Here is a 56,708-nt window from a genome sequence, read left to right on the forward strand (position 1 = left end):
CTGAAAAAGGAAAACGACATCGACGCGGGCGCGGACGAGATCATCGTCACCAACGGCGCCAAGCAGGGGTTGTACGAAGCGCTGTATGCGTTGAGCGATCCGTACGACACCGTCCTGATCTTCAAGCCCCACTGGCCGGCATACGTTGCTACGTCACAACTGTTGGGCCTGCGGACTATCCTGGCCGATCTCCCTGAGGAAATCACGCCGGCACTGCTGGATGGCCTCGGCAAGCCGGACATCGTCATCATCAATAACCCGCACAATCCCACCGGCAAGGTGTACACTCGCCGGGAACTGGAACACCTTCGAGCATGGGTGGAGCGCATCGGGGCCCGGGTGATCGTCGACGAAAGCTACGAACACCTGATCTTCGAAGGCGGACACACCAGCCTGGCGGCCTTGTGCGACTGGCGGGACATCGGCGTGGTAACGCTGTTTTCGGCCTCGCAGAGCTACGCCATGATGGGCTGGCGGGTCGGCTTCGCGCTGGCGCCCGCCGAAGTGGTCAACGCGATGCAGACGCTGCAAGGCCCGATCACGGCGGCCGCCGGGCATTTGTCGCAAGTGGCGCTGGAGGTCGCATTCGCGACCGGCGCGCCGCGCGCGATGATGGCGGACTACCGTGACCGGCGCGACCTGGCGGTGCGGCTGTTTGCCGAGGTCCCCTGGATCGTCATGCACGCGCCGGCCTCCGGTCCGTACCTGTGGGGAGACGTGCGCAGCCTGACGCTGGACACGGTCGGCTTTGCCGAAGCGCTGCTCGAGGAACAGAGAGTGGCGGTCATGCCGGGCGAGGCGCTGGGCGTGCCCGGCTACATCCGGCTCGGCTATATTTCGGACGACGTGGCGACCTTGCGCGAAGGCATCCGCAGGATCATCGAATTTGGGAATGCGTTTGCTGCCCACAAGGCGGCAGATAGAAGATAGACAAATGACATCTGGCTTGAGCCGCTTCCGGCTGAACAGCCTGCGCAGCCGGCTCATGTTGCTGGTGGCGCTGGCGATCACGCCGCTGGCGGTGATGACGATCCTGTCCGGGATCCGCGAACGCGAACATGCCATCAAGGCATCGGAAGAAAACCTGCGCCGCCTGACGGGCATGGCGGCCGCCAACGAGGCCCAGTCGATCGAGGGTGCGCGCCAGATCCTCGTCGACCTCGCCAGCGTTCCGGACCTGATGGGCGACACCGCGAAATGCACGTCGCTGCTGTCCGACGTCCTCGACCGCAACGAGGGCTTCGTCAACTTCGGCCTCATCCAGCTCAACGGCGACGTCACCTGCAGCGCCGTGCCCCTGCTTCACCCCGTCAACCTGGGCGACCGCAGCCACTTCCGCCGCGCCATCTCGGAACGCAGGTTCATTGCCGGCGACTACGTGTTCGGCCGCGTCATCAAGAAGCACACGATCAACCTCACCTACCCCGTCATCGACCGCGGCGGTAAAGTCCTGGCCGTCGTGTTCGCGGCGATGGACCTGGAAGGCCTCGACACCTTCATCAACGACATCAACCTGCCGCCCGGCTCCGTGCTGGCGACGGCCGATGCGCGCGGCACCATCATCTCGCGCCGTCCCGATCCGGAGCGCTTCTTCGGCACCAGGCTGTCGCCGGCGATGCAGGAAGCGCTGAACACGGCCGGCCAGCGCGCCGTGACGGTCCGCGGCGACGACGGCATCGAGCGCCTGCACACGTTCGCGCGCGTGGGCGCGCCCGCGCTGACCGACTACACGGTCACGATCGGCATCCCCACCGAGACGATCCTGTCGGCCGCGCGCCACGACCAGATCATGTCCCTGCTGGGCCTCGCGGCGACCACGCTGCTCGCCATGCTGGCCGCGTGGCTCGTGGGCGACGTACTGATCGTCCAGCGCGTGCGCAAGCTGATGGGCACCGCCGAGCGCATCGCCGCCGGCGACCTGGAAGCCCGCTCCGGCATCGCCTACGGCCACGAAGAGATCGGCAACCTGGCCCAGGCGCTGGACCGCATGGCGGCCGCGCTGCAGAAGAAAGAGACGGCCCGCTCGCTGGCCGAGCGCGAACTGCGCGCCGCCGACCAGCGCAAGGACGAATTCCTCGCGATGCTCGCGCACGAGCTGCGCAACCCGCTGGCGCCGATCAGCACGGGCGCGCACCTGCTCAAGCTGCTGCATTCCGATAATGCCCAGATCACCCAGACCTGTTCCATCATCGTGCGCCAGGTCGACCACATGACGAGCCTCGTCGACGACCTGCTCGACGTGTCGCGCGTGACGCGCGGCCTCGTGTCGCTGGCGACGCAGGTGCTGGACTTCAAGCGCGTCGTCGACGACGCGGCCGAACAGATCCGCCCGCTGATCGCGGCGCGGCGCCACCGCGTCGTGATCGAGCTGCCGCCCGCGCCCGCGTACGTCAAGGGCGACCACAAGCGGCTCGTGCAGGTATGCGCGAACCTGCTCAACAACGCGACCAAGTACACGCCGGAAGGCGGCACCATCCACCTGCGCGTGGACGCGGACGGCAACGACTACGTGCTGACCGTGGCCGACGACGGCATCGGCATGGAGCCCGCCCTCGTCGAACGCGTGTTCGACCTGTTCACCCAGGCCGAGCGCACGCCGGACCGCTCGCAGGGCGGCCTCGGTCTCGGCCTCGCCCTCGTGAAAAGCCTCGTCGAACTGCACGGCGGCGAAGTGAAGGCCTACAGCGCGGGCCTCGGCAAGGGCTCGACGTTCACGGTACGCCTGCCCCGCTACACGCAGGACGTCGTGCTGGCGCCGGCGCCCGTCGTCGGCGAAGAACACCACGACGGCGGCGTGCCGCTGCGCATCCTGCTCGTGGACGACAACGTCGACGCCGTCCACACCTTGCAGCTGTTCCTGCGCTCCGGCGGGCACCGCGTGGAAGTCGCGTACTCCGCCACGGACGCGCTGGAACTGGCGAAATCCTTCGTGCCCGAAGTCTGCCTGCTCGACATCGGCCTGCCCGACTTCGACGGCAACGAACTGTCGCGGCGCCTGCGCATGCTGCCGCAGGCGGCCGGCGCCACGCTGATCGCGATGACGGGCTACGGCCGCCAGCAGGACCGCGACACGTCGATGGCGGCCGGGTTCGACCACTACCTCGTCAAGCCGGTGAATACGATGCAGCTGGCGGATATCCTGGCTGCGGCCGCCGAGGCGAACATCCGGCGTTAACGCGTCTGCGTATCGCGTTGATGGACTGGGGAGCCCATCTTACGATGCTGCAAAACTATCGCCACGCGGTTTCTCTCAACATCTGCGGATACTGATCTCGCATAAATGTACTCGTGCCTTCCGGTCGAGAATCACGGATGGGCAACCGAGGAGAGAAACATGGCAGCTGATGTCTATTTGCAAATTGATGGCGTCAACGGGGAATCGAACGACGACAGGCACAAGGGATGGATCGAGATCGTGGCCGTTGACTGGGGTGTCACCCAGCCGACTGCCGGCACCGTGTCGACCGCTGGTGGCCACACAGTCGGACGCGCTGTCTTCGATGCGATCCGGATTACGAAGGCGGTTGATCTCGCTTCTCCGAAACTGATGGAACTGGCGGCCCAGGGCAAGACGATCCCGAAAGCCAAGCTCGAATTCTTCCGCGCGGACTTCATGCGCTGAAACACTTCAGTCCAAAGACCGAACACCGGATGGAAATGGCGAAGCCCACGCCTCAGCGTTATCCCTCGAACGAGGACAGCATCGGGATTGAGATCGTTGGTGCCGTGGTAGCCGGCAAAAGCCGGAACCCGGCCGAGCAGGGAGTCTACGAAACGGTGAATGAACGGCAAAACGCGTCGCTTCAGTGGCTGATCGCCGAGCTCACCTCGACTTTCGGCGTGCCGATGAGTGAAATCTTCCGGCACCCGGTCGTCTCCCGCAAGAACCCGACGGAAGCCGAAAGCGCATCATGGTAGTCGCTGCACTCCTCTTGGCCGTGACGGCAAGCGCGTCCGCAGCAATGGACGATGGTTCTGGTACCGAACCAATAATGCGCAAGACACATCTTCCGCCGATCAGCACAGTCACCAGTCGGAACAGCGGCGCGATCTCTCCAGCGGCAGGTGAACCTGCAGCGCAATGCTCTGGTTTCAAGCTCAGCGATCAGGAAATCCGCGAGTACATCGGCAAAGCGGCCGAAGTCTCAGAACACGATTACTTTCATATGCTCGACTGGTCGCCCTGCTATGCGAGCGGAGAAGTCACCTTCAAGAACGGCGTCAGGGGTATCTGGGCAATCCAGCAGTATCGTGCCGGCTCGCTTAAACTGGGCAACGGTCAAACCTTATACCTGTATTGTCCGCGCTGCCGGGCCGACGCTTTCCCGCCTGCCGATGAATAATCAGGCCACGGCGGGTTGGTTGAACGTGTAGGCACGCGCAACCGTACCGTGTTTCATCCGCACCATCCCTTATCATCGACCGTGAAAGGAGATGATATGGAGACCGTCGAAGTCATCCTGGCGATGCTGCTCGCCGTGATCGCGAGCGGCTACGTGGCGCGCGTGCTGCCCATCGCCCTGCCCCTGCCACTGATCCAGATCGCCGCGGGCGCCGTCATCTCGGGCGTTTTCCGCCATGGCATCGCGCTGGAGCCGGACATCTTTTTCCTGCTCTTCCTGCCCCCGCTGCTGTTCGTCGACGGCTGGCGCATACCCAAGATCGGCCTGTTCCGCGACAAGGCGACGATCCTGGAACTCGCGCTGGGCCTCGTGCTGTTCACCGTCGTCGGCGCCGGCTACCTGCTGCACTGGATGATCCCCGCGATGCCGCTGGCGGTGGCCTTCGCGCTGGCGGCCATCGTGGCGCCGACGGACCCGGTCGCCGTCTCGTCGATCACGGCGCGCGTGCCGATGCCGCCGCGCCTCATGCACATCGTCGAGGGCGAGAGCCTGCTCAACGATGCGAGTGGCCTCGTGTGCTTCCGCTTCGCCGTCGCCGCGGCCGTGACCGGACACTTCTCGCTCGCGCGGGCGAGCCTGACATTTCTGTGGGTGGCGCTGGCGGGCATCGCGGCCGGCATCGCGATCACGTTCGCCATCACGCGGGCGCACGGCATCCTGCAGCGCCGCTTCGGCGAAGAGGATGGCGTCCCGGTGCTGATCAACCTCCTGACGCCATTCGGCGCCTACCTCGTGGCCGAACGCCTTGAGGCATCGGGCATCCTCGCGGCCGTGGCGGCCGGCATCACGATGAGCTACCTGGAATTGTCGGGCGGGGCGACGCCGGGCACGCGCATCCGCCGCGACGTCATCTGGGATGCGCTGCAATTCACGTTGAACGGCACCATGTTCGTGCTGCTGGGCGAACAACTGCCGGACATCGTGCGCGGCGCGCTGCACCCGGCCGGCGGCACGCCGTACGATCTGTGGTGGCTCGTCGGCCGCGCGCTCGCGTTCAGCCTGGGGCTGGTGCTGCTGCGCTTCGCGTGGGTGTGGATTTCGCTGCAACTGACGATCCTGAACCGCAAGCGCCTGGGCCGCCAGGTCTTCACGCCGAAACTGCGCGTGATGCTGGCCACGTCGGTGGCGGGCGTGCGCGGCGCCCTGACGATGGCCGGCGTGCTGACCCTGCCGCTCGCGCTGCCGAACGGCGATCCGTTCCCCGCGCGTCACCTGGCGATCTTCCTGGCCAGCAGCGTGATCGTGGTGTCGCTGCTGCTCGCCAGCGCCGCGCTGCCCGCCCTGCTGCGCGGCCTGGAGATGCCGGCCGAGCCGGACGCGAAGTGCAGCGAGGACGACGCGCGCCACGCGGCCACGCTGGCGGCCATCGCCGCGCTGGAACGGGCGGAGAAGGAGGATGGCGAGGACGGCAGCCGGGCCGTGGCCCACGTGCTGCGGCTGTACCGGCACCGCCTGAACGCGACCGACGCCGTGGGCGGCAATGGCGACTCGCAGGCGCTCAAGCGCACGGAGCGCAGCTACCGGCTGCTCGCGCTGAACGCGGAGCGCGACACGGTGCTGCGCCTCGCGCGCCGCACGGACATCTCGGACGAGACGGCGCGCAGGCTGCTGCGCCAGATCGACTTGCTCGAAGCGCGTTATCAGAAAAACTGAGCATCAAAACTGAGCAGCAAGACTGAGCAGCAGGGCTAGCCGCGGCTGCTCTTCAGCCAGTCGCGCCCCCGCTCGTCGAGCGCCTTCGCGATGACGTCGGGCGGCAGGCTGTACACGGTGGCCCACGTGGCGCGGCCGTCCGGCGCGTTGGAAGGAAAACTCGTCGTCTCGATCGGCCAGTGGTACTTGCGCTTGAGCGCGCGGACGATGGCGGCCAGCGTCACGCGGCCGCGCAGCGGCTCGGCGCCCGCCTGGTCGGCGTTGGACAGGAGGACGGCGAGGACGAGGCCGCGCGCGGTGCGCGGTCCGGGGAAGATGGGCGTTTTGCTCGGCATGGCGCCATTCTAACGGGCCTGCGCTACGTTAGTTCCCGAACGGTGCGCGCCCGGCGCCGGCGTAGACTGGGGCCAGCCCACCTTGCGAGTCCCCGATGAAGAGCGCAGACCAGATACCTTCCGACCCGGTGCCGAACACCGATCCGCCTGCCGCCGCCAGGGCCGCGGGCCTGCGCTACGTCCACGACGACCGCCCGGGCATCTTGCGCGAGCCGGTCAAGGACGGCTTTCGCTACCTCGACGCGAAGGGCGAACCGGTCGAGGACGAGCCCACCCTCAAGCGCATCAAGTCGCTGGCGATCCCGCCCGCGTGGACGGACGTGTGGATCTGCCCCCAGGCCAACGGCCACCTGCAGGCGACGGGCCGCGACGCGCGCGGGCGCAAGCAGTACCGCTACCACCCGAAATGGCGCGAGGTGCGCGACGAGGTCAAGTACGAACGGATGATCAAGTTCGGCAAGGCGCTGCCGCAGATCCGCAAGGAAGTCGACCGCACGCTGGCCCTCCCCGGCCTGCCGCGCGAAAAAGTCCTCGCGACGATCGTCTACCTGCTGGAAGCGACGATGATGCGCATCGGTAACGACGAATACGCCCGCGAGAACAAGTCGTACGGCCTGACCACGCTGCGCAACCGCCACGTCAGGATCGACGGCAGCGAAGTCGAGTTCCGCTTCCGCGGCAAGAGCGGTGTGTATCACGACGTCAAGGTGCACGACCGGCGCCTCGCCCGCATCATCCAGCGCACGCGCGACCTGCCGGGCCAGGACCTGTTCCAGTACCTCGACGAAGACGGCGAAACGCACACGGTGGGATCGAGCGACGTGAACGACTACCTGCGTACGATCACCGGCGAGGATTACACGGCGAAGGATTTCCGCACGTGGTCCGGGACCGTCCTCGCCGCGATGGCGCTGCAGGAATTCGAAGCCGTCGATTCCGACACGCAGGCGAAGAAGAACGTCGTGCGCGCCATCGAATCCGTCGCGGAACGGCTGGGCAATACGCCGTCCGTCTGCCGCAAGTGCTACGTGCACCCGGCCGTGCTGGACGCCTACCTGGACGGCACCATGCTCGAAGGCCTGCGCGCCCGCGCCGAGGAAAGCCTCGTCGAAGACCTGAAGGACCTGCAGCCCGAAGAAGCGGCCGTGCTCGCGATGCTGGAACGGCGCCTCGCGCAGGAGACTGCCGCCAACGACCTGGCCGTGAAGCGGCGCGCCGCCTGAATCCATCCAACGAAAGGAACCCCATGAGCAGCATCGAACTCGTCGCCGATTTCGGCCACCAGGTGACGGGTGTGACCGTCGCCGAGGACGGCCGCATCTTCGTCAACTTCCCCCGCTGGACCGAGGACACCGAGGTGTCCGTCGCCGAATTGAAGGATGGCGGGGTGCGGCCGTATCCGGACGAAGCGTGGAACGGCTGGCGCAACGCGAAGAAGGACGAGGTGACGCCGCACGACCACTGGGTGTGCGTGCAGAGCGTCGTCGCCGACCGGCGCGGCAGCCTGTGGGTGCTCGATCCGGCCGCGCCGGCGCAGGCGCACCTGGTGGCCGGCGGCGCGAAGCTCGTGCGCATCGACCTCGCGACCGACAAGGTGACGCAGACGATCGCGTTCGACGAGGACGCCGCGCCGCAAGGCTCCTACCTGAACGACGTGCGCTTCTCGAACGACGGCAAGGTCGCGTACATCACCGATTCCGGCGTGCGGGGCGCGCTGCTCGTCGTCGACATCGCGTCCGGCAAGACGGTGCGCGTGCTGGACGGCCACCCGTCCACGCAGATGAAAAAAGGCTTGAACGTGACGGCTGACGGCAAGGTCCTGCGCCGCCCGGATGGCCGCGGCGTGGAATTCTCGGCGGACGGCATCGAGCTGTCCGGCGACGGCAAGTACCTGTACTGGCAGGCGATCAAGGGCGACGAGTTGTATCGCATCCCGACTGCCGCCCTCACCGGCGCCGGCTTGCTGGGCGAGGACATCGGCGGACAGGTCGAATCGTACGGGAAGAACGGGGTCAACGACGGCCTCCTCATCGCGCGCGGCACGGAGCTCATGTACCTGACGTCCGTGCAGGACGATGCGATCAAGGTGCGCGACCTGTCCGAAGGCCCGTCGGCGCAGGCGCGCATCGTCGTGCAGGACGAGCGGCTGCGCTGGCCGGATACGTTCAGCCAGGGGCCGGACGGGACGATCTACGTGACCACGTCGCACATCCAGGATTCCGCGTTCTTCAAGCCGGAGGCGCCGGCGGCGTTGCCGACGCAGTTGTGGAAGATTGTGCTCTAACCCGTCGTTCCCGCGAAAGCGGGAACCCATGCCGAGCAACAAAAACCAGTAAGTCGGATATTTCGCGAGCGGATTGATACCGGGCTTCTGACGTTCAGTATGGGTTCCCGCCTACGCGGGAACGACGAGTCATGGATTGTCGGCGAGTCCAAATACCCCTTCCCGCAACCACCCCCGCACAATCCGGAACCGCCACGTCCGTTCCACCGGCGGTACGCGCTCCGGCGCCGCCGCTTCCCAGTCCACCTCGACGACGCCCTGCAGCTGCAGCACGTCGCCGGTCGCGAAATCGGCCACCACGATCGCCGCGCGCGGCTCCACCAGAAAATTGCCGAGCGTGTTGAAGTACCGGTTGCCCGCGTAATCCGGCACGACCAGCACGTCGCCCTCCAGCCGCGCGAAGCCGGCCGGGCCGCCGCGGTGCGACATGTCCAGGCCCGCGGCACCGTCCTGCGCATCGGCACCGCTGGCGCTGGCCACGAACAGCGTGGGCGTCTGCGCCAGCATCGCGCGCGCCCGTGCCGGCAGGTCGGCATCGAATGCCGTCACCGGGCCGGCCGTGCGCTCGGCCGGCTGTAGCGCGCGCACGTGGATGTAGCGCGGGCAGTTCCCGAACGACTGCGCGACGTCGACCGCGAATCCGGCCGCGCCCAGTGCCGCGACGACGCCGTTCAACCGGTTGCGCCGGCGCGTGCCCAGGTCGATGCCGAGCATGCCGACCCGTGCACCGGCCGCCAGCCGCGCCCGCACGGGATCGTCGGGCGACGGCAGCGCGGCCACGTCGAGGCGCGCCGGGTCGGGCGAGCTGGCGAATCCGGGCGGCCCCTGCACGAGGGTCGCGAGCGGCCAGCCTTCGTCGTCCGCGACGGCCAGGGCCACGAACGGCAGCAGCGGGAAGAAGGTCCGGTGCTGGTCCGGCATGCGGTTGCGGATCGGCGCGTTGAACGGGTCGACGCCGGCCAGCGCCTGCGCGCTCAACTCGCCTTTGTGGAACGGCAGCGGGATACGGTCGCCATCCATGATCGCCTCACTCCCCCGGCATCGCGACGAAGCCCGGCAGCGCTTCCACGCGGGCGATCCAGGCGCGCACCCGCGCATACGGATCGAGCGCGATGCCGCCTTCCGGCGCGTGCGCGACATAGCTGTAGCACGCGACGTCCGCGATCGTGGGCGCGGCGCCGGCGAGCCAGTCGCGCGCGGCCAGCTCGCCTTCCATCAGGCCCAGCACGCGGGCGGCCAGCGCCTGCGACAGCGGGGCCGGCACGCCGGTGTCGTAGAACCGGGCGGACACGCGCGCGGCGGCCGGGCCGAACATGATCTCGCCCGCCGCCTGCGACAACCAGCGCTGTACGCGGGCCGCGCCGACGGGGTCTTCCGGCAGCCAGGCGCTGCCCGGCGCGTAACGCTTCGCGAGGTAGACGAGGATGGCGTTGCTGTCGGCCAGCACCACGTCGCCATCCTGCAGCACCGGGATCTGGCCCAGCGGATTCATGGCGCGGAACGCGGCGGAGTTGCGCACGTCGGCCGGGCTGTCGGCGAATTCGTAGGTCAGGTCGAGCAGGTGCAGGAACAGCCGGGCGCGGTGCGCGTGGCCGGACAGGCGAGTGCCGTGGAGGATGCGGGTCATGGTCGTCTCTCTGGTGATTGTCGGTCCCTGCATCGTAGTGCCGGATCATTCATACCGGAATCCGGCATAATGGCAATTCAGTATTCCACCTCTCGCAATAATCATGGACCGACTCGACGAGCTGCACGTGTTCATCGCCATCCTCGACGCGGGCAGCATGGCGTCCGCCGCGCGCAAGCTGGGCCGCTCGCCCGCGGCCGTCACGCGCATCCTGGGGACGCTGGAAAACCGCGCCGGCGCCCGGCTGTTCGAACGCAGCACGCGCCGCCTCGTGCCGACGGAAACGGGCCTGCGCCTCGCGGAACAGGCGCGCCGCCTGCTGGCGGACTACGACGCCGCGCTGCAGCCGCCAGGCGCCGGCACCCCGCGCGGCCTGCTGCGGCTCACGGCGCCCACCGTGTTCGGCCGGCGCCACGTGGCGCCGGTCGTCACGCGCTTCCTCGCGCTGCATCCGGACATCCAGGTCGACCTGACGCTGTCCGACCGCAATGTCGACCTGATCGAGGAAGGGATCGACGCCGCGCTGCGCATCGGCGCGCTGGCCAACCTGAGCCTCGTCGCGCGCCGGCTGGGCGAGGTGCGGCGCGTGACGGTAGCGAGCCCCGCCTACCTCGACCGGCGCGGCATTCCCCTCGTCCCGGCCGACCTCGCGGGCCACGAATTGATCATGTCGACGGCCGTGCGCAGCGTGGCCGAATGGCGCTTCCGCGCGGACGGCCGCGAGCACGTGGTGCGCTACAGCCCGCGCCTGCGCATGAACGACACGGAAGCCATGCTGGCGGCCGCGCGCGACGGCTTCGGCATCGCGCGGGCGCTGTCGTACCAGGTCGAACCGGACCTGCGGACCGGCCTGCTGCGCCGCCTGCTCGTGGAGTACGAGCCGGAACCGGCCCCGGTGCACCTCGTCATGCCCAGCAGCCGCCACATGGCGCCGCGCCTGCGCGCGTTCGTCGACTTCGCGGTGCGGGAATTCGCGGCGCTGGACGTGATCCGCTGATTGGCCTGAGCGAAGGCCGCTGCCTGTCACGCTGCACGACTTACTTGCCAGCTTCCCAGGTCGCCGCGACCTCGACACGGCGGTTGGGCTCAAGACAGTGGATCCGTTTTTTCTCGGCACCTCGACCTGGACAATTCAGGTCGGCCACCTTCGGCTGCAATGGGCCGACGCCTTTGATATCGATGTCCAGTTGCTTGATGACGTGCGGTGGCTTTTGCAGATACGACTGCAGGTAATTTGCCACGGTGAAGGCGCGCATTTGCGACAGCTGCAAGTTGTAATACGGCATACCGATCGAATCGGTATGGCCGATCACCTTGAGCGTCATCGTCGGTGCGTCCGTCGCGGCCAAATCCTTGGCGAATTTCTGCAATAACGCGTTCCCATCCGGCTTCAAGACATACTTATCGAATTCGAACAACTCGGTCTTGAGCGACTGCTGCGCGGTCCGCTCTTTTGGTTCCGGTGGCGGCGCAGGACGCACCGGCGGCGCTGCAGGCGGTGCCGCAGGCGGGGCTGCAGGCGGTGCCGCAGGCGGGGCTGCGCAAACGGACACCCCGGTGCCGAGCCCATTCACGATGCCGCTCTTGCGGAAACGTCGCACGGTCGTGTCCACCCGCATCCCGAGGATTTCCTTGGACGGTAAATAGACGTCAAGCACCCACTTGCTGGCGTCGACTTCTTTTTTGTCCTCCTCCTTTTGAGAAGCGCCACCGGCGTTTTTTGCGGAAGACGCAGCACCTGGCCCGGGCTTCTCGGCCGCCGTTTTTTTGCCTGGATAAGACACGAGCAGATAGCTTTCTGTACCAATCCGCGACAGGACATGCACATTGCAGAGTTTGTTCATGCCATCGCTCTGCTTGACACAAAGCTTTTCGCCGGCGTTCTCGATGATCTGGCACGCTGTGTTTGTCACCGTCATTTCAGCTGCGCGGAAATTGCCATATTTCGTCGTCATGGCCGTCAGCGCAAAAAAGAGGACAGGGTTGTTCAAGAAAAAGGAGACGATGACTGGCGCCGCAAACGCGGTCAGGCACGAAAATACGCGATGCTTCGGGTTAAGATCCGGAATACGCCACGCGCTGACGAGGTAGATGCCAATCACGTGAAGTATCATGCCGCTCCATGCGAGGCCGACGAAGAGACTGGTAAGGGAGATGTCCGCAGGATTGTCCGCGTATGGCGAATCGCGCAGCATGTTGAACAGGATTGCCATCGAAACCAACTCCATGGCCGCGACGCAAGTCATCATGAAGATGAACGAAACACGCGACCAGGTCAACGATCCGGTTTTTTCCGGTTTCGCTGAGTCCTGGTCGAGAGCCGGTTCAGGCTTCGTAAGCGATACGCCGCCTTCTGCCGTGATGCCCTTATCCGGCGTCGTGGGCGCATCGCCATTCGTTTTCCCCGCGCCGAAAGGCTTCTTCAGGAAGTGCCCAATGACAATCCATACAGTCGTCACGACAGGCAGGGCGGGCAGCAGCAGCCAACTCGGCATCGCGTTGTCGACGACAATGAAGAATATTCCGCAAACCGTCAGGAAAATAGCGAATGCCAGGAAGAAGCATTCGAAAATCCGCTTTCGCAACCCACCGCTATCCTTCTGCTCATGTCCGAGGTGCTCATCCAATCCCCAGGTCCCGATGACATAGGCCGGTGCAAACAGACTGAGACTGAAGACGACCAAGGTACACAATGCCGTGTAGGCAGCAGCAAATACCGTACTCGCCAACGACTTGAGGTCAAAGCTCGGGAAATACTCGATATGAAAGTGGTAGGCAAAAATGACTAACACACCATATAGCGTGGCTAACGCCGCACCGGACTGAAAAGGATTTTTCTTTATGTAGGCGAGCAGCCAGACTTCTTCAGGAACGCTCTTCTTGGCGGTATGTTTTCGCGAAAAATGTCGGATGCGAGGCGGAGCAGGTTCGTGCGGACTCATGAGAATGGATGGCATCCAGCCGCCGGACCGTTGGCGGCTTGGACATGAAATTTAGATAAGCAAATTTTATCATTATTTCAATATAACAACATTCTCAATTGCAATAAATCCCACCGTTGTGAATTATTAAGCTCAGAACATCAACCGCCCTTCGATCGAATCGTCGAGCGTTTTGCCGACGAGCGCCCCCACCGTCATCTTGGCGCCCGCGACGAGGTTGCCGTGCTTGTTGTCCCAGTAGTAACCGGATTGCGGCGTGAACCTGATGACGCTGATGCGCGGGTCGTCCTCCCCTTCCGTGAACCACGTCTTCAGCATCGGATTCCACAGGTCGTGGATGCGGGCGCGGTCTTCCAGGATCTCGGCGCGGCCTTCCAGTTCCAGGAGGCCCGCGTGCGCATCGCGCTGGAAGTACAGCTTGACGGCCGGGTTGGCCGCGAGCTCGTGGTTCTTGTGGCTGTCGTTCGCGCTCAGGAACCACAGGTTGCCGGCGTCGTCCGCCTTGCGCACGCTCATCGGGCGCACGCCGTTCGTCGAGCCGGTGCTGCCCGCCGTGCAGAAGAAGCAGGTGTTCGCGTCAATCGTCATGTCCTTCACACGCTTGATCGCTTCGCTGCCGCTCAGGTCGCGGCGATTCGTTTCGGGCTGGTTGCGGTTGATCGAGTCCATGGTCCCCTCCATCGGCCGGGATGGCCGTGTCGTCGCGCATGATCCAGTCCGCCGGCCGCGGCGTCTGTGCGCGGCCGCACAAGCCTCGTTATACTGGACGGCTCGACATCGACAGGGGATACGCATGACGCAGAAGATCATCGGTATGCTGGGCGGGATGAGCTGGAAAAGCTCGGCCGAATACTATCGCCTCGTCAACGAGGGCGTGCGCGACCGTCTCGGCGGCCTGCACGCCGCGCGCTGCCTCATGTGGTCGTTCGACTTCGACGACATCGCCGTCCTGCAGCGCGAAGACCGGTGGGACGACGCGGCCGAACAGATGATCGAGGCGGCACGGCGGCTGCAGCGCGGCGGCGCCGACTTCCTCGTCATCTGCACGAACACGATGCACAAGGCGGCGCCGCAGATCGAGGCCGCCGTGGACTTGCCCCTGCTGCACATCGCCGACCCGACGGCCGCGCGCATCAAGGCTGCCGGCTACAAGCGCATCGGCCTGCTGGGCACCGCCTTCACGATGGAACAGGATTTTTATAAAGGCCGGCTGGCCGACAAGCACGGCCTGGACGTGCTCGTGCCCGATGCGGACGATCGCGCCACGGTCCACCGCATCATCTACGAGGAGCTCGTGCAGGGACGCGTCGAAGCGGCGTCGCGCGAGGCCTACCGCGGCGTGATCCGGCGCCTCGTCGCGGCCGGCGCGGAAGCGATCATCCTCGGCTGCACGGAGATCATGCTGCTCGTCGGGCCCGAGGACAGCCCCGTGCCGCTGTACGACACGACGGGGCTGCATGCGGAGGCGGCCGTCGCGCTGGCGCTGGGGTGACCGTCACCCGGCCGGCGCGATGTTGTGATTGAAGCGGAACAGGTTGTCCGGATCGTAGCGCCGCTTCACCTGCACGAGCCGGTCCCAGTTCGTGCCGTACGCCTCGTGGATGCGCGCGCCCTCGTCCTGCGTCAGGAAATTGATGTAGACACTGCCGGCCGCATACGGCGCCACGGCCGCGAAGAACTCCCGTGCCCAAGCCACGCAGCGCGCATCGTCGGCGGCGTCGAGCCAGCGCCCGTGCACGTTCATCGCATACATCACATTGCGGTGCGGGTACGCGGTGGCGTCCACCGCCGGCTCGTTCGCGCGGCCGCCGATGAGGCCCAGGAAGATCTCGCACTGCGGCGTCGGCACGGCGGCGGCATAGCGCAGCACGAGGTCGACGGCCTCGTCGGACAGCGTGGTGAAGTTGTGCGACTTCCAGTAATTGCGCGCGCCCGGCGCCAGCAGCGGGTCGAACGTCTTCTGCCACGCCGCGTACGGGACGGCGCCCACGTGTTCGCCCAGCACGTCGCCGAACGACCGCACGGGCGCCAGCACCGGCTCCGCTTCCTCCGGCGGGCGTGTCGAGAACACGGCCAGCGCGACGATGTCCTGGCCGTGCACGGCCTGCGGCAGGAACGGCAGCGGCGGCGCCTTGCGTAATACGGCCCAGATCGAGACGTCGTTCGGCAGCGTGTCCACGTAGTCGCGGTAGCGGCGCAGCACCGCTTGCCCCTGCGCCGCCGGGAACACGACCAGCCCGGCCGTGACGAGCGGCCCGACGGCATGCAGCGCGAATTCGAAGCGCGTGACCACGCCGAAGTTGCCGCCGCCGCCGCGGATCGCCCAGAACAAATCCGGCTCCTGGCGCGGTCCGATGTGGCGCCGGCGCGCGTCCGCCGTGACGATCTCGGCGCCCACGAGGCTGTCCACCGTGAGCCCCAGCATGCGCGACAGCCAGCCGAAGCCGCCGCCCAATGTCAGGCCCGCCGCGCCCGTCGTCGAATTGATGCCGAGCGGGACGGCGAGGCCGCAGGCCTGGGTCTCGTGGTCGACGTCGGCCAGCAGCGCACCGCCGTCGACGTACGCGAGGCAGGCGTCCGGGTCGACGTGGACACTGCGCATGCCCGCCAGGTCGATCACGAGCCCGTCGTCGCAGATCGCGTTGCCGGCGATGTTGTGGCCGCCGCCGCGCACGGCCAGCGGCAGGCCGTGGTCGCGCGCGAACGCGACGGCCGTGCACACGTCGGCCGTGCCGGCGCAGCGCGCGATCAGCGCCGGGCGGCGGTCGATCATCGCGTTCCAGATCTGCCGCGCGCCATCGTAGTCGGGGTCGCCCGGCTGCAGCAGCGGCCCCCGCAAGGCGGCCCGCAAGCCGTCGACTGTTTCCTCTTTCAATGCAGCCATGATGTCGCCTCCGCGCATACGCCGTCCTTGCAGCATAGTCGACCGTGCGGAGGTTACAAGCGGGGCCGACTATCGTCCTGGTCGTTTTGTACTGGTTTTGTCGTACATAAACAGGAGGTTTGCCTAGCGATTCCGTGACACTCGACTGATGCCTGAATCTTTCCGGGCCGATAGACTTTTCTCCAAGCATTGACACTGAACAACCACTCAACTGATCTGAGTCAAGCAGGGAGTAAGAAAATGAACAATGAACTCGGCGCCTTTTTCGCACTTGCCATCATGCTCGTCACGGACCCGCGCAACGTCGCGCTGTTCGTCCTGCTCGTGGCCGCCGCCGTCGCCGACGTCCGGCACCAGCGGATCCCGAACCGGCTGACGCTGGGCGGCCTCGCGTTCGGCCTCGCCTACAGCACCGTCGAGCCGTTCTGGGGCGGACACGGATTCCTGTGGTCCCTGGCCGGGGCCGGCGTCGGCTTTGCCGTGCTCTTCCCGCTGTGGCTGCTGCACCTGACGGGCGCGGGCGACGTCAAGCTGATGGCGATGGCCGGCTCCCTGCTGGGCCTGCACGCGGTCCCGCTGGCCCTGGTCGGCACCTTCGCCGCCGGCGGCGTGTGCGCCATCCTGTACGCCCTCCGCCACGGCACCCTACGCGTCATGCTGGGCAACGTCATGCGGATCCTGCACCTGGGCGGCATCGCGGTCACGGCCGGCCTGCCCGTCCGCATCGCGACGACGGACCCGGGTTCCGTCGGCAGGCTGCCGTACGCCGTTCCCATCGCGCTGGGCACCATCACGACGACGGTCGCCGCGCACTTCGGTTTCCTCTGACAACTCCGGTGACATCATGAAAAACGTCAAGGCATTCGCCCTGCTGCTGGTTGCGGCCGTCCTCGGCCTCGTGGCCGCCATTTACGCCAACAACTGGGTCGGCCAGCACAACAAGGTCGCGGCCAACAAGGTCGTCGTCGCCACCGTCGACATCCCCGCCGGCAGCCGGCTCGAACCGGAAATGCTGACGACGATCGACTGGCCCGCCACCGCGCTGCCGACCGGCGCGGTCGCCGATCCCGCCGCGCTGAAGAGCCGCGTCGTCAAGCAGGACGTCGTCCGCGGCGAGGCCGTCATCGACGGCAAGCTGGCCCCGGTCGGCACGATGGGCGGCCTGTCCGCCGTCATCGCCGAGGGCAAGCGGGCGATGACGGTGCGCGTCAACGACGTCGTCGGCGTGGCCGGCTTCGCCCTCCCCGGCAACTACGTCGACATCCTCGTCCACGCCCAGCGCGACGAGGGCAAGGGCGAGACGAAACCGATCAGCAAGACGGTGCTCGAACATGTGCTCGTGCTGGCCGTGGCGCAGGAAGCCGGCCGCGACGACACCAAGCCGAAGGTCGTCAACGCCGTCACGCTCGAGCTCTCTCTGGCCGACTCGGAAAAACTCGACCTGGCCCGCAGCATCGGCACCCTGTCGCTCGCCCTGCGCAACCAGTCGGACGAAGCGACCGTCAGCACCGCCGGCATCACCCGCACCGAACTGCTGGGCGAACCGAAGGTCTTCAAGACCGCGGCGCCGGTCCGCGTGACGCCGCCCCGGCCGCGCCCCGCCGCGCCCCGCCACTGCATCGAAGTCATCGAGATGCCGGACGGTTCGACCAGGCAGAGCTGCTTCAACTAGCACCCACGCCAACCGGACAGGAGTCAATCGTGCGCCATACCGTCCTCACCACCCTCGCGGCCGCCGCACTGTGCTGCGCCAACGCCGCCGCAGCGACTTCGGCAGCGACCGCCCGGCACGACGCCGCCGCGCTGCGCCAGTGCACCGCGACGCAGGTCGAAAAGCCGTCGTACGTCACGCTCGGCAAGTCGACCGTCGTGATGCTGCCCTATGCCGTCATCCGCATGGCCGTCGGCGGCGCCCAGCCCGGCCAGCGTGCCGCCGTGGCGCAGCCGGCCGCCGCGCCTGCCCTGCCGGGCATGCCGCTGGCCCCCATGCCCGCCCCGGCGCCGGAACAGGATGGTGTGTCGGAAGTGCGCATCACGCTGCTGGCCCCCACGGAGCTGTTCGTCCTCGGCCGCAAGACGGGCGCCATGAACGTGATCCTGCAGGACGCCGACGGCCGCTGCCACCTGAAGGACATCGTCGTGACCGTCGATCCGGAAGCGCTGCAGTCGCTGCTGGCCGACCTGGTGCCGGACGAACGGGGCATCCGCGTCAAGGCCGCCGAAAACAGCCTCGTGCTGACGGGCGAAGTCAGCGACCCCGTGGTCCTCGACCAGGTGCTGTCGCTGGCCGCGTCCTACGGCGACGGCAAGAAGGTCGTGAACCTGCTGCATGTCGCGGGTGCCCAGCAGGTCATGCTCGAGGTGAAGATCGCGGAAGTCAGCAAGACGCTGCTCGACAAACTGGGTTCCAGCGTCGGCCTCGCCCGCAGCCGCAACGGCGGCACGGACACCTTCTCGCTGCTGTCGAACTTCCTCAGCGAAGGCGGCGGCTTCGCCCAGGCGATGCGGCTCGGCCGCACGACGCTGCAGGTCGACGGCCAGAAAGACGACGGCCTCGTGCGCGTGCTCGCGGAACCGAACATCATGGCCGTCAGCGGCCAGCAGGCCAGCTTCCTCTCGGGCGGCAAGATCTTCATCCCGGTCGCGCGCGATCCGGGCGCCGGCGGCTTCACGACGATCACGCTGGAAGAAAAGGAATTCGGCATCGGCATCAAGTTCACGCCGACGGTGCTGGGCGGCTCGCGCGTCAACCTCAAGATGGTGTCCGAGGTGTCCGACCTGGCGCAGGCGGGCAACCCGTTCGTGTCGGTCAACGGCGTCACCTCGGTGCTGCCCTCGTTCACCGTGCGGCGCGCCGACACGACGGTGCAGCTGAACGACGGCCAGAGCTTCGTGATCGCGGGGCTCATCAAGAACAACACGACGGAGACGGTCAAGCGCTTCCCCGGCCTGGGCGAGATCCCCGTGCTCGGCGCGCTGTTCCGCAGCAGCGAATTCCAGAAGGACCAGACGGAGCTGATGTTCGTCGTCACGCCCCGCCTCGTCAAGCCGCTGGCCGCCACGCCGCGCCTGCCCACCGACAACCACGTGCCGCCGACACGGGCCGACGTGTATCTCAACGGCAGCCTCGAAAGGAGCGAGAAATGAAGACCATCACCGCATGCGCGCTGGCGCTGCTGGCCGCCGGTTGCGCGGAGACCCCGACCCCGCACTACGACATGCAGCTGGGCGCGGCCGTCCGCGAGGCCAGGCTGGCGATGACGATCGATCCCGCCGCGGGCAGCCGCCCCGACGAGGTCAAGGGCATAGACGGCCGCGCCGCGAAGGAAGCGATCAAGCGCTACCAGGATTCGTTCAAGGAACCGCCGCCCGTCGTGAACGTAGTCAACATCGGCGGCGCAATTGGCGGAGGCAACGGCGGTTCCGGCGGCCGTTGAAGCAGCAGAGGCCGGACCGGTCCGGTAAGTCGGTCCACTATTTTCACTCACCATCAGCTTGAAAGGACTCTAAACATGGACATCGTCAAGACCATGACCACCCTGGCCGTCGGCTTCGTACGCGAGGAAGACGGTTCGCAGGTCGTCGAGTACGGACTCATCATCGCCCTCGTTTCGATTGCCCTGGCGGTCGGGCTCGCCAAGATCGCCGGCAGCGATCCGTTCTCGGCACTGGCGACGAAGATCTCCTCGTGCCTGGGCGGCACCTGTTCGTAAGAATGCGGAGCGCCGTCGGCTCCGATATGAAGCAGTAGCAGAGGCAGCACGGGTCCGACATCGGTCGACCCATGATTTTCCACTCACCAGTCATTGAAAGGACTTCAACATGGACATCCTGCACACCGTGAAAACCCTGGCCGCCGACTTTGCACGCGAAGAAGAAGGTTCGCAAGTCGTCGAATACGGACTCATCATCGCCCTGGTGTCGATCGCGCTGGCCGTCGGCCTCTCCAAGATCGCCGGCACCAGCGCTTTCTCGGCATTGGCAACCAAGGTGGGTACGTGCCTGAGCGGCACCTGCAGCTGAACCAGAGCGCCGCGGGTGGCGCCGCAGTCCGGCGCCACCCGGCTCTCCGCCAGCACTTGTCACGAGCACGAAAGGACGATCATGCGGTCCCTGATCAAACAGAGGAGAAACGAAGCGGGCGCGGTCATCGTCACCGTCGCGCTCCTGCTGTTCCTGCTGCTCGGCTTCCTGGGACTGGCGGTCGATCTCGGCCACCTCTTCATCGTCCGCTCGGAACTGCAAACATCCATGGACGCGTGCGCCCTCGCCGCCGCGCAGGAATTGAACGGCCAGCCCGATGCGCTGGCACGGGCCACGAACGCCGGCATCGCGGCCGGCAACGTCAACCGGGTCGACCTGCAGTCCGCCACCTGGAGCGGCAAGGGTCAGGTGACGGCGGCCGACATCACGTTCCGCGACCAGAACCACAACGTGGGCGCCACCAGTGCGACGGCGCGCTACGTGCGTTGCAACCACGTCCAGCGCGACACGGCGACGAACCTCGTCCACATGGCCGGCCTGCTGGTCGGCTCCTCGGCGTTCGCCGCGAAGATGGACGTCGCCGCGCTGGCGGAAGCGACGACCACGCCGGCGCAGTCGACCTGCCCCATGCCCCTCGCGCTGAAACCGAAAGCGGGCGGCGCCAAGCCCAATTTTGGATTCGTCAAGGGCGAATGGGTCACGCTGCTGAGCAAGACGACCGCGTCGGCCGGGCAAATCGGCTGGGCGAACCTGGACGGCAGCTCCAGCGCCTCCGAAACGGAAGCCGAACTGAAAGGCTATTGCGGCACCAAAGTGGGCAGCAAGCTGGGCACGCCCGGCGTGCAGGGCACGATCGCCGACACGTGGAATGCGCGCTTCGGTCTCTACAAGAACAACAGCGGACCGGCCGCCGCGAGCCCCGATTTCACCGGCTTCGTGTACACCCAGGCCGGCACGTGGTCGCCGGGAAGCAATGCCTACGGCGACTTCGTCAACAAGCGCCAGGCGTTCGCCAACTGCGCCGCATCGGTCGGCGCCTGCGAGGCCGCGACCAAGCTGAAACTCAACCAGTTCGCGTCGGTGGCCACGGGCGGCGCGAACGGCGACCTCAAGAAATACGGCACCAACCGGCGCCTCGTCGTCGTGCCGGTCGTCGACGGCGGCTACAACGTGATCGACTTCGCCTGCATGCTCCTGCTGCAGCCGATTCCGTCGCCGTTCGACGACGTGCAGCTGGAATTCCTGGGCAACGCGTCGGATGCCTCCAGCCCCTGCACGGCCAACGGCCTCCCGGGCGGCCTCGCGGGGCCGCTCGTTCCCGTCCTCGTACGATAAGGAGTTCGCCATGAAGAACCAGAAAGGCGTTGCGCTCGTCGAGTTTGCCCTGATCCTGCCGATGCTCGTCATGCTGCTGTTCCTGACGACGGAATTCGGCCGCGCCTACTACCAGTACGACACGATCACGAAAGCCGTACGGCAGTCGGCGCGCTACCTGTCGGTGCGGGCCCAGGGCACGGGCATCGTCAACGCCAGGAACATCATCGTCTACGGAAACCCGAACGGCACCGGCTCGCCGCGCTTCGCGGGACTGACGCTGTCCAACGTGCCCGATCCCGTCTGGAGCACGACGGGCAGCTACCCCGTGATGAACACCGTCACCGTCAGTGTCACCGGATTCACGTTCGTGCCGATGGCCGGCAGCGTCTTCGGCATGCGTCTCAACAACATAGTCTTCGGCACGATCCAGGCCACGATGCGGAGCCCGTCATGAACACCAGACAAAGGGGCTCGACCAGCGTCGAATTCGCCCTCGCCTTCCTCCTGCTCCTCGGCTTCCTGCTGGGCATCCTCGACTTTGCGCGCCTGCTGTACACGTGGAACGTCGCCAACGAGACCGCCCGGGCCGGCGCACGGTACGCCGTCGTGTGCGCGGATCCGACCAACAAGGCCCGGATCCTGGCGACGATGCAGGGCCTGATGCCGCAGGTCTCCGACATCGACGTCGTCTGGCAACCGGCCAACTGCGATGCGACCAACTGCGAATCCGTCACCGTCGCGATCACGGGCCTGCAATTCCGCTGGATCGCGCCGATTCCGAGCCTGCTGGCCACGCCCCTGGTCATGCTGCCCGGTTTCTCGACCTATCTCCCGCGCGAGATGATGACCTACAACCCCCTGATCTGCTAGCCCATCGAGAGGACACCATGAAGATCGTAATCGTTTCCGAGGACAAGGCCTTCCTCAAGCTGGCGGCCTCGATCCTGGCCGTGACGGGCCATGACGTCATGAGCACGGCCGGCAACGCGGCCGAACTGCGCACGCTCGCCAAGGCGCTGGCGCCGGACGTGCTGCTGCTGGACGGCCGCGACGACAAGGCGCTCGACTTCACCCAGATCGAGCGCACGACCATGCAATGCCCCGGCGTGGCGGTGCTGCTGCTCGCCACCGCGCGCGCGCCCGGCTTCCTGATCGACGCCATGCGGGCCGGCGTGCGCGAGGTGCTGCCGTCCGTACACCCCGGCGAGCTGCTGGCGGCCGTCGAACGCGCGGCCGTGAAGCTGTCGGCCGTGCGCACGGCAAGCCAGGGCAAGATCCACGCCTTCATCGGCACGAGCGGCGGCAGCGGCACGACGTTCCTCGCCACGAACTTCGGCTACCAGCTGGCGCAGTCGCACAAGGTGCTGCTGATCGACCTGAACCTGCAGTTCGGCGACGCGCTCAGCTTCCTGCAGGACACCCGCGCGGCAAGCACGATCACGGACCTGACGCGCGACATCAACCGCCTCGACGCGCCGCTGCTGCAGGCCACCACCATCAAGGTCACGCCCGCGTACAGCATCCTCGCGGCGCCGGAAGAACCCGGCCAGGCCGCGGACATCCGCCCCGAGCACATCGACGCCATCCTCAAGCTGGCCGTCACGCAGTACGATTTCGTGCTGCTCGACCTGCCGCGCGTGGTGGACGCCATGCTGATGACGGCGCTGGACCAGGCTGCGTCGATCTTCCTCGTGCTGCAGGCGAGCGTGCCGCACCTGCGCAATGCCGACAAGCTGCTGTCCGTGTTCCGCTCGCTCGACTACCCGAAGGACAAGATCGAGCTGCTGCTGAACCGCTACGACAAGCGCGACGACATCACGCTCGACAAGATCCGGCGCACCCTGGGCGCGCACGAGATCCACATGATCGCGAACGGCTGGCGCCAGGTGAGCACGGCCATCAACCACGGCGTGCCGCTCGTGCAGGTGGAGCGCAAGCACGGCGTGATCCGCGGCCTGTCGGAACTGGGCGGCGCGATGGCGGCGGCGGCCGAGCCGCCTGCAAGCCTGTTCGACCGCCTGTTCCGCCGCGCCTGACCCACCCACGGAGGATGCCATGTCCCTGCGCGATAAACTCAGCATGCCCGTCGCCGCGGATGCCGGCAAGGCCGGCGTCCAGCAGGCGATCCTGCGCGACGCCTACAAGCAGCTGAAGGAACAGATGCACCTGAAGCTGCTCGACCGGTTCGACCTCACGGTGCTGGAGAGCCTGCCGGCCGACCGTCTGCGCCAGGAGATCGCCACCGCGATCGACGGCATGCTGCTGGACGAGGACACGCCCATCAGCGGCCTCGAACGGCGCATGCTCGTGCGCGACATCCAGCACGAGATGCTGGGCTTCGGCCCGCTCGAACTGCTGATGGCCGATCCGGCCGTCTCCGACATCCTCGTCAACGCGTGGGACAAAGTCTACGTCGAACGCCACGGCAAGCTGGAACTGTCCGACGTCACGTTCACGGACGACCGCCACCTGATGCGCATCATCGACAAGATCGTGTCGCTCGTCGGCCGCCGCATCGACGAATCGAGCCCGATGGTCGACGCGCGCCTGCCCGACGGCTCGCGCGTGAACGCGGTGATCCCGCCCGTCGCGCTGGACGGCCCGATGATGTCGATCCGCCGTTTCGCGCACATCCCGCTCAAGATGACGAACCTGGTGGACGAGATGCGCAGCCTCACGCCGGACATGGCCGCCATGCTCGAGGGCCTGAGCCGGGCGAAGGTCAACATGATGATCTCGGGCGGCACGGGCGCCGGCAAGACGACCTTGCTGAACATCCTGTCCGGCTACATCCCCGAGACCGAGCGCCTCGTGACGATCGAGGACGCGGCCGAGCTGCAGCTGCAGCAGCCGCACGTCGTGCGCCTGGAAACGCGGCCGCCGAACATCGAAGGCAGGGGCGAGGTCACGGCGCGCGCCCTCGTCAAGAACGCCCTGCGGATGCGGCCGGACCGCATCATCATCGGCGAGGTGCGCGGCGCCGAGGCGGTCGACATGCTGCAGGCCATGAACACGGGCCACGAAGGCTCGCTGACGACGATCCACGCGAACACGCCGCGCGACGCGCTGTCGCGGCTGGAGAACATGATCGGCATGGCCAACCTGAACCTGCCGCACAAGGCGGCGCGCCAGCAGGTCGCGTCCGCCATCACGGTCGTCATCCAGGCGCTGCGCCTGACGGACGGCCGGCGCAAGGTGACGAGCATCCAGGAGATCACGGGCATGGAAGGCGACGTGATCACGATGCAGGAAATCTTCGCCTACCACCAGACCGGCGTCGACGGCGATGGCCGCATCATCGGCCATTTCCAGGCGACGGGCGTGCGTCCCCGCTTCGCGGAGCGGCTGCGCGCATTCGGCATCCACCTGCCCGACCACATGTTCGATCCGTCCCGCCGCCTTGCCTGAGGAGAGCGTCATGTCAGAGAACCCGTCCGGCCATGCCCTGTTCGTGGTCCTGCTGCTGGTGTTCGTGTCCGTGATCCTGTTCGTCGAGGGCGCGTGGCTGCTGTACCGCGCGCGCCGCGGTCCGGAGGCGATGCGGCTGCAGCGGCGCCTCGACCAGCTCGCGCACACGAACGCCGGCCCGGCCCGCCGCCCCCTGCTGAAGCGGGGCCGCCTGTCGGAGCTGTCGTTCGTGGCCCGCATCCTGAGCGGCGTCGTCGTGACGTCGACCCTGCACAACCTGCTCGGCCAGGCCGGCCTGCACTGGACCGTCGCACGCCTGCTGCTGCTCAGCGCCGCGGCCGGCGCCGCCGGGCTGGCGCTGGGCATTGCGGGCGCGCAGCCGCTGTATTTCTGCCTCGTCCTCGCGGGCCTGCTGGCCGCCCTGCCCTGGGCCTACGTGGCGGCGCAACGCGCACACCGCCTGCGCCGGCTCGAGCAGCAATTGCCGGAAGCGCTGGACCTCATCACGCGCGCCGTGCGTGCCGGCCACTCGCTGCCGCTGGGCATCCAGATGCTGGCCGATGAAATGCCCGAGCCGATCGCCGCCGAGTTCCGGCTCGTGCACGAGCAGGTCAGCTTCGGCGTCTCGCTGCAGCAGGCATTGGCCGGCCTGTGCGAGCGCGTGCCGCTGACGGACTACCGGTATGTCGCAGTGGCCATCCTGATCCAGCGGCAGTCGGGCGGCAACCTGGCGGAAGTGCTCGGCAACCTGAGCAAGCTGATTCGCGAACGCCTGAAACTGCTCGCGCGCGTACGGGTCCTGTCGGCGGAAGGCCGGATGTCGGCCTGGACGCTGGCCCTGCTGCCCTTCCTCCTGGGCGCCCTGCTGTACTTCGTCAATCCCGACTTCATGCGGCCGCTGTGGGTCGACCCCATCGGCGTCAGCATGCTGCGCGCCCTGCTGTGCATGATGTTGCTCGGCATCGTCGTCCTGAGCCGCATCACCCGTATCCGTGTCTGAAGGAGAGCGCCATGTTACTGCCCATCGTCGTCTTCCTCGCCGTCAGCGTCGGCAGTGTCGGCCTGTACCTGTGGCTCGCCCCCGACCGGACCGACCGGCGCCTGCACGCGCTGACGCCCGGTGCCCCGTCCGCGCCGGCCTGGCGCGAGCGGATCACCAATGCCGTGACGCCGTTCGCCAGCTTGTCCACGCCGTCCGGGGACTGGGACACGTCGCCGATCCGCATCAGGTTCATGAACGCCGGGATCCGCCATCCGAAGGCGCCGCATCTGTTCTTCGGCCTGAAGACGCTGCTGCCGGCGCTTGCCGGCGCGCCCACGTACCTGGCCCTGCGCGTGTCGCACGAGGCGACGGGCATGACCCTGCTGCTGTGGGTCGTCGCCGCGGCGACGGCCGGCTGCTACCTGCCGAACATCGCGCTGGCGCTGGCCGGGCGGGCGCGCAAGCGCGACATCTTCGACGGCTTCCCCGACGCCGCCGACCTGCTGCTCGTGTGCGTCGAGGCGGGGCTGGGCATGGACACGGCGCTGACGCGCGTGGCCGAGGAAATGCAGACCCGGAGTCCGGCCCTGGCCGACGAGCTGCAGCTGACGAACCTCGAGATGCGCGCCGGCGGCACGCGCGAGACGTCCCTGCGCAACCTGGCGCTGCGCACGGACGTCGAGGAATTGACGTCGTTCGCGACGATGCTGACGCAGGCCGACCGGTTCGGCGTCAGCATCGGCGATTCGCTGCGGGTATTTTCCGACGATTTGCGCCACAAACGCCAGACCCGCGCGGAAGAAAAGGCCGCGAAAATCCCGACCAAGGTGTTATTCCCGCTGGTCCTGTTCATTTTCCCGTCGATTATCATGGTCGTGCTCGGGCCGGCCATCATCCAGATTATCCGGACGATCGCCCCGCTGCTGCTCCAATAATCAGGGAAAACGCGGTTCAGGCCATTTCGGCGGTATTTGCTACTAACTTTTTAGAAAGCAATTTCAAATCTGCGATAATGTCGGAATGAAATGCAAACGCTCATCCGCCGGTCGTAAGCTCTACCACCATACTTTGCATACGATGCGTCAACAAGCGGTCAAGGCGGTTCGCGAAGGCGCGACGCCCGCGGACCTGGCGAAGGCCTATGGGGCAAGCGAGCGCACGATCTACGCCTGGTTGGCCGCGTTCGCCTCGGGTGGGCAGAGCGCTGTTGGCCAAGCCGATCTCCGGCCGGCCGCCCAAGCTTGGCCCGGATGAGATGCGTCGGATCGCACGCGCTGTTTGCGACAACTCGCCGCAGCAGTTCAAATTCGAATTCGACCTGTGGACCCTGTAGCTGATCGGCGAGTTGATCAAGCGCGAGTTTGGCAAGTCCCTGTCCTTGGCGTCGGTCAGCCGGGTCATGAAACTGCTTGGCTACTCGGCACAGAAGCCCTTGTACCAGGCATGGCAGCAAGATGCCGAGTTGGTCCGGCAATGGGGGGCCGAGACCTATCCCGCGATCAAAGCCCAGGCGTGCGCCGAAGGAGCAATGATCTACTTCGCCGACGAGACGGGTATCCGTTCCGATTACCACACCGGCACCACCTGGACGCCGGTCGGACAAACACCGGTCGTCAGCGTCACAGGCCGCCGCTTCTCGTTCAACATGATTTCCGCCGTCAGCCCGCGCGGCGATTTTCGCTTCATGATCCATGAGGAAACCGCCACGGCGAAAACGTTCAAGGAATTCCTGACACGTCTGATGATCGGTGCAACCCAGCCGGTCTTCGTGATCGTTGACGGCCACCCCATCCACAAGTCGAAGCTCGTGCGCGACTACGTCGCCACGCTGGAAGGCCGTCTCAAGCTTTTCTACCTGCCGCCCTATTCGCCGCACCTGAACCCCGACGAGCAGGTGTGGGCTCACGCCAAACGTCAGGTCAGCCGCAAACTCGTCCAAAACAGCGACGACATAAAAAAGCTCGCGCTCGGGGCACTGCGCCGCATTCAAAAGCTTCCCGAACTCGTCAAATCGTTCTTCCGTCAACCCGAGTACCAATACGCCGGAAACTGAATTTACTTTCTAAAAAGTTAGTAAGAGCGCCGCTACGCTTACCAGTGGTCGACCGGCGCTAAAAATTCGACCTCCCGAAACCATATAGTTGAGCTTTGGTCCGAGTCTTTGCTATTAATGCCAACACCTGTTCTACGAAAACGTTCAATGTAGCGGGGTCTGTCGCAAAGTGTATTACGCAGGAGTCAACGGCACTGTGCTCATTACCGAAAGCAATCTGCCGAAGTTCAGCGGTAACAAATATTTTACCGCGTCGCGTTCGGCTAAAATTTACACAACAAGCAGGACTTTCTTTGTTTTTTGGACCAAATGAAATTTCAAAATTTTCCGCATCAGATATATTAAAGTAATCTGATAGCATTGAGGCCAATATTGACGATTGCTCGGCTAATTCGCGATCACTAGTGAAGACTTGTGTTTTAAAATACGCCAAGGGCGACTTTAGAACGACATTCATTATTACTTCATCTGCACTACCGCTTGAACTAAAAATGAGTTTATACATTGTATTTAATGAAATCCAGTGTCAGATCTATGATAGGAATTAGGTAACAACGCACATTGCATTAAATCAAAAATATATCAATAGATATTAATATTTCAAAGAGGCCAAAACTATTGAAAAAGAAATTTCAGCAAACATCTATCTGATGGGAAACATTCTAAATAAATCTCGCGATATATTGAATCTCGACAAATATTCGAAACAATAAAAATCACACTTTCTAACTCACATCGAAAAATTCAAAAACTTTTGACCAATCTCTTGACATTAGAATCGTACGGTGTCAACTTACACGTAAGTTCCGCTTTTCGATGTATATATGAAAACCGCAAGAATTACACTGTTGCTTCTATCCTTGGGTGCCGCAGGCATTTTAACATATTGGTATGTGTTTGCCGAAAATGAATCAGGTTCGCGAAAATCCGAGCCTATCGTTTCTGTGATATCAAAACCACCATCGTCGAAAAACATAGTAAGCAAAAATGCTGAGGCCAGTAACAAATGCACTAGCGCTTCACCAATTTTTTCAAACGGCAAGAATTTTACTCCAATAGATCCAAAAATTATTGAAGAAAAAATTAAAAAAGCATATGAAAATCCGGAAGATTTAGCGTTACATATTAGAAGCTCGCCCGAATCTGCAATAGCACTATTCAATTTTGTTTCGTCGTGCTATCCAGGTGCTATAAGACCTGACGTAGGCCCAACACCGAACAAAGAATGTCCTAAATTTAACGTTAATTCCTATGTTAAATTGCATCCAATTGAAATTTTAGGAAGTTCGGCAGAGCAAGGAAATATTGACGCAAAATTGCTTTATATGATCAATGCGCCGCTCGCATCTGCTCAACTTCGACAAATGAACACAGCAGTTGGTGATGAAATGGCCCGCAATATAATTGCACGTGCTCAGCGCTATGGTGACGATGCTGCCCGCGCAGGAAGCAGAGATGCAATGATGTACATGAGTCACGCATATGAAGTCGGCCAATTTGGTACGCGTGATATGGAAAAAGCATATTTGTACGCATTGCCATTAGGTTTTAGCGAGAAGAAGCCAGACAACCAGCGTATATCGGATCTTGCCTCTAAGCTTACTTCATCTCAGCGTAATAAACTGAAGCAAGAATCGATAGGATGTGATGATGTCCATGATAGTGATACCCTAAAAAACCCTTTTGGATGATTTTCATTTCAGTAGTTTAACGATAAAGGAGATGAAAATGAGAAAAACGCAGTTACTAAAATTTTTGGCTGGATATTTGATTGGTGCTGCTGGCTTAATTTGTGTTCCGGCATATTCCCAAAATACAGTCGAGATTGTCGGCGAGCGAACTGTTTGCACTGGCGATTGCACCGGAGTAGTTTGGAACGGTGTTTTTATGCAGGTTTCGATGCCAGGTTCTGGCGTGAGCAATACGACATACGCAGCCGGCAATAACGATGGGACCACCGGCACAGAGCCAAAATTTAATAGAACTGCACCTGGCTGTCAGCGTGAAGGATACTTCTGGCTAGAAACGAAGAGTTATGCGGAAGCAGGCAATCCGCCAGGAGTGGTAATCATGAATACTTTTCAGGATCCACTTTATGAAGGTCCCGGTTGGGTAAAGATCCAAAATGATCGAATTTACCACGAATGGCAACAGGGGTGGACTTACATTCGGGTGTACAGAACGCAAATTCATTATATGTATAATGTAAATACCAAACAGGTTGCTCAAATGAAGTTTAAGAACTCGTTCGCTTATGGGTGTGAGGGATATGCAAAGTCGATCGTCTGATTCAGGTATTTTGCGCACACGTTCATAGTATGCGCCTCGCCTTAGGGAAGCGCTGAACAATTCACTTTCGCGCGCGAAAGTTATGCCGATCACTGGCTGAGTTTCGCGCACCGAGATTTTTGATCGAATCAGATGCTCTGATGTCCCGGATCAGCCGTTTCGGGCGATATGTGCGGCCGATTTCCGGCCTCAGCACGCAACTTGGGCGTGCGCCGGCCCAAGGAACCTGCGTGCCAGGATCAGGTTGGCAAAGCCAAACAGCGTTCGGCAGGCAGGGCTGCGCAAGCGACGTCGAAAGCGTGCCAGCCGCTGGGCTTCTTGTTTTTGGTGGCGAAACGGTCAATAAATTGCGAGCCGTTGTCGGTGAGGATCTTGCTAATCTTGATGGGTGAAGCCAGCTTGAGCCGACGCAGGAAATCGACGTTGCTCGCCTCGGTCGTGTCGCCGTAGATGTGCATGAAAACCCAGCGTGTTGCACGGTCGATGGCGACGAACAGGTAGCGTCGCGAGGTTTCGTCCGGCATCTGCGGCAAGTACTTGATATCGATGTGGATGAAGCCGGGTTCGTAGTCCTTGAAGGTCTTCTTCGGCGTGATCTTCTCTCCCTCGGCCGTCGCTATCAAGTCCGTCAGGCGCGACATGCCTTCACGCTTTAGCAGGCGCGCAATGCCCGCGCGCGAGACGGCCGGATTAATGTACTGCTTGGTAATGAACAACAGGTCGTCGAGCGGTAGGTAGAGCGATTGGCGCAGAGTCAAGACCATGGCTTCCCGGGCCTGGCTCAAGGTCGTATGCAGCGTGTGAGCGCGGTGCGAGCGATCCTGTACATCGTCGCGGCCGAGCCACTTCTGTGCAGTGGCTCGGGTGATGTTGAAAACCTTGGCGGCTTCTCTGGAAGACAGGCCAGAATCCTTGATCTCCTGGCGGATCTTCGGTGTAGTACGGGCCTGCGGGTGAATGCGTGAACTCATGCTGCCAACTGCTCCTGATGCGATCGAATGCCGGGACTGCTGAACCCAGCAATCAAGTCGTCCAGCATAGCCTTTGCACGGAACAAAGGCCAGCTACGACGAGGAATATGATCGCACGATACTAAACACCAATACGCCGGAAACTGAATTTACTTTCTAAAAAGTTAGTGCCAAATGGCTTTGCGCGTACACATATAAATCAAGCCGATTACTCACGCCGAGTTTTTGATAAATCGACGATAAGTGATTCCGCAACGTCGATTCGGAAATGAACAGGATTTTCGCCAGATCCCGATTCGTCCGGACCTTGTTCGCGACCACGGTCTGCAGGACGCGCCGCTCGCGGGGCGTCAGCGCATCGAGGCCGTCGTGGTGCGGATGCGGCCGCGCCGGCTCGCCGCCGCGCAGGGCGTTGAGCGCGAGACAGGTCGCTTCGCGGCCGAACCACAGCTCGCCCTGATGCGTCTTCTCGATGGCCTTGACGATCTCGTCGGCGCTGGAGCGGCGGCTCAGCAGGCCGTGCGCGCCGCAGCGCAGCGTCGACGCCAGCGTGTCCGTCTCCAACTCTTGCGCGAACAGCAGCGTGTGGCGCCCGCACGTCAACGCCTCGGGCAGGCCGGCCTGGTGGGCCGTGACCGCGAGTTCGTACTTCATCAGCACGAGGTCGGGCGCCGCCGTGGGCAACTGGAACAATGCATCGCATTGCGTGCCGGCGACAGCCACCACTTCCATCCCCGGCCGGTGGCTATTGATCAGTTTGGTCAAAGCCCACAGGATCAGCTGGTGGGTTTCCACCACCATGACGCGAATGGGCGCTTCCGATATCGACAGTCGTTGTGGCGTCATATTTCATTCCTGAAATATATATAAAAACCGCACTCCCAAAAGAGTGCCGCTGCCCTTGTTTCAATGACGGCCGCGAATTCCACCAGTCATTTATCGATGAGCTCCGTAAATATAATATCGCCAATTTTTGCGATTCAAGCCCCTCCCGCGACGTTTCCGTGAAATATTTTGTGAGAATTTACGGTTGTTGCGGCTTCCAGACATTTGGTTTTCCACAAATGGTTAATTGCCGATCACCCCATTTCACGAATGCATGTGCAAATGTCCGCCGCATCGGTTTGGACTTATAATCGGCCTTTTCTCGAATCCCGATTCCATGCGCGCCCAACGCGGCCCTTCGCTGTCCCTGCGTCACCTCCTCGTCGTGCTGACGGCGACCGGCCTGCTCCCGCTGGCCGCGCTGGGCGCCTGGAGCGTGCATCTCGCCGCCGAGTACCATCAGGGTGAACAGGAACGGGCGCTGCTGGACCTCGCGCGCGCGCTGTCGAGCGCCGTCGACGCGGAACTGGACGGCACCGTCGCTACCCTCGCCAGCATCGCTCGCACGCCTGCGCTCGGCGCCGGCAACGTGCGGGCCTTCTACCCCGTCGCGCGCGACCAGGCCCGGGCACAGCCGGAATGGCTGGGCGTGATCCTGGCCGACGGCGACGGCAACATGGTGTTCCGCACGACCGCGCCCTTCGACGCGCCGCCGCAACCCGTCGCCGACCCGTCCAGCCTGCGCCAGGCGCTGCTGCTGCGCCGCCCGGTCATCGGCCACGTCGCGCGCGGCAAGGGCGGGCGAGCCGCCGTCCCCGTGCGCTTTCCCGTCTCCGACGCCGCCGGCCATCCGTACGTGCTGACGGCCGTCGTCCAGCCCGACCGCATCATGCGCGCGCTCGCGCGCCAGCAGGTGCCGCCCGGCTCGGTGATTTCGGTGCTGGACGGCGACGGCGCGATCGTCGCCCGTTCGCACGGCCAGGGCGACCACGTCGGCGGGCCGCCCAGCCCGAGCCTGGCGCGGCTGATCCGGCTGAACGGCCCGGAAAGCGCCGGTGCCACGGTCACGCTCGAAGGCAATGCCGTCACGACCGCCTATACGCGGCTGTCGCGCTACGGCTGGACGGTCGCCGTCGGCGCGCCGCCCGCGGGCTGGGCCGGCGGGCCGGGCTTTGCGTGGTACGGCGCCGGCATCGCGCTGTCGCTCGCGCTCAGCATCGGTCTCGCGACGCTGCTGGCGCGCCGCATCGTGCGCCGCATCGCGACGCTCGCGGCGGGCGCCGCCGCCCTAGGCGCCGGCACCGACCCGGTGGTGCCCACGTCGCGCATCGAGGAAATCGACGCGATGGGCGCCGCGCTGCGGGCCGCGGGCGCGCGCCGCGCCGCGCACGAGCGCGACCGCGAGGACGCGCTGGAACTGGCGCGCCAGGCCGGTCGCGCCAAGGACGAATTCCTCGCCGTGCTGGGCCACGAACTGCGCAATCCGCTGGCCCCCATCGCCGGCGCGCTCGACCTGATGGACCTGCGCGACGACGCCGCCTCGCGCCGCGAGCGCGGCATCATGCGGCGCCAGGTCGCGCACCTGAAACACCTCGTCGACGACCTGCTCGACGTGTCGCGCATCGCGTCCGGCAAGCTGCGCATCGACGTCGCACCCGTGGACCTGGCGGCCGTCGTGCGCCACGCCGTCGCCGCCCGGCCCGACCAGCCGCTTCGCCTGCAGGCCCCCGCGGCGCTGTGGATCGCCGGCGACGAGCACCGTCTTGCTCAGGTGCTGGGCAACCTGTTGTCGAATGCGGCGCGCTTCGGCAGCACGGACACGCACGTCGCCCTCGAGCGCGTGGGCGGCGAAGCCCGCCTCGTCGTCGCCGACAATGGGGTGGGCATGGATGCCGCGCTGGCGCAGCGCGTGTTCGAACCGTTCTACCAGGCGCCGCAACCGCTGGTGCACCACAGCGGCCTGGGACTCGGTCTCGCCATCGTGCAGCGCATCGTCGAGCTGCACGGCGGCCGCGTGAGCGCGCACAGCGACGGGCCCGGCCTGGGCAGCCGCTTCGAGATCGTGCTGCCGCTCGGCGCGCCCCCGTCCGCCACGGCGCCCGCTCCCATCCGCGCGGCGAGCCGGCCGCTGTGCGTACTGGTCGTGGACGACAACGAGGACGCCGCCGCCCTCACGGCCGCGATCCTGCGCGAACTGGGCCACGAAGTGAAAACGGCGCACACGGCGAACGCGGCGCTGGACGTGCAGGCGGCCTGGCCGCCGGACGTCGCGATCCTGGACATCGGCCTGCCCGACATGGACGGCTACGCCCTCGCCGCCGCCATGCGCCGCGCGGCCGTGAAACCGCTGCGGCTGACGGCGCTCACCGGCTACGGCCGCCAGGCCGGCGTGGCCGCGCACGCGCCGCCGGATGGGGCCGCGTTCGACCTGCACCTGACCAAGCCGGCCAGCCTGGACGATCTGCGGCGGGCGCTGGACGCGAACGACGCCGACGCATCGAGCGACCCGGCACCGGCCTGAGCCGGTACCGCCGGCCCCGCGCTGCCCGCTGCCCGCTGCCGGTCGTCGCTGCGCGAACTCGTCGGTTAGTTGCAGAAATGTCGACAACAAACGCCGCGCAGTGGCGGCGCCGTGTCGGTCAGATATGCTGGTCGAACACCTGGCGCAGATAGGCGATGAAGGTCTCGTCCGTGCTGAAGCCCTTGCCGGGGCTGTCGGACAACTTGGCGACGGGCTGGCCGTTACAGCGCGTGAGCTTCATGACGATGTTCAGCGGGTCGTACTGCGTGTCGTTGGTGAGCTTGGTGCCGATGCCGAAGCCCGTCATCACCCGGTCGGCGAAGTGGCGGTACAGGGAGAGCGCCTTGGGCACCGTGAGCGCGTCCGAGAACACGAGCCGCTTCGTGCGCGCGTCGATGCGCAGCTTGGCGTAGTGCGCGATGGCCTTCTCGCCCCACTCCACCGGGTCGCCGGAATCGTGGCGCAGGCCGTCGAACAGCTTGGCGAAATACAGGTCGAAGTCGCGCAGGAACGCGTCCATGCCGACGACGTCCGTCAGCGCCGTGCCGAGGTCGCCGCGGTATTCCTGCACCCAGTCCTCCAGCGCCTTCTTCTGGAAATCGCGCAGGCGCACGTCGAACGACTGGAACGCCTGCATGTATTCGTGCGCCATCGTGCCGATCGGCACCAGGTCGAATTTCTTCGCCAGGTAGACGTTCGACGTCCCCTTGAAGAACTGCGGCAGCTCGCGCGCCAGCGTGGCGACGACTTCCTCGTGCCAGTCGCCCGAGAAGCGGCGGCGCACGCCGAAATCGAAGAACTCGAACGGGTTGACCTTCTTCGGCTCCTGGTCGAAGGCGCGGAACTCGGCGATCTTCTGGTCGAGCCGCTTGCGCGCCTCGCCGATGGCGGCCTGCTGGTCGAAGCGGCGGAAATACAGCTCGTTGACGATGTACAGCACGAAGATCTCGAAGCCCATCACGTGCACGATCGGACCGCAGGCGCGGATGCGCAGGTGCGGCCCGTCCGTTTCCACGTGGATGAACTTGCGCTGGAAACGGAACAAGGTGAGGAAGTCGGCGAAGTCGCTTTTGATGAAGCGCAGGGACCGCATGTAGTGCACCTCGTCCTCCGTGAACATCAGCGTGCACAGGTGGTCCAACTCGCGTTCGACTTCTTCTTTCAATTCCGCCAGCGGATACGCGGGCGTGTTGCGGCACTTGAACTCGTATTCGCCGCTGGCGTTCGGGTGCATGTGCATCAAAGCCTGCCACATGGTGAATTTATAGAGGTCGGTTTCGAGCAGGCTGCGGACGACGGGTTTCATGGGCTGGCGGTGGTTCCTGTGGTTGTGGTGTCGATGTCGGGTCCGGATGCTTCAGGTCGAGGCGCCGGCAGACTCTGGCATCCGCTTCCTGCGCACACGCTTCTTGGGCGCCAGCATCGTGCCGAGGCAGGCCGGCGTGCCGCAGCGGCAGGCGAACAGGCGCTTCAGCGCGGGCGTGTGGCGCTCGTCGTAGATCAGCGCGTAGTTGTAGTTCAGTTCCTCGCCCGCGTCGATGTCGCGCAGCGCGTGGATGTACACGCGGCCGTCTTCTTCGTAGGCTTCGCAATTGGGTTCGCACGCGTGGTTGATCCAGCGGGCGTCGTTGCCGCGTCGGCCGCCGTCGATCACGTTGCCGTCGGCGAGGCTGAAATAGAACGTGTGATTGACCGGGCCGCCCCGTTCGGCGGCACGGCGCGTCGCCTCGTCCCACGTGATGCGCTCGCCGCGGTATTCGATGATGCGCTCGCCGGCCGGGATGTCGCGCAGCGCGAACACGCCGTTGCCGTGCACGGGCGATTTCCGAACCTCGTACGAGGCCGGGCGGGCCGGCTTGCGGGCGCCCTTGCTTGCGGTCTGCTTCGATGTGGTCGGACTGACGGACGGGTTCATGGATCGGCGTTCGGTTGGATGGACACGATCTATTATTGATCGGATCGCGGCATTCCTGCCGCACGCCATTATCTTACCGTGTCGGCTACTCAGCCGCCGAATTCGTCGTCCCTGAATTCAAGCACGGCCCGATCGCCCGCCGCCTCCGCCTTGCGCAACTCGACTCGGCGGATCTTGCCGGAGATCGTCTTCGGCAAGTCCGTGAACGCGATGCGGCGGATGCGCTGGTACGGCGCCAGCCGGTCGCGCGCGAAGGCGAAGATCGCGGCGGCCAGTGCGCGCGTCGGCTCCACGCCCGGACGCAGCGCGATGAACGCCTTCGGCACCGCGAGGCGCACCGGGTCCGGACTCGGGACGATGGCCGCTTCCAGCACGTCCGGATGCTCGATCAATACGCTCTCCAGTTCGAATGGGCTGATGCGGTAGTCGGACGACTTGAACACGTCGTCGTTGCGGCCCACGTAGAAGTAATAGCCATCCTCGTCCACGCGCGCCGTGTCGCCCGTGTGATAGTGGCCGGCGCGCATGACGTCCGCGGTCTTCGCCTCGTCGTTCTCGTAGCACAGCATCAGGCCCAGCGGCGCCGGATCGAGGCGCAGCGAGATCTCTCCCTCCTCCGCCGGCTGGTCGTCGATGTCGAGCAGCGCGACGCGGTAGCCCGGCAGCGGCCGGCCCATTGACCCCGGCTTGACGGGCTGGCCGGGCGGATTACCGATCTGGCACGTGGTCTCGGACTGGCCGAAGCCGTCGCGGATGCGGATGCCCCACGCGCGCTCGACCTGCTCGATGACTTCCGGATTCAACGGCTCGCCCGCGCCGACCAGTTCGCGCAGCGGCGGCTGCCACTGCGCGAGGTCTTCCTTGATCATCATGCGCCACACCGTCGGCGGCGCGCACAGCGACGTCACGCCGCAGCGCACGATCGTGTCCAGGCAGGCGCGCGCGGAAAAGCGTTCGTAGTTGTAGACGAACACGGTGGCGCCCGCGTTCCACGGCGCGAAGAAGCAGCTCCACGCATGCTTGGCCCAGCCGGGCGAGCTGATGTTCCAGTGGACGTCGCCCGGCCGCAGCCCGATCCAGTACATCGTCGACAGATGGCCGACCGGATAGCTCTGGTGGCTATGCAGCACGAGCTTCGGCTTCGCCGTCGTGCCCGACGTGAAGTACAACAGCAGCGGATCGGTGGCGCGCGTGATACCGTCCGGGACGAAGCCTGCCGCCGCCGTCGCGCTGTCCGCGTAATCGCGCCATCCGGCGACGTTTCCGCCGACGGCGATGCGCGTGAAATCGCCGGACAGGTCCGCGAACTTGTGCGTCTCGGACGCCTGCGCGATCACGTGGCGCACTTGCCCCCGCTGCAGGCGGTCCTGCAGGTCGTTGCTGGACACGAGCATGGTCGTCGGCACGAGCACGGCGCCCAGCTTGATCCCGGCCAGCATGATCTCCCACAGCTCGACGCGGTTCGGCAGCATCAGGAGCACGCGGTCGCCGCGCCGCACGCCGCAATCGCGCAGCCAGTTCGCGACCTGGCTGGAACGCGCCGCCATGTCGGCAAAACCGATCTTGCGCTCGCTGCCGTCCTGTTCCACGACCCACAGCGCGGGCGTCGTGTTGCCCTTGGCCTGCGTGTCGAAATAGTCGAGTGCCCAGTTGAATTCGTCGAGCTCGGGCGGCCGGTAATCGCGATAGGCCGTCGCGTAGTCGGTGCGGTGCTGGTGCAGGAAGTCGCGCGCGCGGATGAAGCGCTCGTACGGGGATGCCATCGGTCGTCTCCTTGTGGTTGCGACACGGGCGCCTCGTGAGCGCCCGTGTCGGTGGTCGTGTAACGGCTCGCGACCATTCTGCCACGAGCGGGATGGGAACGGATGATGTGCAACCTCGTCGTCCCCGCGCAGGCGGGGACCCGATTTGCACGCGTCATCGAAACGCGCCGAACCTGGCTCCCGCCGCCGCGGGAGGTCGCTTCCGGCAGTGCCGGGGGCGCCGTATCAACGCTGCCGGCGCAGCTCCTGCGCCTGATGAATGGTCTGCTCGCCGGCCGGCGTCATCATGTCGATCACGCGGCAGTCGCCGCACATGCGCATGCGGTCGAGGTGGCCGGCGAACGCGGGATGTCCGGCCAGGCGCGCCAGCATGCTCTCGACCATGCGCAGCGTCCCGAACGGCTTGTTGCAGCGGATGCAGTGGAACGGCTGCGTCTCGTTCAGCACCACGGGCTGCTTGCGCGTGTCGCGGAACGACAGCCGCGGCACCAGCCGGATCGCATCTTCCGGACACGTATCGGCACACAGCCCGCACTGGACGCAGTTCTTTTCGATGAAGCGCAGCTGCGGCGCATTCTGCCCATCCTGCAGCGCCGACGCCGGACATGCGCCCACGCACGCCATGCACAGGCTGCATTTGCCCGCGTCGACGGCGAGCGTACCGAACGGACTACCGGCCGGCAGCGCGATCTCCTCGACCTGCTGCGGCGCCTCGCGCAACAAATGCTCGAGCGCGTAGTCGAGCGTATTGCGCTTGTCCGCCGCCACGTTGAAGCCTGCCCGCCGCGCCGGCACCTCGCCGCGCGGCGCGTTCTGCAGCGCGCGCGCCAGCTCGTCCGGCCCGGTCGCGCGCAGCAGCTGCACGTGCGCGCCCGCGTAGCCGAGGCCCGTCATGATGGTCTGCGCGATGGTCATCTGCTCATCCAGCGCGGCCGCGTACTGCGGGGCCTCGGCGTCCGTCATGAGGACCGTGATGCCCGCCGCGCCCCAGGCGAGCGCCGCGAGCCAGATGTCGATGCCGGTCGACGCCGTGTGATGCACGCCCAGCGGCAGCACGCGTCCGGGGACGTCGACGGCGTCCAGCAGCGCCGCGCCTTCCAGGCCGTGGACGAGCAGCACCGGCTCGCGTCCGCCCGCCTGCGTGTAGGCGTTCAGCGCGGCCTTGATGCGCATGCCCGTGTGCGCCGCGCCGGGATACGCATAGCCCAGCGCGCCCGTGGGGCAGACGGTCGTGCACGCGCCGCAGCCCGCGCACAGGTAAGGGTTCACGGCGATCAGGTCGCCCGCGCCCGAGATCGCGCCGGCGGAGCAGATCTCGACGCATGCATTGCAGCCGCTGCGGCGGTTGCGGCCGTGCGCGCACAGGCGTTCCTTGTACGCGAAGTATTTCGGCTTCTCGAAGTCGCCGACCATCCCGGCGAGTTCGGCGACGGCGGCCTGGCGCGCGGCGGGATCGAGCCCGGGCGCGTAATAACCGTGCGGGCGCTGGTGCGTGGCGATCTGCGGCGCCGCGCCGAGGTCGAGCACGAGGTCGAAGCGCGCGTGTTCGGGCTTGCTGCCTCCCGTCTGCCACGTCGCGTCGAACGCGCCGAGCCAGCCCGTCACGACCAGCGCGCGCGCCGCAAACACGGGATACAGGCGCAACGCCTTGTCGCTCCCATCGTCATCCAGCAGCAGCACGGTGACGGGCAGCGCGGCAGCCAGGCGCTCGGCCCACGGCAGCGCGTCGGCGCGGGTGCCGACGACGAGCGTGTGGCCGGCGGACTTGTAGCCGACCGTGTCCAGCGGGTCGGGTGCGGGAATGTCGGCCAACGCGGCCAGCGCCGCGTTGCGGGCGACGCGGTCGCGGTCGTCCTGGACGGGGTCGAGGGCGACGCCCTGCCCTTCGATCAAACGGATATTCATACTGTCCCGGTTTCAGGTGGTGTTATTGGCGTCCCCCGGCGCATCTTCCGCGGCCGGTGGTTCTTCGACGGCTTCGACAACCCGCTGCAATGCGTTCTTCGCGTGCTCCAGCGACGCGAGCATCGCTTCCGACACGGGACTCGGCTTCGTGTAGTCGTCGATGTAGACGTCGAGGCAGTCCATCGTATTGAAATGCGGGTCGGCGAACAGTTTTTTCAGCGCCGTCCGGCGCACGGCCGCATCGACGCCGCGCGCGACGAAGGCGGAGAAATCGGAGTCGCCGGTCAGGCGGGCGACGTCGTCCATCGTCGGCAGCGGCGCGTCGGCCGGTGCCACCGCAGGCGCATCGACGACCGGGACCGGCAGGTCTGCGACAGGCGCGAGCGGTTCCGGCGGCGGTGTCATTCCCGCTCGCACCTCCGTCTTGCGGCGCGCCCAGCGGCGCAGGAAGCCTTCGTCCGTCATCCGTGCTGGCGGCCGCGCCGCGGCTTCGGTTGATAGTGCGCGCGCAGATAGCCCGCGAGCCACGCATAGATCTCGGCCGACATCGTCACGCCGTCCGCGTTTTCGCCCGAGTCGAACATGCGCGTGCCCTCGACATAGCTGACCGATGCGCGCACGGGCATCGCGCGGCCGTTCTCCATCCGCCACAGCACGAAGACCTTCGATTCGGGCGCCACGCAGTTCTCGTAATAGCCTTCGTTCTCGTCCGGATACAGCTCCAGTTCGAGGCCGGAGACGAGGTAGTAGTCGCGCTCGGGCGTCTGGCTCAGCACCTGCAGCGGCGGCAAGTCGCCGCGGTCCGGCACGACGCCGACCGCTTCCCAGGCCTCGTCGGCCCAGCGGTGCTGGAGGGTCCGCCGCTGCATCAGCACGGCGATCGGCATGGATCCCATCTTCATCGGTTGTTCACCTTCGGCGTGCCTTTCTGGACGGTCGGCGGCGTGCCCGCCGGCTCGGCCCGCGTCGGGTGGGCCTTCACGTCCGCGCTGGGCGGCGCCGTGCCCAGTTTTTCGCTCTTGATCGGCGCGGCGGCGCCGGCCGGCGTCAGCTTGCCTTCCGGCTGTCCGGCCGGCGCGGCCGCTTGTGCCGGTGCGGCCGCGGCGATCGCGACCGGCGCATGCACCTTCCAACCCTGCGCGGACGCGCGGCTGCGCCAGCGGGCCGTGATCGCATCCATCGACGCGGTCAGCAACGCCTTGTCCTTGGCCGCCTGCGCATCCGCGGCCGCCTTCTTCGCCGCGGCGGCCTCCTGCTGCGCCGGTGTCGGCGGCGGCAGCGCGGCGTGGGCCGCCGCGGCGGCCAGCGCCAGCGCGATGGCGGCGATCCTGGTCAGGTGGTTCATCGTGGTCTCCTCAGCGTCCCGGCGCGGCCGAATGGCTCGGGTCGCGGTTGACGGCGCCCGGCTGCGGCCCCACTTCGGCCGGCGTCGGCGCGGCCGGCTTGCCATGGTCGCCGGGCGGGGTCTGCGTGGTGTCGAGCGTCCCGGGACCGCTGGGCGGCGTCACGCCCTGGCTCGGGCCTTGCCCCGTCTCGCGCACGGAGCCGCCCGTCGCGGCGCCGGCGGTATTGCCGCCGCTGCCACCGGCGATGCCCGGCGTGCCGCCCGCGTACACGGCGTTCGTTTTCGGGCCGCCGTGCGCGGCCATCACCTGGCCGCTCGTGCCGCCGTCGGCCGTCACCATGCCGGGGAATTTGGTCTTGCGCTGGGCTTCGTCGCCATGCTGCTTGCAGCCGGCCAGCAGCACAAGCAGCAACGGCGCGGCCATGATCGTGATCGTCGCTTTCATCGGCGGCTCCTCAATGCGCGGGCCGCGGCGGCGGGCTGCCGGCCGGCGGCCGCTGGTCGGGCGGCACGCGGTCGTCGAACGTGCCCGGTTCCACGCCCGCCTTCACTTCGTCGTACCACACGGCGTGGTGCGCCTTGGCCCACGATTCGTCCACGGTCCCGTGGCGCATCGCTTCGTACGCGCCCGGCGTGCCCCACGTGCCGATGTAGATATGGCCCATCGCGGCCGCGATGTAGAACGTGGCGCCGGCGATGTGCAGGTAGTTCGCGACCTGCATGATGTAGCGGGTCTGGCCGAACGTGACGAAATCGAGAATCAGGCCGCTGACCGACATCACGAGGCCCAGCAGGGTCACGCCCAGCCAGAACCACGATTTCTCGCCGGCGTTGAAGAACCCGGCCGGCACGTGCTTGTGCGACACGAGGCCGCCGCCCTGCCTGACCCACTGCCAGTCGATGCGGCGGAAGACGTTGCGGCGCAGGAAAGTGAAGAACATCAGCACGGAGCACACGATGAACAGCGGGCCCACGAAGTTGTGCAGGTACTTGAAGATGTAGGCCAGCGCGGCGAACACGTCGTGGCCGACGAGCGGGATCAGGAGCTTCTTGCCGAACATGATGACGAGACCCGTCACCGCGAGGATGATGAAGCTGATCGCGGTCGCCCAGTGCACGCCGCGCTCCCAGCCCGTGAAGCGGCGGATGCGCCGGCCCGTGTCCGGTTCTTCCGTGCGCGCGGGGCCGATGGCGCGGTAGAACAGGAAAATCGCCACGAGCACGACGACGAGGATCGTGCCCATCGCCGTTGCGATCGGCCCGTTACGCCAGATGCGCCACTGGTTGCCGCCGCGCTGCACGATCACGGTGCCTTCCGTGCCACCGTACTGGCCCAGGTAGTGGCGGTCGATGTGCACGCGGCCTGAGGCCGACGAGCCCAGTCCCGGCTCGGGCGTGCGCGAATCCTTCTCGGCCTGCAGGATGGTCTGTTCCTCGGCATACGCAGGCTCGGCGCGGTTGTTCGGGACGCCGGCGTGCGCGATGCCGACGAGCCACAGCGACAAGAGCAATGACAATATCGATCGTAGCGTGAATGACATGGTCGGCTCCTGTTACGGGTTGGCCCGGTTGTATTCGTTCTGGTTCATGTTGCGGTTGCTGATCGTGCCCCACCACGAGAGCTTGTCGTTGTGGAAGTGGCGCAAGAACGGCCGGTCGTCCTTCTTCCCGGCGTACATGCCGTGCACCCAGTTCGGATGCTGGTCGACTTCGAGGCAGCCCGCGAGCAGCGCCAGCGGCAGGCAGAGGATGAGGATGCGCTTCATGTCGGCAGCCTCCCCTCGTCGTTCTGCGAGTCCTTGAGGTTCTGGTTCTCGCGCGGGCCGTCGCCCGTCGCCTTGATGTCGCCGCCGCGCTTCGGCTTGCCGTACGCGATCTTCCAGCCCCACAGTTCCGGACCGTAGCCGCGCGTCTCCACGCGCTGGCGGTAGATGTCGGCGATGACGGTCGCGTCGCCGCCGATCAGCGCCTTCGTGCCGCACATCTCCGCGCAGGCGGGCAGCTTGCCTTCGGCGATGCGGTTGCGGCCATACTTCTTGAACTCGGCCTCGGACGTGTCGGGCTCCGGACCGCCGGAGCAGAACGTGCACTTGTCCATCTTGCCGCGGTGGTTGAACAGGCCCGTCGACGGGAACTGCGGCGCGCCGAACGGACACGCGTAATAGCAGTAGCCGCAGCCGATGCACTGGTCCTTGTCGTGCAGGACGATGCCGTCTTCCGTGTGGTAGATGCAGTTGACGGGGCAGACGGCCAGGCACGGCGCGTCGCTGCAATGCATGCACGCGACGGAGATCGAGCGCTCGCCCGGCACGCCGTCGTTGATGGTGACGACGCGGCGCCGGTTCACGCCCCACGGGGTCTCGTTTTCGTTCTTGCAGGCGGTCACGCAGCCGTTGCAATCGATGCAGCGCTCCGTGTCGCAGATGAACTTCATTCTAGCCATTGCTGCCTCCTCGTCGTTCCCGCGAAAGCGGGAAGCCATGCTGAGCGACCGAAGTCGCCTTGGTCTGATCCGCCTTGCATCCATCGAGAGCCCGATTCCTGAGCCTCAGCATGGATTCCCGCATGCGCGGGAATGACGGTATTTACGCCCGCACCAGCCGGCACAGCGATACTTTCGTTTCCTGCATCATCGTCACGGCGTCGTACCCGTACGTCCAGCCGGTGTTCACGGCCTCGCCGCGCACCGCCGGCGCGCCGCCTTCCGGATAATGCTTTTCCAGGTCCTCGCCCATCCACCAGCCGCCGAAGTGGAACGGCATCCACACCAGGCCCACGGGCACGCGCGGCGTCACCATCGCCATCAGCTTCAGGCGCGCGCCGGTCGGCGTCTCGACCCACATGAATTCGCCCAGCTTCACGCCGATCTGCGCCGCGTCTTCCGGATTCACTTCGCAGAACATGTTCTGCTGGAGCTCGGCCAGCCACGGGTTCGACCGGGTCTCCTCGCCGCCGCCCTCGTACTCGACGAGGCGGCCCGACGTCATGATCAGCGGGTAGTCCTTCGAGAAGTCGACCGCCTGCACGGATTTATAGAGCGTCGGCAGGCGCCAGAACGCGGCCTTGTCGTCGTAGGTCGGGTACTTCGCCACCAGGTCGCGCCGCGGCGTGACGAGCGGTTCGCGGTGCGTCGGCACGGGGTCCGGGAAGTTCCACACGTTGCAGCGGGCGCGCGCATTGCCGTACGGCGCGCAGCCGTGGGCGATGGCGACGCGGATGATCCCGCCCGACAGGTCCGTCTTCCAGTTCTTGCCCTCGGCCTGCACCTGTTCTTCGGGCGTCAGCTCGGCCCACCAGCCCAGCTTTTTCAGGAACACGTGGTCGAATTCCGGATAGCCGGTGTCGATCTCGCTGTCCTTCGTGAACGAGCCGTCCGCCGCCAGCAAAGGTTCGCCGTTGTGCTCCACGCCCCAGTTGGCGCGGAACGGCAGGCCGCCCTCCGCCACCGGCTTGTGCAGGTCGTACAGGATCGGCGTGCCCGGGTGCTTCATCTCCGGCGTGCCCCAGCACGGCCACGGCAGGCCGTAATAGTCGCCCTTGCATGGACCGGATTCCGCGCGCATCGTCGTCGGATTGAAGTCGCGCTTGTGCTCCATGTGCAGTTTCAATCGCTCGGGCGAGCAACCCGTGTAGCCGATCGTCCAGCAGGAGCGGTTGATCTCGCGGAGGATGTCCTCGATGACCGGTTCGTTGTTGACGACCTTGATGTTCTGGACGAGCTGTTCGCCGAAGCCGAGCTTCTTCGCGAACAGGTACATGATCTCGTGGTCCGTCTTGCATTCGAACAGCGGCTGGATCACGCGCTCGCGCCACTGGATCGACCGGTTCGACGCTGTGACGGAGCCCTGTGTCTCGAACTGCGACGCGGCCGGCAGCAAATAGACGCCGTCGCTCCTGCCGTGCATCGCCGCCGTCATGCTGGGATAAGGATCGATGACGACCATGAAGTCCAGCTTCTGCATCGCCGCCTTCATGTCCGGCAGGCGCGTCTGGCTGTTCGGCGCGTGGCCCCAGTAGAACACGGCGCGGAGGTTCGTCGGCTGGTCGACGTACTGGTTGTCTTCCAGGACCGCGTCGAACCAGCGCGACACCGTGATGCCCGGTTTTTCCATCAGCTCCTTCGAACCGAAGCGCGACTTGACCCAGTCGTAATCGACGCCCCACACGGTGGCGAAGTGCTTCCACGCGCCTTCCGCGATGCCGTAATAGCCGGGCAGCGACTCGCCGTTCGGACCGACGTCCGTCGCGCCCTGCACGTTGTCGTGGCCGCGGTAGATGTTGGCGCCGCCGCCCCGCACGCCGATGTTCCCGAGCGCGAGCTGCAGGATCGACAGCGCGCGCACGTTCGCCGTGCCCACGTGGTGCTGCGTGATGCCCATGCACCAGACGACGGACGACGGCTTGTTCGTCGCCAGCATCTCGGCCGCCATGCGCACCGACGCCTCCGGCACGCCCGTCACGTCGCTGACTTTATCGGGCGTCCACTTCGCGACTTCCTTGCGCACGTCGTCCATGCCGTACGTGCGCGCGGCGATGTACTCCTTGTCTTCCCAGCCGTTGTTGAAGATGTGCCACAGCATGCCCCACACGAACGCGATGTCCGTGCCGGGACGGATGCGCACGTAGTGGTGGGCGAAGCGCGCCGTGCGGGTGAAGCGCGGGTCGACGACGATCATCTTCGCGCCCAGTTCCTTCGCATGCAGGAAGTGCAGCATCGAGATCGGATGCGCCTCGGCCGGGTTCGAGCCGATGAACAGCACGGCCTTGCTGTAGTGGAGATCGTTGAACGAGTTCGTCATCGCGCCATACCCGTAGGTCTGGGCGACGCCGGCCACCGTCGTCGAGTGGCAGATGCGGGCCTGGTGGTCGCAGTTATTGGAACCCCACATCGAGACCCATTTGCGCAGCAGGTAGGACTGCTCGTTGCTGTGCTTCGAGCTGCCGATCACCATCAGCGCATCCGGCCCGGACTGCTCGCGCAGTTTCAGGAGCCGGTCGCCGATCTCGTTGACGGCCTGGTCCCACGTGATGCGCTCGTACTTGCCGTTCACGAGCTTCATCGGATAGCGCAGGCGGTGTTCGCCGAAACCGTGCTCGCGCACCGACGCGCCTTTCGCGCAGTGGGCCCCCATATTGATCGGCGAGTCGAACGCGGCCTCCTGGCGGATCCACACGCCGTTGCTGACGACCGCCTCCACCGAGCAGCCCACCGAGCAGTGGCTGCACACGGTGTGCTTGACCTCCGTGGTCGGCCTGGCGGGCACGGGATCCGCCGCGGTCGCGGGCTGGATCACGTTCAGCGGCAGGTGGCGCGCGAGGGCGCCCGCGCCGGCCGTCACGCCCGCGCCGACGAGGAAGCGGCGCCGTTTCAATCCGCTGTCGCGTGATGTCTTCACCAGGGTCATGGCGATGGTCTCCTTCTACCAGTAAGCCGCAGTGCGGTAGTAACGCCGGATGTGTTCCGTCTCGTGATAGCCCTGCGCCTTCTGCGGTTCCGCCGGCGCCGCGGGTTCGGGCTGCGCTTCCGGCGCACGCGCACGCGCGGCCGCGGCGACGGCCAGCGCACCCAGCGGCGCGGCCTTCAACAGGCTGCGGCGGGTCGGATCGGGTTGCTTGTCATCGTTCATGATGGTCCTCATGCGGCAATCGGGTCGGCGCTATCGAGCACGGCGAACGCCTGCGCTTCGATCGACAGGAAGGCGTCGACGACGCCTGCGACGATCCGGTAGAAATTCGCGTCGGCACTCCCCGCGATGTCGGCCAGGCAGGCCGCGTACCAGGGCCGGACATGCGTTTCGAAAAAGGCTTTTTGCACGGCGAGGCCGCGCGCCGGCATGCCGGGGCCGCCCTGGATCAATACGCGCATCGTCTCGCACAACGTGCCGAGGTGATCCTCGAACTCGCCCACGCCTGGCGCCCGCGCGAGACGCAGGCGCGCGAGGTCGTGGCGCAGGTCGGCCAGCGGCGCATCGTTCAGGTGGCCCGTGATGTAGAAGGAACCGTAAGGATTCAGCGGCGGCGTGCCGGTGCTGATGAACATGGCCGAGAATTCATCCGCCGCCGCGGCCGCATCGACGACGCTGGCGGCCTGGGTCAGCTTCAGCCAGGCGTCCTCGAGCGCGAATTCGCCGGCGGCGCCGATCGGATCCGCGGCGGCCAGTGCCGCGAGCAGCGCGGCGTCGGGCGGGGCCAGCAGCAGGCGTGCGAACAGCGCGTAGAAATCGGCGCGGGCCTGGTCCTCGTCGGCCAGCGGCGGCGCGACGGGGCTCTCCACGCCGTCATGCAAATTGGATGAAGCTGAACGCTGTTCGACGGACATGGTTCTCCCGTTGGCAAATATTCATGGGAAGTGTAATCCTTGACAACGCGAAGGCGCGCACGCTTGACGTCCACGCGACACTTCGTTGGCAACGCAACCAACGTCGGGACAAATTCCCTCGTTGCAGTAGGGCTTCACGTCTATAATCGAGACATCACCCGAAGGTACTTGCCATGATTGCCGCTGATACCACATCCGCACCCCTCGTCAACGTCACCGCACTCAAGTCCAGTTGCGCGGCCTGCAGCATGCACCAGCTGTGCCTGCCGATGGGCCTGGAAGACGCGGACATTGACCGCCTGGACCAGATCATCGGCAAGCGCCGCCGCCTGGAGCGCGACGAGCCCCTGTACAAGATGGGCTCCCCGTTCCGCAACCTGTACGCCGTGCGCTTCGGCCACTTCAAGACGTACCAGATCAATGCTTCAGGCGAAGCGCAGATCACGGGCTTCCAGATGGCCGGCGAGCTGCTCGGCATGGATGCCATCAGCGCCGACCGCCACCACTGCGACGCCGTCGCACTGGAAGACAGCGAAGTGTGCGAGATCCCGTTCGGGAACCTGCAGGACCTGTTCGGCCAGGTGCCGACGCTGTTGCGCCACTTCCACCGCATCATGAGCCAGGAGATCACGCGCGAACAGAACGTCATGCTCCTGCTGGGGAACATGCGCGCCGAGCAGCGCTTCGCCGTCTTCCTCATCAACCTCTCGGCCCGCTACGCGGCGCGCGGCTATTCGTCCACGCGCTTCCAGCTGCGCATGTCGCGCGAGGACATCGGCAACTACCTGGGCCTGACGATCGAGAGCATCAGCCGCCTGCTGTCCCGCTTCAAAAAGCTGGGACTCGTGCAGGTCGACAAGCGCGAGGTGGTGCTGCTCGAACCGGCGCGCCTGAAGGCGATGGCGGCCGGGACGGAGCAGTGCAGTCCGATGGCCTGACCTTTCGGTAGTTCCCGCTCTCCCCGTCCGCATCGACAATGCGGGCAAAGGAGATCCCCCATGCATATCAAGTTCATCCCCGCCGCCCTCCTGCTGGCCGCGGGCACCGTCCACGCGCAAGACGGCGCCGTGCAGATCTACGGCCGCCTCAACGTCGCCCTCGAACACGCGGAATCGTCCTCTGGCCCCGGCCTCGCGCGCCTCGTGAACAACCGCTCCGTGCTGGGCTTCCGCGGCGGCGAAGACCTGGGCGGCGGCCTGAAAGCCATCTTCCAGATCGAAGGCACGCTGTCGCCCGACACGGGCGCCGGCGCCCTCGCCGCACGCGACACCCGCGTGGGCCTCGCCGGCACGTGGGGCACGCTGTTCGCGGGCCACTGGACGACGGCGTACAACGGCGCCACATCCGGCCTCGACCCGTTCTATCCGACGACGGCGGGCTACATGAGCATCATGGGCAACGGCGCCGCGGGCGATGCGGACAACGTCAGCGACAAGTCGTCGTTCGACCGGCGCCAGTCCGATTCGATACATTACTGGAGCCCATCCTGGCATGGCCTGTCGCTGCGGGTGACGCACGGCCTGAACGAGGAAAAGCCGGCAAGCGGCGCGAAGCCGTCGCTGACGTCGGCCGCCGCGATCTACGAACGGGGCCCGTGGTATGCGGTGCTGGCGGGCGAACGCCACCACGCGTACCAGGGGCCGGGCCTTGACGACACGGGCGCGAAAGCCGCCCTCGCCTACCAGTTCCCGCAGACGCGCATCGCGGTCGTGGCCGAACGGCTGAAGTACGGGACGGGCGCCGGCGCGCTGGCGCGCAACGCCGTGTACCTGTCGGTGTCGCACCAGATGGGACCGCACGGCATCCGCATCGGCATCGCGCGCGCCGGCGACGCGAGCGGGCCGACCGGCACGCGCATCGGCTTCGTGCGCGCCGGCGCGGGCACGGGCGCCACGCATGCGACGCTCGGCTACGACTACACGCTCAGCAAGCGCAGCAGCCTGTACGCGTACACGACGCGCCTGGACAACCGCGCGAACGGCGTCTACGACTTCGCGATCAACGGCCTGGGCGCCACGCCGGGCGCGACGCTCAAGGCGTACGTGTTCGGCATGCGCCACAACTTCTGATCACACGTAGCGTTCCAGCGTGATGACGCGCGGATCGGCATACACGGCCTCGATGCGCGTAGCGTCATTGGCCGCCGTGATGTCGACCCACGACATGAAGAACGACCACGGCGCGCCGCCTTCGAGGCTGCTGTCGATGTCGGGCAGCGAACCGTTCTCGGTCATCGCGATGAGCTTCGTGCCGTTGCTCAGCGCATAGGCCTTGTCGAACTCCGCCTTGTTGTTGATGTAGACGAAGTTGCCGGGGTAGGAATCGATGCCGACGAGATCGACCTTGTCGTTCCCCGGATACCAGGCAGCGTCGTCGCCGCACCAGCACCACAGCAGGTTGTGCAGGCCGTGGTAATTCACGAGGCGGTCGTACAGCATGTCCCACAACTGCTTGTACACGGTGCTGCCTTGCGCGCTCCACCAGAACCACGTGCCGCCGGCTTCGTGCAAGGGCCGCCAGATGATGGGGACGCCGGCATCGCGCAGCTTCGCGAGCTGGACGGCGATCGCGTCGATGTCGCGCAGGGTGTCCGCATATTCCTGCGTCCCCTTCCGCACGGCCCGGGATGCATCGAATGTCGTGAACTCGGTGTAGAACGTGTTCGTGCCGACGGTGCCGCCCGACGGCGAATGCCAGTGCCACTGGTAGGCGATGATGGGCTTGTCCCCGTGGTCCCGGCGCCATGCGATCGAGTTGGCGATGGACGGGTCGGCCGCATCGGGACCGAACGTGAAATAGCCCGGCTGGCCGGTGCCGGGGTTGACGGCGTCAGCGTCCCACAGCCAGGAATACATCGGGCTGTAATGTTGCATGTCGAAGCCCCGCAGCAACGGGTAATGGCCGGTCAACGTCTTCACGTAGTCGAAATGATCCTGGTCGGTCTGGCCCGAGATGATGAACTTGCCGAATGTCGACAGCAGCCAGCTGTACAGAGCCTGGGCGGCGGGCGTCGCGGCCGGATCGACCGGGGTGGCGTCGATCGTGAAGCGCCGCACGACGCAGGTCGAGGTCGCGCCCGCCTGCCCGCAGGAATCGATCGTCACGGTCGCGGGTTTCGGCGCCGCCTGCCGGGATGCGGCGACGGCGTCCTCGTTGCCGGCGCGGCTGGCGGTGCCTCCGCATGCGCCCAGTAATGTCGTGGCCGCCGCGGCGCCGGCGCCCTTGAACAACAGGCTGCGGCGGGTCAAAGAAATTTTTGTATCGTTCGACATATTGTCTCCTCCATCAATGGGTCGGCGTTAATTTCACGCTACGTTTCCCAGCGAAAAATTAACGACATCGATTATTCCACCGGCCCCTGCGCATCCCTCCGAGTCCCCTTCGCCGCCCCGCTGTTTAGTGACGTTTCCCGCAACAGCGTCGATTCCTCCCATGCTCACCCAGCGTGTTTCGCGAAACAACGCTAAACAACGCCGATTTCGCGCCGTGTTTCGCCGGTCGACAAACCCCGGCATCAATAATTCGTACATCCGGCGTTAATAAATTGTCTTTTGCAAGATGTTTTTTTATTGGCGCCGGATTTACGTAGATGCACACCGGTAATCGCCGCACTCGACGGCTGGACAACCAGAAGGGGACACATGAAACGCACCAACAAGACTGCCATCGCACTCGCCGTCGCTCACCTGGCGTGGGGAACGGGCATGGCGCACGCGCAAGCGGACAACGAAGGCAAGGCCGTCGTCGTCGTGACCGGCCAGCGCGCCGCGCTGGCCTCGGCGCAAAAACTCAAGCAGGATGCCGACGAGATCGTCGATTCCGTCGTCGCCGACGACATCGGCAAGCTGCCGGACCGCTCCGTCACCGAGGTGCTCCAGCGCGTCGTCGGCATCAGCATCAACCGCCAGGCGGGCGACAACGAACGCTTCTCGGTCGAGGGCGCCGGCGTCAACATCCGCGGCCTGAACTACGTCCGTTCCGAACTCAATGGACGCGAGGCGTTCGCATCGAACGGCGGCCGTTCGATCAGCTGGGGCGACATCCCGCCCGAGCTGATGGCCGGCGTCGACGTCTACAAGAATCCGTCGGCGGAGCAGACCGAAGGCGGCATCTCGGGTCTCGTCAACCTGCGCACGGCCCTGCCGTTCGACTTCAAGGGCCAGCGCGGCGCGCTGTCCGTCGAGGCGACGCATTCCACGCTCAGGAAGGGCAAGCCCGACCCTTCCCTGTCCGGCCTGTACTCGAACCGCTGGAAGACCGGCTTCGGCGAATTCGGCGCCCTGGTCGATATCGCGTCGTCGGACAGTTCCACGCAGACGGACACGTTCCAGTTCGAACCCTTCTTCCCGCGCACCGACATCCAGCCGGGCCGCACGGTATGGATCCCGAAAGGCGCGCAATGGCGCAACTACCAGTACGACCGCAAGCGCCAAGGTGCCTACGGCGCCCTGCAGTGGAAGCGCGACAACCTCCAGAGCCACCTGACCTATTTCCAGTCGCGCTACAAGGACAGCGCGAATGAGCAGTCGATCTTCTCGTCGGCCAGCCCGTACGACCTGAAGGTGAGCCCCGATACCGTGTACGACGCGAAGGGCGCGTTCGTCACGGGCACCATCAGCGACACCACGAACGGCGGCATCCCGTTCAGCAATGCGGGCGGCTTCAACAAGGGCGATTCGAAGACCACCGACGTGTCCTGGAACGTGCAATGGAAGGTGGCCGACAACTGGACGCTGACGAGCGACCTGCAGCACGTGCGCTCCACCGGCAGCCACTTCACCTCGGCGGTCGGCCTCGGCATGCTGATGCCGAACGAGAGCCTCGACCTGCGCGGCAGCCTGCCGAAGATTAACTTTACCGATTCACAGCGCGCCTTCCTGGCCGATCCCGCGAATTACTACTGGGAGTCGACCATGGAGCACCTCGACAAGACCGACGGCACCATGAAGGCCTGGAAGGGCGATGCGCGCTATGCGTTCGACCATCCGGTGCTGCGCGACGTGCGCTTCGGCGTGCGCCTGACGGACCGCGAAGCGCGGACGGTCAATTCCGATCCCAGCTGGAACTGGGCCGGCGTGACGCCGCCGTGGCTGCTGGGCTGGGACATTCCGAAACTGGCCTACCTGAACGACCCGCGCTTCAACGCGCCGCACGTGACGCAACAGTTCAACAACTTCTTCGGCGGCGACGTCAGCGTCCCCGCGGTCGTGTTCCCGGCGCCGAGCGTGGCCAGCGGCTATCCGGCTTCGTACCAGACGCTGCATGACTACCACGACGCGATCCTGTGCCCCGAGCGGATCGCGGCCAATGGCGGCGATGGCGGCAACCCGTGCCAGATCTGGAAGGCGGCGAAATTCGGCGGCGACAACCCGGCCGGCACCAACGACCAGAAAGAGAAGACCCGTGCGTTCTACACGCAGCTGCGCTTCGGCTTCGACGACCTGAAATACCCGATCGACGGCAACATCGGCCTGCGCTACGTGCAGACCCGCTCGCACTCGACCGGTTACATGTCGTACACGCCGGGCGCGCCGTTCGGGCAAGGCTCGCAGGCCACCGGCATCCCGGTTCCGTACATCCCCGCTTACCTGAACAAGAGCGATGTCGAGAACAGGTACAACAACTTCCTGCCGACCGTGAACCTGCGCCTGAAGGCCAGCGACACGCTGCAGTTCCGCCTCGCCTACGGCAGGTCGATGTCGCGTCCTGACTTCTCGCAACTGCAGGCCTACACGACGCTGTCGCAGGAAATCGTGTCGTCGGTGAACGAGGAGACGAAGGTCGTGAACGTGACGGCCGTGAACCGGACCGGCAACGCGCAGGGCAATCCGGCGCTCCGCCCGATCACGTCGAATCAGCTCGACGTCACCGCGGAATGGTATTTCGCCAAATCCGGATCGCTGACGCTGGCGCTGTTCGACAAGCACCTCAAGGACGTGATCATCAACCAGACGACGTCGGTGGGCCTGCAGGATATCAACGGGAACACGCAGCAATTCCTGGTGACGTCGCCGGTCAACGGCGCGAAAGGCATCGCCCGCGGCGGCGAGATCGCGTACCAGCAGTATTTCGACAACGTGCCGGACTGGCTGCGCGGGATCGGCGTGGCGGCGAACTACACCTACGTCCACAGCAAGCGCAGCCTGTACAACCCGGTCTTCAGCGAATACTGCTCGGGCGGACAGAACGCCGCGAACATCAACCTGAACCTGAACGGCTGCGACATCGACGGACGTGCCTTCGGCAACCTGCCGCTGCCCCAGTTGTCGCAGAACGCCTACAACCTGGCGATCCTGTACGACCAGGGACCGTGGTCGGCGCGCCTGGCCTACAACTGGCGCTCGCGCTACCTCCTCAGCACCAACACGAACGGGACGCAGGGCAGCAACGGTACCGACACCAATCCCGCCAGCCCGACCTTCGGCCAGCACAACCTGGCCTGGGGCCTGCCGCTGTGGGCCGATGCTTACGGCCAGCTGGACGGCGGCGTCTCGTACAAGTTCAGCGAGAACCTGAAGTTCGACTTCCAGGCGCAGAACCTGACGGACGCCCGCTACAGCCAGACCATGCACCAGGGTATCGGCGACAAGGTGCGCGCCGTCTTCGTCTCCGGACCGCGCTACAGCCTGCGCGTGGGCTACACGTTCTGATCTCCACGCTCTGATCTCCTTGCCCGGGCAACCGGGCCTTGCGGCCGCGCCTCCCCGGCGCGCGCCTTTTTTATTCGGAATCATCATCCTATGTTGAAAGCACTCTTCACCGTCCTGCTGCTCGGCGGCGCCATCCCGCACCAGGCGTACGCGCAAGGCGTGACGGTCCCGGTGGCGCCCGGCACCCCGGGCAAGTTCACCGAACTGGCGCAGCGCCCGCAAATGGGCTGGAACACCTGGAACACGTTCGCCTGCAACATCAACGAAAAGCTCATCCGCGACGCGGCCGACGCCATGGTCGCCAGCGGCATGCGCGATGCCGGGTATGTGTACCTGAACATCGACGACTGCTGGCAGGGCGAGCGCGACGCGCAGGGCTTCATCCATGCCGATCCGCAGCGCTTCCCGTCCGGGATCAAGGCGCTGGCCGACTACGTCCACGCTAAAGGGCTCAAGCTCGGCATCTATTCGGACGTGGGCGACAAGACGTGCGGCGGCCACGCGGGCAGCCGCGGGCACGAGTACCAGGACGCGCTGACGTACGCCGCCTGGGGCATCGATTACCTGAAATACGACTGGTGCAATACCGAGGGCCTGAGCGCGAAGGGCGGCTACACGACGATGCGCGACGCGCTGCGCGCCGCCGGCCGCCCCGTCCTGCTGTCGATCTGCGAGTGGGGCGACAACAAGCCCTGGGAATGGGCCGGCGACGTGGGCCATTCGTGGCGCACGACGGGCGACATCTATCCGTGCTGGGACTGCGAATTCAATCACGGCGACTGGTCATCGTTCGGCGTGCTGCCCATCCTCGACAAGCAGGCTGGCCTGCGCAGGCATGCCGGCCCCGGACGCTGGAACGACATGGACATGCTGGAAGTCGGCAAAGGCATGACCGAGGACGAGGACAGGGCCCACTTCTCGATCTGGGCCATGATGGCTTCGCCGCTGATCGCGGGGAACGACATCCGATCGATGTCGGCCGCCACGCGCGCGATCCTGACCAAGCGCGCCGTCATCGCCGTGAACCAGGATGAACGGGGCATCCAGGCCTGGCGTTTCATGAACGACGGCCAGCTCGAGATGTATGCCAAGCCGCTGGCGAACGGCGAATGGGCGCTCATGTTCCTCAATCGCGCCGACCACGCGCGGCGCTACCGGTTCGACTGGAACAGCCATACGCTGTCCGACCGCGTCAGCAACAACAGCGTCGACTTCGGGCAGAAGCGCCACCGGTTCACCGACTTGTGGACCGGCGCCACGGGCGACACCGGCAAGCCGCTGGCGCTGACGGTGCCTGCCCATGGCGTGGTGCTGCTGCGCCTGTCGCCCGACTGACGGCGTGGATGCCCGGCCCGCCTTGTGATAAGGTTGGGCGCATGACTGTTTCGCGAGTATTCGCCGCCCTGGCGGCATGTCTGGCGCTGTGCGCGTCGACGACGGCCCTGGCGGGCGAGCTGGAAGTGTTCCATTACTGGGACCTGGCCGGCGACGCCAGGGCCATCGCCGTCCTGAAAGCGACGCTGACGCAGGAGGGCGAGACCTGGCGCGATTTCGCGGTCGCCGGCGGCGGCAACGGCATGGCGCTGACGCTGCTGAAATCGAGGGTCGCGGCCGGCAACCCGCCGACCGCCGCGCAAATGAAGGCGCCCGCCATCGCCGCGTGGGCGCAGGCCGGGCACCTCACCAACCTCGACGACATCGCGCGCGCCGGGCGATGGGACAAGGTCCTGCCCGAGGCGATCAGCGCGCGCATGAAATACAACGGGCACTACGTCGCCGTGCCCGTGGACCTCCACCGCAACAACTGGTTGTGGATTAACGCGCGCGTCCTGAAAGCGGCGCGCGCGAAGGCGCCCACGACGTGGGACGAGTTTTTCCAGGCCGCGGAACGGATGAAGCGCGCGGGCTTCATCGCCGTGGCCCACGGCGAGCAGCCCTGGGAAGACCTGCGCCTGTTCGAAAACGTCGTCATCGGCCTGGGCGGCGCGGAGTTTTACCGGCGAGCGCTCGTGCAACTGGAACCGGCCGCGCTGACCAGCCCGACGATGGAACGCGCGCTGGCGACCTTCAGGCGGATCAAATCCTATACCGGCCGCTCGGCCTACCAGAATGACTGGATCCAGGCGTCGGCCCTGCTCACCAGCGGCAAAGCGGGCATGCAATTCATGGGCGACTGGAACAAGCCGGTGCTGATGGAGGCCCGCAAGACGTCGGACTTCGAGTTCGAGTGCCTGCCGGTGCCGGGCGCCACCGACGCGTTCGTGTTCGACGTCGATTCGTTCGTGATGTTCAAGGTGCAGGGCGAAGCGAAGGTCGGCGCGCAGCGTCACCTC

The 56,708-nt window shown here is 65.6% G+C and carries 54 protein-coding genes and 1 pseudogene (2 of these 55 cut by a window edge); 32 read left to right on the plus strand and 23 right to left on the minus strand.

Going from position 1 to position 56,708, the window contains the following annotated elements:
• The 6 genes from ASD28_RS26005 to ASD28_RS26025 all read left to right on the plus strand — a co-directional run.
• Positions 1-930: the 3' portion of a pyridoxal phosphate-dependent aminotransferase gene (locus ASD28_RS26005; protein WP_056135528.1), read on the plus strand. Its footprint begins 240 nt before the window's first position; 930 of the gene's 1,170 nt are visible here — the last part of the coding sequence; the start codon falls outside the window, past its left edge; it ends in the stop codon at positions 928-930.
• A 4-nt stretch (positions 931-934) separates the two neighbouring features.
• Positions 935-3,175, plus strand: coding sequence for an ATP-binding protein (locus ASD28_RS26010; protein WP_056135530.1), 2,241 nt, complete (start codon positions 935-937; stop codon positions 3,173-3,175).
• A 159-nt stretch (positions 3,176-3,334) separates the two neighbouring features.
• Complete coding sequence (locus tag ASD28_RS26015) at positions 3,335-3,622, plus strand: type VI secretion system tube protein Hcp (RefSeq protein ID WP_056135532.1); 288 nt, start codon at positions 3,335-3,337, stop codon at positions 3,620-3,622.
• 35 nt (positions 3,623-3,657) lie between these two features.
• Positions 3,658-3,918, plus strand: coding sequence for an N-acetylmuramoyl-L-alanine amidase (locus ASD28_RS26020; protein WP_229412424.1), 261 nt, complete (start codon positions 3,658-3,660; stop codon positions 3,916-3,918).
• On the plus strand, positions 3,912-4,343 hold the full coding sequence (locus ASD28_RS32105; RefSeq protein ID WP_156403848.1) for a hypothetical protein: 432 nt from the start codon (positions 3,912-3,914) through the stop codon (positions 4,341-4,343). The genes ASD28_RS26020 and ASD28_RS32105 overlap by 7 nt, the downstream gene beginning before the upstream one ends.
• 96 nt (positions 4,344-4,439) lie before the next feature.
• Complete coding sequence (locus ASD28_RS26025) at positions 4,440-6,056, plus strand: Na+/H+ antiporter (protein WP_056135538.1); 1,617 nt, start codon at positions 4,440-4,442, stop codon at positions 6,054-6,056.
• A 35-nt stretch (positions 6,057-6,091) separates the two neighbouring features.
• On the opposite strand, the gene ASD28_RS26030 is transcribed toward ASD28_RS26025, so the two are convergent.
• A complete protein-coding gene (locus tag ASD28_RS26030) occupies positions 6,092-6,391 on the minus strand; it encodes a hypothetical protein (RefSeq protein ID WP_056135542.1) in 300 nt (99 codons plus the stop codon).
• Positions 6,392-6,486: 95 nt separating this feature from the next.
• Here ASD28_RS26030 and ASD28_RS26035 point away from each other — a divergent pair, with 95 nt between their 5' ends.
• Complete coding sequence (locus ASD28_RS26035) at positions 6,487-7,614, plus strand: DNA topoisomerase IB (RefSeq protein ID WP_056135545.1); 1,128 nt, start codon at positions 6,487-6,489, stop codon at positions 7,612-7,614.
• A gap of 23 nt (positions 7,615-7,637) precedes the next feature.
• Complete coding sequence (locus ASD28_RS26040) at positions 7,638-8,675, plus strand: L-dopachrome tautomerase-related protein (RefSeq protein ID WP_056135548.1); 1,038 nt, start codon at positions 7,638-7,640, stop codon at positions 8,673-8,675.
• Between the two features lie 129 nt (positions 8,676-8,804).
• Here the strand turns inward: ASD28_RS26040 and ASD28_RS26045 are convergent, their stop codons facing one another.
• Both ASD28_RS26045 and ASD28_RS26050 read right to left on the minus strand, forming a co-directional pair.
• Positions 8,805-9,695 carry a pyridoxamine 5'-phosphate oxidase family protein gene (locus tag ASD28_RS26045; RefSeq protein WP_056135551.1) on the minus strand — a complete coding sequence of 297 codons (891 nt, stop codon included), beginning with the start codon at positions 9,693-9,695 and terminating at the stop codon, positions 8,805-8,807.
• Between the two features lie 7 nt (positions 9,696-9,702).
• Positions 9,703-10,302 (minus strand): glutathione S-transferase family protein, encoded by a 600-nt coding sequence (locus tag ASD28_RS26050; protein WP_056135554.1) that lies wholly within the window; start codon positions 10,300-10,302, stop codon positions 9,703-9,705.
• Between the two features lie 103 nt (positions 10,303-10,405).
• On the opposite strand from ASD28_RS26050, the gene ASD28_RS26055 reads away from it, so the two are divergent.
• A complete protein-coding gene (locus ASD28_RS26055) occupies positions 10,406-11,299 on the plus strand; it encodes a LysR family transcriptional regulator (RefSeq protein ID WP_056135557.1) in 894 nt (297 codons plus the stop codon).
• Positions 11,300-11,339: 40 nt separating this feature from the next.
• On the opposite strand, the gene ASD28_RS26060 is transcribed toward ASD28_RS26055, so the two are convergent.
• Positions 11,340-13,259: an OmpA family protein gene (locus tag ASD28_RS26060; RefSeq protein ID WP_082579193.1), complete on the minus strand. Its 1,920-nt coding sequence runs from the start codon at positions 13,257-13,259 to the stop codon at positions 11,340-11,342.
• Positions 13,260-13,376: 117 nt separating this feature from the next.
• Complete coding sequence (locus tag ASD28_RS26065) at positions 13,377-13,913, minus strand: pyridoxamine 5'-phosphate oxidase family protein (protein WP_056135563.1); 537 nt, start codon at positions 13,911-13,913, stop codon at positions 13,377-13,379.
• Between the two features lie 124 nt (positions 13,914-14,037).
• Between ASD28_RS26065 and ASD28_RS26070 the strand changes: the two genes are divergently transcribed.
• Positions 14,038-14,736 (plus strand): aspartate/glutamate racemase family protein, encoded by a 699-nt coding sequence (locus ASD28_RS26070; RefSeq protein ID WP_056135565.1) that lies wholly within the window; start codon positions 14,038-14,040, stop codon positions 14,734-14,736.
• 3 nt (positions 14,737-14,739) lie between these two features.
• On the opposite strand, the gene ASD28_RS26075 is transcribed toward ASD28_RS26070, so the two are convergent.
• Complete coding sequence (locus ASD28_RS26075; RefSeq protein WP_056136001.1) at positions 14,740-16,128, minus strand: FAD-binding oxidoreductase; 1,389 nt, start codon at positions 16,126-16,128, stop codon at positions 14,740-14,742.
• A 240-nt stretch (positions 16,129-16,368) separates the two neighbouring features.
• On the opposite strand from ASD28_RS26075, the gene ASD28_RS26080 reads away from it, so the two are divergent.
• From ASD28_RS26080 to ASD28_RS32115, 16 genes and pseudogenes are all read left to right on the plus strand, one after another.
• Positions 16,369-16,956 carry a prepilin peptidase gene (locus tag ASD28_RS26080; protein ID WP_056135568.1) on the plus strand — a complete coding sequence of 196 codons (588 nt, stop codon included), beginning with the start codon at positions 16,369-16,371 and terminating at the stop codon, positions 16,954-16,956.
• 16 nt (positions 16,957-16,972) lie between these two features.
• Entirely contained in the window at positions 16,973-17,800 is an 828-nt protein-coding gene (cpaB, locus tag ASD28_RS26085; RefSeq protein WP_056135571.1) for a Flp pilus assembly protein CpaB, read from the plus strand.
• 29 nt (positions 17,801-17,829) lie between these two features.
• Entirely contained in the window at positions 17,830-19,275 is a 1,446-nt protein-coding gene (locus tag ASD28_RS26090; RefSeq protein WP_229412165.1) for a type II and III secretion system protein family protein, read from the plus strand.
• Entirely contained in the window at positions 19,272-19,565 is a 294-nt protein-coding gene (locus ASD28_RS26095; RefSeq protein ID WP_056135577.1) for a hypothetical protein, read from the plus strand. Before ASD28_RS26090 ends, ASD28_RS26095 begins: the two co-directional genes overlap by 4 nt.
• 75 nt (positions 19,566-19,640) lie before the next feature.
• Positions 19,641-19,841: a Flp family type IVb pilin gene (locus tag ASD28_RS26100; protein ID WP_056135580.1), complete on the plus strand. Its 201-nt coding sequence runs from the start codon at positions 19,641-19,643 to the stop codon at positions 19,839-19,841.
• A gap of 109 nt (positions 19,842-19,950) precedes the next feature.
• On the plus strand, positions 19,951-20,151 hold the full coding sequence (locus ASD28_RS26105) for a Flp family type IVb pilin (RefSeq protein ID WP_056135583.1): 201 nt from the start codon (positions 19,951-19,953) through the stop codon (positions 20,149-20,151).
• Between the two features lie 81 nt (positions 20,152-20,232).
• Positions 20,233-21,447, plus strand: coding sequence for a pilus assembly protein TadG-related protein (locus ASD28_RS26110; protein ID WP_056135586.1), 1,215 nt, complete (start codon positions 20,233-20,235; stop codon positions 21,445-21,447).
• Positions 21,448-21,457: 10 nt separating this feature from the next.
• Positions 21,458-21,883 (plus strand): TadE/TadG family type IV pilus assembly protein, encoded by a 426-nt coding sequence (locus tag ASD28_RS26115; protein WP_056135594.1) that lies wholly within the window; start codon positions 21,458-21,460, stop codon positions 21,881-21,883.
• Complete coding sequence (locus tag ASD28_RS26120; RefSeq protein WP_056135597.1) at positions 21,880-22,299, plus strand: TadE/TadG family type IV pilus assembly protein; 420 nt, start codon at positions 21,880-21,882, stop codon at positions 22,297-22,299. The genes ASD28_RS26115 and ASD28_RS26120 overlap by 4 nt, the downstream gene beginning before the upstream one ends.
• A gap of 17 nt (positions 22,300-22,316) precedes the next feature.
• On the plus strand, positions 22,317-23,465 hold the full coding sequence (locus ASD28_RS26125; RefSeq protein WP_056135600.1) for an AAA family ATPase: 1,149 nt from the start codon (positions 22,317-22,319) through the stop codon (positions 23,463-23,465).
• Between the two features lie 19 nt (positions 23,466-23,484).
• Entirely contained in the window at positions 23,485-24,837 is a 1,353-nt protein-coding gene (locus tag ASD28_RS26130; RefSeq protein ID WP_056135603.1) for a CpaF family protein, read from the plus strand.
• Positions 24,838-24,847: 10 nt separating this feature from the next.
• Positions 24,848-25,837 carry a type II secretion system F family protein gene (locus ASD28_RS26135; protein ID WP_056135606.1) on the plus strand — a complete coding sequence of 330 codons (990 nt, stop codon included), beginning with the start codon at positions 24,848-24,850 and terminating at the stop codon, positions 25,835-25,837.
• Between the two features lie 11 nt (positions 25,838-25,848).
• The gene (locus ASD28_RS26140; protein WP_056135609.1) at positions 25,849-26,754 is read left to right on the plus strand and encodes a type II secretion system F family protein; all 906 of its coding nucleotides are present in this window, start codon (positions 25,849-25,851) and stop codon (positions 26,752-26,754) included.
• An 85-nt stretch (positions 26,755-26,839) separates the two neighbouring features.
• Positions 26,840-27,872: pseudogene (locus ASD28_RS26145) on the plus strand (IS630 family transposase).
• An 824-nt stretch (positions 27,873-28,696) separates the two neighbouring features.
• Complete coding sequence (locus tag ASD28_RS32110; protein WP_156403849.1) at positions 28,697-29,563, plus strand: hypothetical protein; 867 nt, start codon at positions 28,697-28,699, stop codon at positions 29,561-29,563.
• A 37-nt stretch (positions 29,564-29,600) separates the two neighbouring features.
• On the plus strand, positions 29,601-30,161 hold the full coding sequence (locus tag ASD28_RS32115) for a hypothetical protein (RefSeq protein ID WP_156403850.1): 561 nt from the start codon (positions 29,601-29,603) through the stop codon (positions 30,159-30,161).
• A gap of 239 nt (positions 30,162-30,400) precedes the next feature.
• Here the strand turns inward: ASD28_RS32115 and ASD28_RS26150 are convergent, their stop codons facing one another.
• Positions 30,401-31,132: a DDE-type integrase/transposase/recombinase gene (locus ASD28_RS26150; protein WP_229412166.1), complete on the minus strand. Its 732-nt coding sequence runs from the start codon at positions 31,130-31,132 to the stop codon at positions 30,401-30,403.
• Positions 31,133-31,288: 156 nt separating this feature from the next.
• Complete coding sequence (locus ASD28_RS33220; protein WP_082577405.1) at positions 31,289-31,978, minus strand: response regulator transcription factor; 690 nt, start codon at positions 31,976-31,978, stop codon at positions 31,289-31,291.
• A gap of 316 nt (positions 31,979-32,294) precedes the next feature.
• Between ASD28_RS33220 and ASD28_RS26160 the strand changes: the two genes are divergently transcribed.
• On the plus strand, positions 32,295-34,478 hold the full coding sequence (locus ASD28_RS26160; protein ID WP_056135616.1) for an ATP-binding protein: 2,184 nt from the start codon (positions 32,295-32,297) through the stop codon (positions 34,476-34,478).
• A gap of 118 nt (positions 34,479-34,596) precedes the next feature.
• Here ASD28_RS26160 and pncB read toward each other — a convergent pair whose 3' ends face one another.
• The 14 genes from pncB to ASD28_RS26230 all read right to left on the minus strand — a co-directional run bounded on the left by pncB (position 34,597) and on the right by ASD28_RS26230 (position 47,725).
• Positions 34,597-35,784 (minus strand): nicotinate phosphoribosyltransferase, encoded by a 1,188-nt coding sequence (gene pncB, locus ASD28_RS26165; RefSeq protein WP_056135619.1) that lies wholly within the window; start codon positions 35,782-35,784, stop codon positions 34,597-34,599.
• Positions 35,785-35,835: 51 nt separating this feature from the next.
• A complete protein-coding gene (locus ASD28_RS26170; RefSeq protein ID WP_056135622.1) occupies positions 35,836-36,393 on the minus strand; it encodes an SET domain-containing protein in 558 nt (185 codons plus the stop codon).
• Positions 36,394-36,482: 89 nt separating this feature from the next.
• The gene (locus tag ASD28_RS26175; protein WP_056135625.1) at positions 36,483-38,156 is read right to left on the minus strand and encodes an AMP-binding protein; all 1,674 of its coding nucleotides are present in this window, start codon (positions 38,154-38,156) and stop codon (positions 36,483-36,485) included.
• Between the two features lie 225 nt (positions 38,157-38,381).
• The gene (locus ASD28_RS26180) at positions 38,382-40,061 is read right to left on the minus strand and encodes a 4Fe-4S binding protein (protein ID WP_056135628.1); all 1,680 of its coding nucleotides are present in this window, start codon (positions 40,059-40,061) and stop codon (positions 38,382-38,384) included.
• 12 nt (positions 40,062-40,073) lie between these two features.
• Positions 40,074-40,526: a DUF3306 domain-containing protein gene (locus tag ASD28_RS26185; protein WP_056135632.1), complete on the minus strand. Its 453-nt coding sequence runs from the start codon at positions 40,524-40,526 to the stop codon at positions 40,074-40,076.
• On the minus strand, positions 40,523-40,963 hold the full coding sequence (locus tag ASD28_RS26190; protein ID WP_056135636.1) for a DUF3305 domain-containing protein: 441 nt from the start codon (positions 40,961-40,963) through the stop codon (positions 40,523-40,525). The genes ASD28_RS26185 and ASD28_RS26190 overlap by 4 nt, the downstream gene beginning before the upstream one ends.
• Positions 40,960-41,406: a hypothetical protein gene (locus ASD28_RS26195; protein ID WP_056135640.1), complete on the minus strand. Its 447-nt coding sequence runs from the start codon at positions 41,404-41,406 to the stop codon at positions 40,960-40,962. Before ASD28_RS26195 ends, ASD28_RS26190 begins: the two co-directional genes overlap by 4 nt.
• Before the next feature lie 10 nt (positions 41,407-41,416).
• Positions 41,417-41,851: a hypothetical protein gene (locus ASD28_RS26200; protein ID WP_056135644.1), complete on the minus strand. Its 435-nt coding sequence runs from the start codon at positions 41,849-41,851 to the stop codon at positions 41,417-41,419.
• A 10-nt stretch (positions 41,852-41,861) separates the two neighbouring features.
• Positions 41,862-42,923, minus strand: a complete 1,062-nt coding sequence (locus ASD28_RS26205) for a formate dehydrogenase subunit gamma (RefSeq protein WP_229412169.1) — start codon at positions 42,921-42,923, stop codon at positions 41,862-41,864.
• Between the two features lie 36 nt (positions 42,924-42,959).
• Positions 42,960-43,172, minus strand: coding sequence for a hypothetical protein (locus ASD28_RS26210; protein ID WP_056135650.1), 213 nt, complete (start codon positions 43,170-43,172; stop codon positions 42,960-42,962).
• Positions 43,169-43,849, minus strand: coding sequence for a formate dehydrogenase FDH3 subunit beta (gene fdh3B, locus ASD28_RS26215; protein ID WP_056135653.1), 681 nt, complete (start codon positions 43,847-43,849; stop codon positions 43,169-43,171). Before fdh3B ends, ASD28_RS26210 begins: the two co-directional genes overlap by 4 nt.
• Before the next feature lie 142 nt (positions 43,850-43,991).
• The gene (locus ASD28_RS26220; RefSeq protein WP_056135655.1) at positions 43,992-46,811 is read right to left on the minus strand and encodes a formate dehydrogenase subunit alpha; all 2,820 of its coding nucleotides are present in this window, start codon (positions 46,809-46,811) and stop codon (positions 43,992-43,994) included.
• A gap of 15 nt (positions 46,812-46,826) precedes the next feature.
• Positions 46,827-47,033, minus strand: a complete 207-nt coding sequence (locus tag ASD28_RS26225) for a twin-arginine translocation signal domain-containing protein (RefSeq protein WP_229412170.1) — start codon at positions 47,031-47,033, stop codon at positions 46,827-46,829.
• An 8-nt stretch (positions 47,034-47,041) separates the two neighbouring features.
• Positions 47,042-47,725, minus strand: a complete 684-nt coding sequence (locus ASD28_RS26230; RefSeq protein WP_056135660.1) for a molecular chaperone — start codon at positions 47,723-47,725, stop codon at positions 47,042-47,044.
• 173 nt (positions 47,726-47,898) lie between these two features.
• Between ASD28_RS26230 and fnr the strand changes: the two genes are divergently transcribed.
• Both fnr and ASD28_RS26240 read left to right on the plus strand, forming a co-directional pair.
• Positions 47,899-48,663 carry a fumarate/nitrate reduction transcriptional regulator Fnr gene (fnr, locus tag ASD28_RS26235; RefSeq protein ID WP_056135663.1) on the plus strand — a complete coding sequence of 255 codons (765 nt, stop codon included), beginning with the start codon at positions 47,899-47,901 and terminating at the stop codon, positions 48,661-48,663.
• A 60-nt stretch (positions 48,664-48,723) separates the two neighbouring features.
• Complete coding sequence (locus ASD28_RS26240) at positions 48,724-49,794, plus strand: porin (protein ID WP_056135665.1); 1,071 nt, start codon at positions 48,724-48,726, stop codon at positions 49,792-49,794.
• On the opposite strand, the gene ASD28_RS26245 is transcribed toward ASD28_RS26240, so the two are convergent.
• The gene (locus ASD28_RS26245) at positions 49,795-50,997 is read right to left on the minus strand and encodes a glycosyl hydrolase (protein ID WP_082577406.1); all 1,203 of its coding nucleotides are present in this window, start codon (positions 50,995-50,997) and stop codon (positions 49,795-49,797) included. It abuts the gene before it with no gap.
• A gap of 369 nt (positions 50,998-51,366) precedes the next feature.
• Here ASD28_RS26245 and ASD28_RS26250 point away from each other — a divergent pair, with 369 nt between their 5' ends.
• From ASD28_RS26250 to ASD28_RS26260, 3 genes are all read left to right on the plus strand, one after another.
• Positions 51,367-54,375 (plus strand): TonB-dependent receptor, encoded by a 3,009-nt coding sequence (locus tag ASD28_RS26250; protein WP_056135671.1) that lies wholly within the window; start codon positions 51,367-51,369, stop codon positions 54,373-54,375.
• A 90-nt stretch (positions 54,376-54,465) separates the two neighbouring features.
• Positions 54,466-55,710, plus strand: a complete 1,245-nt coding sequence (locus tag ASD28_RS26255) for a glycoside hydrolase family 27 protein (protein WP_082577407.1) — start codon at positions 54,466-54,468, stop codon at positions 55,708-55,710.
• A 41-nt stretch (positions 55,711-55,751) separates the two neighbouring features.
• A protein-coding gene (locus ASD28_RS26260) for an ABC transporter substrate-binding protein (protein ID WP_056135675.1) crosses the window boundary here: on the plus strand, positions 55,752-56,708 show its 5' portion. 291 nt of this gene lie beyond the right edge of the window; 957 of the gene's 1,248 nt are visible here — the first part of the coding sequence; its start codon is at positions 55,752-55,754; the stop codon falls past the right edge of the window.

Source organism: Massilia sp. Root133 (assembly GCF_001426525.1).
Lineage (GTDB): Bacteria > Pseudomonadota > Gammaproteobacteria > Burkholderiales > Burkholderiaceae_D > Telluria > Telluria orientalis.

Coding starts and splice junctions, on each gene's coding strand:
- ASD28_RS26140 (WP_056135609.1), top strand. CDS start 25,849: ATGTTACTGCCCATCGTCGTCTTCCTCGCCGTCAGCGTCGGCAGTGTC.
- ASD28_RS26240 (WP_056135665.1), top strand. CDS start 48,724: ATGCATATCAAGTTCATCCCCGCCGCCCTCCTGCTGGCCGCGGGCACC.
- ASD28_RS26035 (WP_056135545.1), top strand. CDS start 6,487: ATGAAGAGCGCAGACCAGATACCTTCCGACCCGGTGCCGAACACCGAT.
- ASD28_RS26075 (WP_056136001.1), bottom strand. CDS start 16,128: ATGGCTGCATTGAAAGAGGAAACAGTCGACGGCTTGCGGGCCGCCTTG.
- ASD28_RS26170 (WP_056135622.1), bottom strand. CDS start 36,393: ATGAACCCGTCCGTCAGTCCGACCACATCGAAGCAGACCGCAAGCAAG.
- ASD28_RS32115 (WP_156403850.1), top strand. CDS start 29,601: ATGAGAAAAACGCAGTTACTAAAATTTTTGGCTGGATATTTGATTGGT.
- ASD28_RS26250 (WP_056135671.1), top strand. CDS start 51,367: ATGAAACGCACCAACAAGACTGCCATCGCACTCGCCGTCGCTCACCTG.
- ASD28_RS26025 (WP_056135538.1), top strand. CDS start 4,440: ATGGAGACCGTCGAAGTCATCCTGGCGATGCTGCTCGCCGTGATCGCG.
- ASD28_RS26040 (WP_056135548.1), top strand. CDS start 7,638: ATGAGCAGCATCGAACTCGTCGCCGATTTCGGCCACCAGGTGACGGGT.
- ASD28_RS26185 (WP_056135632.1), bottom strand. CDS start 40,526: ATGACGGACGAAGGCTTCCTGCGCCGCTGGGCGCGCCGCAAGACGGAG.
- ASD28_RS26080 (WP_056135568.1), top strand. CDS start 16,369: ATGAACAATGAACTCGGCGCCTTTTTCGCACTTGCCATCATGCTCGTC.
- ASD28_RS26225 (WP_229412170.1), bottom strand. CDS start 47,033: ATGAACGATGACAAGCAACCCGATCCGACCCGCCGCAGCCTGTTGAAG.
- ASD28_RS26180 (WP_056135628.1), bottom strand. CDS start 40,061: ATGAATATCCGTTTGATCGAAGGGCAGGGCGTCGCCCTCGACCCCGTC.
- ASD28_RS26245 (WP_082577406.1), bottom strand. CDS start 50,997: ATGTCGAACGATACAAAAATTTCTTTGACCCGCCGCAGCCTGTTGTTC.
- ASD28_RS26175 (WP_056135625.1), bottom strand. CDS start 38,156: ATGGCATCCCCGTACGAGCGCTTCATCCGCGCGCGCGACTTCCTGCAC.
- ASD28_RS26050 (WP_056135554.1), bottom strand. CDS start 10,302: ATGACCCGCATCCTCCACGGCACTCGCCTGTCCGGCCACGCGCACCGC.
- ASD28_RS33220 (WP_082577405.1), bottom strand. CDS start 31,978: ATGACGCCACAACGACTGTCGATATCGGAAGCGCCCATTCGCGTCATG.
- ASD28_RS26115 (WP_056135594.1), top strand. CDS start 21,458: ATGAAGAACCAGAAAGGCGTTGCGCTCGTCGAGTTTGCCCTGATCCTG.
- ASD28_RS26210 (WP_056135650.1), bottom strand. CDS start 43,172: ATGAAGCGCATCCTCATCCTCTGCCTGCCGCTGGCGCTGCTCGCGGGC.
- ASD28_RS32110 (WP_156403849.1), top strand. CDS start 28,697: ATGAAAACCGCAAGAATTACACTGTTGCTTCTATCCTTGGGTGCCGCA.
- ASD28_RS26255 (WP_082577407.1), top strand. CDS start 54,466: ATGTTGAAAGCACTCTTCACCGTCCTGCTGCTCGGCGGCGCCATCCCG.
- ASD28_RS26100 (WP_056135580.1), top strand. CDS start 19,641: ATGGACATCGTCAAGACCATGACCACCCTGGCCGTCGGCTTCGTACGC.
- ASD28_RS26135 (WP_056135606.1), top strand. CDS start 24,848: ATGTCAGAGAACCCGTCCGGCCATGCCCTGTTCGTGGTCCTGCTGCTG.
- ASD28_RS26190 (WP_056135636.1), bottom strand. CDS start 40,963: ATGAAGATGGGATCCATGCCGATCGCCGTGCTGATGCAGCGGCGGACC.
- ASD28_RS26060 (WP_082579193.1), bottom strand. CDS start 13,259: ATGCCATCCATTCTCATGAGTCCGCACGAACCTGCTCCGCCTCGCATC.
- ASD28_RS26200 (WP_056135644.1), bottom strand. CDS start 41,851: ATGAAAGCGACGATCACGATCATGGCCGCGCCGTTGCTGCTTGTGCTG.
- ASD28_RS26065 (WP_056135563.1), bottom strand. CDS start 13,913: ATGGACTCGATCAACCGCAACCAGCCCGAAACGAATCGCCGCGACCTG.
- ASD28_RS26160 (WP_056135616.1), top strand. CDS start 32,295: ATGCGCGCCCAACGCGGCCCTTCGCTGTCCCTGCGTCACCTCCTCGTC.
- ASD28_RS26045 (WP_056135551.1), bottom strand. CDS start 9,695: ATGGATGGCGACCGTATCCCGCTGCCGTTCCACAAAGGCGAGTTGAGC.
- ASD28_RS26120 (WP_056135597.1), top strand. CDS start 21,880: ATGAACACCAGACAAAGGGGCTCGACCAGCGTCGAATTCGCCCTCGCC.
- ASD28_RS26020 (WP_229412424.1), top strand. CDS start 3,658: ATGGCGAAGCCCACGCCTCAGCGTTATCCCTCGAACGAGGACAGCATC.
- ASD28_RS26150 (WP_229412166.1), bottom strand. CDS start 31,132: ATGAGTTCACGCATTCACCCGCAGGCCCGTACTACACCGAAGATCCGC.
- ASD28_RS26125 (WP_056135600.1), top strand. CDS start 22,317: ATGAAGATCGTAATCGTTTCCGAGGACAAGGCCTTCCTCAAGCTGGCG.
- pncB (WP_056135619.1), bottom strand. CDS start 35,784: ATGAAACCCGTCGTCCGCAGCCTGCTCGAAACCGACCTCTATAAATTC.
- ASD28_RS26110 (WP_056135586.1), top strand. CDS start 20,233: ATGCGGTCCCTGATCAAACAGAGGAGAAACGAAGCGGGCGCGGTCATC.
- ASD28_RS26220 (WP_056135655.1), bottom strand. CDS start 46,811: ATGACCCTGGTGAAGACATCACGCGACAGCGGATTGAAACGGCGCCGC.
- ASD28_RS26055 (WP_056135557.1), top strand. CDS start 10,406: ATGGACCGACTCGACGAGCTGCACGTGTTCATCGCCATCCTCGACGCG.
- cpaB (WP_056135571.1), top strand. CDS start 16,973: ATGAAAAACGTCAAGGCATTCGCCCTGCTGCTGGTTGCGGCCGTCCTC.
- ASD28_RS26130 (WP_056135603.1), top strand. CDS start 23,485: ATGTCCCTGCGCGATAAACTCAGCATGCCCGTCGCCGCGGATGCCGGC.
- ASD28_RS26230 (WP_056135660.1), bottom strand. CDS start 47,725: ATGTCCGTCGAACAGCGTTCAGCTTCATCCAATTTGCATGACGGCGTG.
- fdh3B (WP_056135653.1), bottom strand. CDS start 43,849: ATGGCTAGAATGAAGTTCATCTGCGACACGGAGCGCTGCATCGATTGC.
- fnr (WP_056135663.1), top strand. CDS start 47,899: ATGATTGCCGCTGATACCACATCCGCACCCCTCGTCAACGTCACCGCA.
- ASD28_RS26195 (WP_056135640.1), bottom strand. CDS start 41,406: ATGAACCACCTGACCAGGATCGCCGCCATCGCGCTGGCGCTGGCCGCC.
- ASD28_RS26095 (WP_056135577.1), top strand. CDS start 19,272: ATGAAGACCATCACCGCATGCGCGCTGGCGCTGCTGGCCGCCGGTTGC.
- ASD28_RS32105 (WP_156403848.1), top strand. CDS start 3,912: ATGGTAGTCGCTGCACTCCTCTTGGCCGTGACGGCAAGCGCGTCCGCA.
- ASD28_RS26015 (WP_056135532.1), top strand. CDS start 3,335: ATGGCAGCTGATGTCTATTTGCAAATTGATGGCGTCAACGGGGAATCG.
- ASD28_RS26105 (WP_056135583.1), top strand. CDS start 19,951: ATGGACATCCTGCACACCGTGAAAACCCTGGCCGCCGACTTTGCACGC.
- ASD28_RS26030 (WP_056135542.1), bottom strand. CDS start 6,391: ATGCCGAGCAAAACGCCCATCTTCCCCGGACCGCGCACCGCGCGCGGC.
- ASD28_RS26070 (WP_056135565.1), top strand. CDS start 14,038: ATGACGCAGAAGATCATCGGTATGCTGGGCGGGATGAGCTGGAAAAGC.
- ASD28_RS26010 (WP_056135530.1), top strand. CDS start 935: ATGACATCTGGCTTGAGCCGCTTCCGGCTGAACAGCCTGCGCAGCCGG.